Genomic DNA, 57,342 nt, shown 5'->3' with positions numbered 1-57,342 from the left:
GACATGGCACGTAATAGATGAGGTATGGGGCATACGAATGACACATGAGTGATGTATGAGCATGAGACATGGCGCAGGATGGATGAGGCATGTCTCGTGAGACGGTAGGACTACCCGACGCAGCAATGCCCATGCGCCGCCTGACTGGTGAGGTCTCACGAACCAGTGCCTGAGACTGCAGCAGGCAGGCTTAACGGTTCGCACGATTGTTCAGCCGGTTAACAATGCCCTATGCTTCTTTTTCCGCTCGCAGCGTCTGCGGGCGGATTTTTTGCGTTGGTGCCAACCGGGACCTTGGCCCTTTGATGCCCCAAGCCCTGCCTTATCCTGTCAATTCAGGAGTAGAGCAGGATTATGGCTGCCCCTTGTCGAATCATTGCAAGAAGATCGACCTGTGCGTCCTTTGCGGAACTACATACGGTTGAGCGAGTGAGTCCGTGCAGTATTTTTCTTACATAAAGTCGAGCGAGTGAGTCCCATGCGGTATTTTTCTTACATAAGGTCGAGCGAGTGTTTCCTGTGCCTGTGCCGCATGTTCCCCTATATAAGGTCAAGTGAGTGCGTCCTGTGCCGTATTTTTCCCCTTCGTACAGGACGTTTGGAACGGGTCCGGCTGCCTTCGCCTTGTTGTTCTGTATAAAGAACAAGAAAAAGCCAACAAAGCTTGCCGAAAAAACCGATATCATACTATAAAAGCGATCCGCTATCCTGGATTCTTGGAGCGGAAGTATTGTTTTAGATTCGATTGTTCACTAAACGGAAAGGACCGAACGCTTTATGAAACGCATCCTGCAATTTACCGCCGCCGGGCTGGCGCTCACCAGCACATTCACAGCCGGCGTCTATGCCGAAGACGTGCTCCAGAAAGTGGAGGCGTATTTGCGGCCGGACTTCAATATCGTGCTTGACGGCAAAGCCGTTCAGCTCAGCCAGCCTACACTGGTGTATCAGGACAAAAGCTATCTGCCGCTGGCGGAGCTCACCCGTCTACTCGGAGCCAACATCAACTGGCAGGGCGATACCCGCACGATCTATATCAATTCTCGTATTAACGAGGAACAGCCGGAAGAAACGGGGGATCCCGAATACCAGGCGATCGTCTGGGACAATCCCCAAGCGCTCAAGCTGAAGTACCTCGGCGCAGAGTATCCGGTGCTGCAGACGTACGACAAGAACAATTACATGGCGGGCCTCTATTACCGCGAGAAGGACATCAAGCGGATGGGCATCAACACGTCGGGCCTCAAAAAAGCCAAGGAGCGCTACTCCGACGAGGTCTACATCCTGCAGAGCGAGCTGGAGCAGCGGTGGCGCCAAACGCCGGAGCAGGTGTATATTCCGCGGACCTCCACGGGCACCGAGTATGTCGTGACCGACGAGATTCATGCCGAGAAGCTGAAGATGCTGCGCGAGCAGGTGAAAGCCACGCTTACCATGCAGTACCGGAACAACTATTACTATAAAAAGCCCGTGATCCTCGATAAGCTGCAGGGGGCGGAAGATGAGTACGCATACTATTATTTTGAAACGGTGCGCCTCGAGGAAGGTACGGTCATCAACCGCTATATGCGTGAAGTGCTTAAGCTGACGAAGAATCCGCAGACGAACGATGTCACCTATACGGTCAACATCACGCAAACCACGGACTTGAATTCCGAAGCGGACAAAAGGGAGAGTCCGTAATCGACCTGAGCCCTGACCCTCAGGCTGCGGATCGAACTCTTTGGCTGACGCTTGTACCGGTGCCTCCCATCCCGGAGTAGGAATGGCCCCGCTGCGCAAAAGGGAAGCAGGCCGAAGACCGTTCCATTGGGAACGGCCTGTCGGCGTGCCGATATGGTTCTCTGTGAAGCAGGGAAGTATCATGCCAATACGGTTGTCAAGAGAAGCACGAAATGGCGTGCTGATATAGTTGTCTAGTGAGGCAGGGAATATCGTGCCGATACGGTTGTCTAGAGAAACAGGGAAATGGCACGCTGATATGGTTGTCTAGAGAAGTGTCGTGTGGATACGGTTGTCTGATGAAGCAGGGAGATGCGTGCCGATATGGTTGTCTAGTAAAGCACAGAAGTGGTGAGTAGTGCGCTCAGTAGTTCGATACGAAGCACTAAATAACGTGCCGTACCAGCTTTGCAGAAGAAGCGGAGTGTCCAATTTTCCCCGTACTGAAGCAGGAGTTTGACGCACCGATGCTAAACGGAAGGCAAGCCTGCGATCCGCATGAAACAAGAGGCGACAATAAAGGAACTAGGATTCCTTATTCGGATATTTCCCGGTATTTCCCGAGGATTAGCGGAACTCAGGTATCTTATGGGTCCCGAAATTGCCTTAGGCAGCTTCCATACTGGAAATAAGGAACCTCAGTTCCTCTATTTCAAAATGAACCGTCTCTATGAACAATTTAACGCATCTGAGTTCCTTTATTTCGGAATTGGCTGCTGCGTGAAGTACATTTTGGACATGAGTCTCTTTATTGTGTCCGTTCGTCTGCCGAAACCAAACCAAGGTCGTTCCTCCGGGAACGGCCTTGGTTTGGTGCTGTGCATACCAGGCTGACGGACGCTGCCGCCTTGCTAGCACCGCCGCCTAGCTAGCACCGCCGCCTGGCTCTCGCTGCCGCCTGGCTCTCGCCGCCGCCTGGCTCTCGCTGCCGCCAGGCTCTCGCTGCCGCCAGGCTCTCGCTGCCGCCAGGCTCTCGCTGCCGCCAGGCTCGCGCTGCCGCCAGGCTCGCGCTGCCGCCTGGCTCGCTGCCGCCGCCCAGCCCGATCCTATCGCCTGGCCACATGCGTACCCTGCACGCTGGGCTCCCCGGCAGATCCTCTTACTGCTTCGCCCATACGGACACGGAGCCGCCGTTCACCGGGAACGTGCCGTAGCCGCTGCCGTCGATCGTCACGGTATCCGTCCGGCTGCCGGTCTTATCGTTCCACACCTGGCCGGCCTTGCCTGTGCCGACATACATCCGCTTGCTGCCGCCCGGACCGTCGGTCATCAGCGTGGCCAAGCCGGAATTCGCATGCGCGGTATCTCCTTCACGGGTCCAGCCGATGATGTCCTGGTGGTCGAGATAGTCGTTCTGCTTGCCGTAGGCATAGGTCTTTCTGGCTGCGAGCAGCTTGTCCAGGACGGTTTTATACGAAGCGATCTTCCCGTCGGACGTGCCGTAGTAATCGCCGTAGAACAAGGAGGGGTACCCTTCCTGGCGGGTGAGGATCAGAGCATAGGCGAGTGGCTTGAACCAGCCCTGTACGGTGGATTGAAGCGCCTGCCCCGGCTGGGTGTCGTGGTTGTCCACGAAGGTAACGGCTTTCGCCGGATTGCCTTTCAACAGCGTGTTATTCAGGATGTTTCTCATATCATAGCCGCCGCTGCCGTTCGAAGCATCATACAGATTGTAGTGCAGCGGCACGTCGAAGAGAGACATGGAGCCGCCCGTTTTGGACATATAGTTGTTCAGCTTGCTGATATCCCAGCTCCAGTATTCGCCTACAGCGAACAGGTTCTTGCCGGTGTCCGCCCGCACGCCGTTCAGCCAATCGCGCATCCGGTCGAATTTGATGTGCTTCACGGCATCGAGCCGTACGCCGTCCAGTTTGGCCGTGTTCACGAACCAATCGCCCCAGGTGCGCGTTTCACTGATGACTTCCGGGTGATCCCAATCGAGGTCGGCGCCCATCAGGTAGTCGTAATTGCCGTACTCGGTATCGACCTCCCAGTCGAAGCCCTTGCCGGTGCCGCGGAGCTTGAAGAGCTTGTTGGCGCTGCGCGACTGGTCGTAATCCACGCCGTCGAAGTGATACCACTTCCACTTGAAAGAGGAGTAGGTATTCCCTCTCCCCGGAAAATTGTACTGGGTCCACGCGGTGATGGAGTAGTCGCCCGAGACCTCGCTGTTGCGGTTGGACGGATCCACTTCCACGGCGGTTACGGTCTCGGTGGCGTCGGCGTTCATCCGGTGATTGAGCACCACATCCCCATATACCTGCATTCCATTGGCATGCAGGGTATTCACGGCGCTGACCAGCTGATCTTTCGTCCCGTACTTGGTGCGCACGGTGCCCTTCTGATTGAACTCGCCGAGGTCGTACATATCATAGACACCGTAACCGACGTCGTTGCTGCCGCCGCCTTTGTACGCGGGCGGGATCCAGATGGCCGTGACCCCGGCATTGTGAAGGGCGGACGCATTCGTCTGAAGCCGGCTCCACAAGGTCCCGTCATTCGGGAGGTACCATTCGAAATACTGCATCATCACGCCGTTGCTGCCGTCATGGTGGGCAAAGGCTTTTTCTCCGCCGGGTGCGGCACACAGAGCGAACACCAAGGCAGCGCTTACAAAAGCCTTTGCGGCTTTACGCCGGGACCAGTGCTTGGACATCAAAACAACATCTCCTTTGTACAATGGAATAGGACCTGCTTGCGGATGAACCGGAGAAAAGTAGGAACCAGCCTCCCTTCCTAAATGAATGATAGCGCTTGCAATGCGCCTGGAACCGATTATAAATGATTTTGCAGGACGGAGAAGTGGAAAAATGTGAGGAAAAAGGTGGAACATATTGACCCAGGCCCTAGAAGTCATTTTTGCAAAGAATGCCGTGATGGGCATGAAAGGCCCCGGACCGCTCATATAATCCGTGTACGGGGAACGGGAGAAAGTTATGGGCCCCGTAAAAGGAGGGATATCCAATCACGGCACGGCACGGCAGCGGGCTTAGGGAGCTGGAACAGCCGCCGCCGGACATCGTGCAGATGGAACGGAGCGGGCATGAACCGGGACGGCACCTCGGAATTATGAAGCCGTTGTAAAGAAGGGGCTTCCTGGACATACGGACAACCCTGGCTGTCCTGTATCGCACTCATGACACCGCTTTCAGATGGTGAGACGCCTTCTTGTCCGTCCAGGCTTTGAGACCGGACATTCTGAGCCGATGCCAAGCCCCGCCTAGGATGAGGGCGATTACGTAAGTGTATGCCGGGCGAAAAAATAGGTGCGCGGAACTTAAAAAAAAGACAATAATCCAAGTTGCTAAATCATATGATTCATAATAAGATAGGAGTAAGTAACTGAATAGTCTGAAAATTCAATCGAAGAGGTTGCAGCTTTTTCACAGTCCTCGATCCGCCAAGAGCAGCACCCGACGCCGCAGCGGCTGCGCTATTCGTCGAAGCCCGATTCTGCCGATATCATCCAGGAGGGGATTGCCGTGAGTAAGAGTCATGAAGTGGAGTATTGCAACCTTGAGTTACGATTTGACCGTCGGCTAATCCGTAACTTCATCAAGACATTGATCCAGGAAGGGTATTCCCTTTACTGGAACGAGAGCGAACAGCAGTTCATTGTTTCAATCCGGACCGGACGGAAGCTCGTGAAGCTGAGATTTCAGCGGATCGGCGAACGATATAAAATCGTAGGCAACTATTCCTTCAAGGATGAGAAGCTCGCCGAGCTGATGGAGAAAATGATCGGCGACACCCGCGGGCATGCCGTCGTCAAGCGTTTCAAGGACCGTCAAATTTTAATTGAAAACATCATGTTCGGAGAGATCATCCGCATGGTGGAAATTTCGGGGGTGGAACATAAGGTGCTCTTTCAAAAGGAACCGGTGGTAACGGTGGAGGAAATGATGCAGGCGTTCCGGTCCAGACGGCCGGAAGAGCGGATTCCGGTGCTCCGGCTGGAGCTGGATTACGAACTTTCCACCCTATATGATGCGCTGCAGGCGGAAGATCACGAACAGGTGGAGGCAAGCAAAGAAAAGCTGAAGGGGCTGCGGCATGAAATGTTACTGCTTGAAATGTAAGAGGCATTTTTAGAACGGTCTGTGTTCGCACACAGGCCGTTTTTTTGTGTACCTTTCAGAGCGTCTCTCTCGCAGCCGTTTCCGCCATCGGTTTCTTTTTATAAAACGACCCCATTCCCGGACGGATGAAGCAGATCCTATTCTCCCTTGACGCGGAAGGGGGAGGGATCTGGAAGGGAAGAGGGCCCTGAGGACAGGCTATAACCGAGGACGCTTTCCCGGCCGCAGCAAAAAACGTTCATTTTGGGGGGACGTCCTGCAAAAAATGAACGTTGTTAACGTGTGCACAGGTGTGTTATCATAAATTCGAGGTGGTAGCATGAGCGTTACGATCAAAGACATCGCACGGCTTGCGGGCGTATCCCATACGACCGTATCGAGGGCCCTCAACGACTCTCCCCTGATTAATCCGGAGACCAAAGAGCGTATTCACGCCATCGCGGAATCGTTGAATTATACGCCGAACTATAATGCGCGTTCACTCGTCTTGGATCGATCATACAATCTCGGCCTGTTTTTTTCAACGCTTCATACGGGTACATCGGCCGGATTTTTGTACGAGGCGATCAAGGGCGTCAACGACGTCATTCAGGATAACTTTAATCTGATCGTACGCGGGATCGACGATTACAAGAGCTTCCATAAAGTAAACCGCAAAAGCTTCGACGGCATCATCGTCATGAGCCAGAGCGCCAGCGACCAGGCCTTCATCGAGTATGCTTCGGAGAAGGAGATCCCGCTGGTGGTGCTCAACCGGCCGGTGGAAGGGGTCGAGGTGATGAACCTGCTGCCCGACGACCGCGGCGGCGCCTTCCGGCTCGCGGAATTTCTGATCGGGCAGGGCCACCGCCGGATTGCCCTGATCGAAGGGAAGGCAGGGTTCAAATCTTCGCAGGCCCGGCGCGAAGGGTTCCTCGCCGGACTTAGGGAGCACGGTCTCACCATGGACGAGAATCTGATCGTCCCGGGCGAGTACGATCTGGAGAGCGGCTACCAAGGCATGGGCCGCCTGCTCGATCTGCCGGAGCGGCCGACCGCCGTGTTCTGCTCCAATGACGACATGGCGCTAGGCGCGGTCAAGGCGGTCACCGAGCGGGGGCTGAGCGTGCCGGGGGACATTTCGGTCGCCGGCTTCGACGACCATCTGTTCTCCGCGTTCATGACGCCGGCCCTGACGACCGTACGGCGCCCAATCGAGGAGATCTCGAGGGCGGGAGCCGAGAAGCTTTTAACTTTTATTGACAATAAAGTGGTGGAGAAGTCCACCGTGCTGTTCCACACGGAGCTCGTCATCCGCGAGTCCGTCCAATCCACTGAGGGAGGACGTTAACCCATGAGCATTCTGAACAAACTGCTCGAAGACATTCCCGTTCCGCCGGTCGTGCGGATCCGCCAGAAGTTCGACGGCACGAAGCTGGAGAACCCGGCCGAAGATCTGAAGCGCGAGCTCGCCAAGCCCGGTGCAGTCGATACGATCAAGCCGGGAATGAAGGTGGCCGTGGCCGTCGGCAGCCGCGGGGTGGCGAACATCGACACGCTGACGAAGACGACGATCGACGCGATCAAGGAAGCGGGAGGAGAGCCCTTCATCGTTCCGTGTATGGGCAGCCACGGCGGCGCCACGGCGGAAGGACAGCGGGACGTGCTCCACCACCTCGGCGTAACCGAGGTGGCGATGGGCGCGCCGATCCGCTCGACGATGGAGGTCGTGAAGATCGACGAGCTGCCGAACGGCCTGCCGGTGTACGTCGACAAGTACGCATCCGAAGCCGACGCCATCGTCGTCATCAACCGGGTGAAGCCGCATACCGCCTTCCGCGGCCGGATCGAGAGCGGCATCATGAAGATGATCTCCATCGGCCTCGGCAAGCAGAAGGGCGCCGAAGCGTGCCACCAGCTCGGCTTCAAATACATGGCCGAGAACGTGCCGGCGATGGCGCGGATCATGCTCGACAAGCTGCCGATCTTCTTCGGCGTAGCCGTCGTCGAGAACGCATTTGACGAGACCTGCATCGTGGAGGTGCTGCCGGCCGCCGACATCGAGGAGCGCGAGATGGTGCTGCTTGAGGCCGCGAAGGCGCGTCTGCCGAAGATTCTTTTCGACCAGATCGACGTGCTTGTCATCGATTACATCGGCAAGAACATCAGCGGCGACGGCATGGACCCGAACATCACGGGCCGCTATCCGACCCCTTATGCGCACGGGGGACCCGACGTCTCCAAGATGGTCGTGCTCGACCTTACGCATGAGACGAACGGCAACGCCAACGGGGTGGGAACGGCCGACTTTACGACGCAGCGTCTCGTCGACAAGACGGATCTGCCGGCAACCTATGCGAACGGGCTGACCTCTACCGTCTGCGCGCCGACGAAGATCGCCACGACCCTGGCGAACGACGAGCTGGCGATCAAGGCGGCGGTGAAGACGTGCAACATTCTCGATTACACGAAGTGCCGCCTGGTTCGCATCCAGGATACGCTGCATCTCGGCGAGATCGAGATCTCGGTCAACCTCCTCGAGGAAGCGAAGCTGCACCCGGATATCGAGATCCTCACGGAGCCGTACGATCTGCAATTCAACGCGGAAGGGAACCTGAGATAAGATGACGCAGCTCACCAAACCATACATTATCGCCGCGGATATCGGCACGACGTCCGCCAAGACGCTCGTGATCGACCGGGACGGACGGGTCATCGCTTCCCACGCGGTGGAATATCCTCTCCATACGCCGAGACCGGATATCGCGGAGCAGGATCCGGACGAAATCTTCCAGGCGGTCGTGACCGGCATACGGACGGTGGTCGGCAAGGCCGGCGTGCTGCCGGGCCAGGTGCTCTGCGTATCGTTCTCTTCGGCGATGCACAGCCTGATTGCCATCGACCGCGATTTGCAGCCGCTGACCCAGTGCATCACTTGGGCGGATAACCGAAGCGTCGGCTACGTCAAGGGGCTGCGCGAGTCGAACGGGCTGGACATTTACCGGGCGACCGGCACGCCGATCCACCCGATGTCCCCGCTGCTCAAGCTGATGTGGATCCGCGACAACCGGGCCGATCTCTTCGAGAACGCCTACAAGTTCATCGGCATCAAGGAATATGTGTTCGCGAAGCTGTTCGGCGAGCTTGTCATCGACTACTCCATCGCCAGCGCCACCGGACTGTTCAACCTGAAGGCGCTGCAGTGGGACCGCGATGCCCTCGCGGCCTGCGGTGTCCGCGAAGAACAGCTCTCCCGTCCGGTCTCCACCACGTATACGCTGCAGGGGTTGGCGCAGGAGGATGCGGTATCGATGGGCCTTGCGGCCGACACGCCGTTTGTCGTCGGCGCCTCCGACGGCGTGCTGGCGAACCTCGGCGTCGGGGCCTTCGAGCCCGGCATCCACGCGGTGACGATCGGCACGAGCGGCGCGGTCCGCGGCGTTGTGCGCGAGCCGATCACCGACCCGAAGGGCCGGCTGTTCTGCTACGCGCTGGCCGATAACTTCTGGGTGGTCGGCGGCGCGATTAACAACGGCGGCATCATGTTCCGCTGGGTGCGCGACCAGCTGGCGACCGCGGAGGCGGAGGAAGGGCGGCGCCGGGGCATGGACCCGTACGACTACCTGACCTCTCTGGCCATGGAAGTCGCGCCGGGCTCCGACGGGCTCATCTTCCTGCCGCTCTTGGCAGGAGAGCGGGCGCCGTACTGGAATGCGAATGCGCGCGGCGTATTCTTCGGCATGTCCCTCTACCACCAGAAGAAGCACATGATCCGCTCGGTGCTCGAAGGCGTCATGTACCGGATTCATTCGGTCAACAGCGCGCTGGAGGAGCTCGTCGGACCGACGAAGGAAATCCGGGCCTCGGGCGGCTTCGCGAACTCGCCGTTCTGGCTGCAGATCATGGCCGACGTGCTCGGCACGCCGGTGGCCGTACCGAATACCATCGAGAGCTCGGGTCTCGGCGCGGCACAGCTCGGCATGCTGGCGCTCGGCGAGATCAAGGATTTCTCGGGCGTGTACGACTGGATGCAGGTGAGCCAGAACTTAAAAGCAAGTATTCCGACCCATGAAACCTACAAACAGTTGACAACCATTTATAATCGTGTGTACCATCAGTTGAAGGACGAGTTCGACGCGATCGCCGCCTTCCAGCAGATGTACACCAAATCCTAGGAGGTACACCCAAGTGGCGATGAACTTATTCGATCTTACGGGCAAGACGGCTGTCGTAATCGGCGGCAACAGTACACTGGGCGGCTCGATGGCTGTAGCGCTCGGCGGGCACGGTGCGGATGTGGCCGTAGTCGGCCGCAACCAGGAGAAGGCGGAAGAAGTGGCGCGCGCCATTGAGGAAGCGGGCGGACGGGCGAAGTGCTTCGCGGCCGACGCGACAAGTCCGGAGGACCTGAAGAAGGTACTGGAGGACGTGCTCGCGTGGACGGGACGCTGCGACATTCTCATGAACTGCCCGGGCAAGAACTCCCCGACGCCGTTCTTCGACTTGACCATGGACGAGTGGGACTCTATCATGGAAGTGAACCTGAAGAGCGTCGTACTCGCATGCCAAATCTTTGGGAAGCATATGGTGGAGCAGGGTGAAGGGGGAAGCATCATCAACATTTCCTCCGTATCCTCGGATCCTCCGCTGTCCCGCGTCTTCACGTATTCGGCCTCCAAGGCGGCTGTCAATAACGTGACGAAGTTCCTCGCACGCGAATTTGCGCCGGCGCGCGTACGCGTCAACGCCATCATTCCGGGCTTCTTCCCTGCGGAGCAGAACCGCAAGATTCTGTCGCCGGAGCGGACGGAGTCGATTATGCGCCATACCCCGATGAACCGGTTCGGCAACGCGGAAGAGCTGCAGGGCGCTGCCGTGTATCTCGCTTCCGACAAGGCTTCGAGCTTCGTCACCGGTTCGCTTCTGCGCGTTGACGGGGGTTACGGATCGATGACGATCTAAAGGGGGAGAAGGCTTCCGCTTACAGGTTCGCTTAGGGGGACAAGCACAGCCATTTTGTGCTTTGGGAAGCCTTCACGCCTGTTTCAGGTTGGGTTTCGAGGTTTAAATAAATAGAGGAATAGGAAGGATGAGAATCCAAATGTCCAAACAGCAAGTCGGTGTTATCGGCCTCGCGGTCATGGGTAAGAATCTCGCACTGAACATCGAAAGCCGGGGGTTCACGGTCTCCGTGTTTAACCGCTCCCGCGAGAAGACGGATGCGCTTCTCGAAGAATCCCAAGGCAAGAACCTGGTAGGTACATACAGCGTTGAAGAATTCGTGGCATCCCTCGAGACGCCGCGTAAAATACTGATCATGGTCCAGGCGGGTTCCGCTACGGACGCTACGATCGAATCCCTGATCCCGCACCTGGATCAAGGCGATATCATTATCGACGGAGGCAATGCTTACTTCCCTGATACGGCACGCCGCAGCCAGGCTCTCGAGGCACAGGGCTTCCGCTTCATCGGCACCGGGGTATCCGGCGGCGAAGAGGGCGCGCTGAAAGGTCCGTCCATCATGCCGGGCGGACCTAAAGACGCGTATGAGCTGGTTGCACCGATCCTGACGGCCATCTCGGCCAAAGTGAACGGCGATCCATGCTGCACGTACATCGGGCCGGGCGGTGCGGGCCACTATGTGAAGATGGTGCACAACGGCATCGAGTACGGCGACATGCAGCTGATCTGCGAAGCGTACCAGCTGCTGAAGGATGTGCTGGGCGTATCCACCGAGCAGCTCCACGAGATCTTCGCCGAGTGGAACAAGGGCGAGCTCGACAGCTACCTCATTGAGATTACGACGGACATCTTCACGAAGAAGGATCCGGAAACGGGTAAAGCCATGGTCGACGTGATTCTGGACTCCGCCGGCCAGAAGGGTACAGGCAAATGGACGTCCCAGAGCGCCCTGGACCTGGGCGTGCCGCTGTCCATCATCACCGAGTCCGTCTTCTCCCGTTTCCTCTCCGCGATGAAGGAAGAGCGCGTAGCGGCGAGCAAGGTACTCCAGGGTCCTGCGGTATCGAAGTACGAAGGAGATGCGTCCGAGTTCATCGAAGCGGTCCGCAAAGCGCTCTACGCGAGCAAGATCTGCTCTTACGCTCAAGGCTTCGCCCAAATGCGTGCGGCCAGCGAAGAATACAGCTGGGGCCTGGACTACGGCGCTATCGCCATGATCTTCCGCGGCGGCTGCATCATCCGCGCCCGCTTCCTGCAGAACATCAAGGATGCGTACGATAAGAATCCGGAGCTGCGCAACCTGCTCCTCGACGAGTACTTCCAAGGCGTCGTTCAGAACTATCAGGACGCATGGAGAAACGTGGTTGCTGAAGCCGTGAAGCGCGGGATTGCCGTACCGGCCTTCGCATCGGCGCTGTCTTACTACGACAGCTACCGTACGGAGCGCCTGCCGGCGAACCTGCTTCAGGCACAGCGCGACTACTTCGGCGCCCACACGTTCAAGCGCGTGGACAAAGAAGGCACCTTCCACTTCCAATGGATGGACCAGCAGTAATCGGGCGAACCCGTCATCTGCGGCGCAGAGGGGAGTCCGCCGGCGGGCGCAGCCCGAAGGCGGCTTCCTCCACCCAGGCTTTGAGCCGTCCTTCTTCCTGGTCGAAACCGTTGCGCCGCTGAATGACCATGAGCGCGATTTCCGCGAAGTATCTAAAGTTTTGAAGCAAGCGTGGCTGGGAAAGATCCATGAGATTCGGGTCTTCCTCAGCCACCTTTTTTTTGATGTATTCGAGCATCCAGACGACGTCATCCTTGCATAGGGGAGTAGAAGGGTCCAGAATCTGCTGAAGCTTGAAGTCGGTCGGCGAGTGGACCGGAGCTGCCGTTCGGCAGGAGGAATGAGGCATGACACGTCTTCTCCTTTCGGTGCGCGGCCGGATGCCGCTTGAAGGTAATCGCAGTTGTATGAATCTGGAAGGACACATACATCCTCCATCTTATGTTTTTGCTCTGTTTTCTATTCACGTCCGTCCAAGCTGTGATATGATAGGGAGAGTTTACCTAGTGGAGAAGAGGGTGCTGAGGAAACCGTGAATTACCGCAATATGATACTGATCGGAATGATGGGGACAGGCAAATCCACCGTAGGACAAGCCCTTGCAGCGCGCCTTGGCTGGCGCTTCGTGGACACCGATGCCGTGATTGAAGAGCGCACCGGGAAGACCATCCCCGAGCTTTTCGCCGAGAACGGCGAAACGTTCTTCCGCGAAGCGGAAAAGGAGGCGGTCGCAGCCGTGCTGAAGGAAAGCGGGCAGGTGGTGGCTACCGGAGGAGGAGCCGTTCTCCGGGAAGAGAACCGCAGGGCGATGAGCGAGGGCGGCCTCGTGGTGGCGCTGCTGTGCTCGCCCGAGCGAATTATCGAACGGGTGCGTACGGATACGAACCGTCCGCTGCTGCAGGGGAACCTGGAGGAGCGAGTGCATACACTGGCCGAGAACCGCAGGGAGGCCTATACGTTCGCGGACCTGGCGGTCGATACGTCGGATCTGGATGTGGAGTCCATTGCCGGGAAGATCCTGAAGCATGCCAAAGACGCGTCCTGACGGACGCGTCTTATGTGAAACGACAGCGGGCGATCGGTCGACAGGAATCGTTCCCGTCCTCTGTGAATAAACGCTTACTGTCTATGCAGAGCTGTCGAGGACGGTTTTCTTAAAATATAAGAATGTATATCTCGCCTGGGCTGGATCCCGTCATCTTATATTTTTCTTATAAACGCGCCTCGTCCGTAAGGGACGGCCAAGTCGTTTATCTTGGACCCCTATGCCCCATTGCGCTCGACGGGAACTGCTCTGCTTGGAAAGAGTGGAGATTAGTCCTGCTGATCCCAAGCCAGCATGCCGCCGGACATATTCTTCAGTCCGGTTAAGCCCTGGGCCTGGAGGAAGTCATAGGCCCGCGAGCTGCGTCCGCCGCTGCGGCACACGAGGACGGTTTCGCCCCGCTGTGGGATCTCGGCGAGCCGCTCCGGCAGCTGCATCAGCGGAATATGAATGGCGCCGGGAATCATGCCCGCCGCAACTTCCTCGTCTTCTCGGACGTCGATAACGTCCAGCTTCTCGCCGCTGTCGATCCGGCGCTTTACTTCCTCGGGGGTAATCGTCTGCATGGGTCGGTGCTCCTTTGCTTCGGGAAGAGTAGGACGGCAGCCTCTGGGCCAAGAGACCGGGCTGGCTTCCCATTCATCATAAGAAACTTGCCCATTCGCTGTCAAACCAGGCAGCGTGATTACATCCAGAGAGAAGGGAACCTCATGACGGTTTGGTTCGTCGGCGCCGGAGGGGCCGCAGGGGCGGCCGCCCGTTACGGGCTGTCTTTCCTGTTCAATCCTGTGGTCACGGGAGCTTCCTTCCCGTGGGGAACGCTGCTGTGCAATCTGCTCGGCTGCCTGCTGCTGGGCCGGCTGGCTTATTCGGCGCCGCTCGGCCTCCATCCGAATCTCAAGGCCTTCCTTACAACCGGCTTCGTTGGGGCCTTCACCACCTTCTCGGCCCTGAGCCTCGAGATGGTGAGGCTGCTTGAGGCGGGCGCCCTAGTGCCCGCGGCCATGTACGGCGCCGTCTCCCTCTTCGGGGGACTCGCGTGCATCCGGCTGGGCCGGGGGGCATATTTTCGTTCCCGGGGAAAGGATTCTGCCGAATGATGTCGAATGTCTTTCTTACCTTACTCATCGTAGGCACAGGGGGCGGTCTTGGGGCCGTATCCCGTTACGGCGTGTCCCGGTGGGCCGCGCATTATTTTCCCTCGTGGCCTTACGGCACCTTGTTCATTAATCTGACAGGTTCCTTCCTGCTGGGATGGCTGGCAGGCGCCAAGGTGTCCGGGACCGCTCTGCTGCTGCTCGGCACCGGGTTTGCCGGCGGCTACACAACCTTCTCCACGTTCAAGCTGGAGACCGATGCGCTGCACAGCGGTGGGAGAGATAGAGCCGCCCGGCTGTATCTTCTCCTGTCTTACCTGCTCGGCTTCGGTGCCGCCTTCGCAGGTTATCTCCTGGGAAGCGTGCGATAAGTACACGGCTGGGGCCAGCCCCGGCGCCCGTGCCTCATTCATTCATTATCTTCTATATGAAGGAGAGATACATACCACATGAAAGCCATTGTCAAACCAACCCACAGGCTCGAGGGGACGATCAATGCCCTGTCCTCCAAAAACTACACGACGCGTTACCTTCTCATCGGCGCACTCGCTGACGGAACATCCACGGTCCGGTACCCGGCACACAGTGAAGACAGCGATGCGATGCGCCGCTGTATCCGCGACCTGGGCGCCGTGCTCGAAGAGGACGAAGAGCAGATGACGATCCGCGGCTTCGGCCGCCATCCGCGGGATGTGAAAGAGCTCGACGTAGGCAATGCGGGCGCGGTGCTCCGCTTCCTGATGTCCGTCGCGGCCTTCTGCCCGGAGGTAACGTTCATCAACCGCTATCCGGACTCGCTCGGCAAGCGTCCGCATGACGATCTGATCGATTCGCTCCGCCAGATGGGCATCGAAGTCGAGCACCGCGAAGGCAAGCTGCCGATTACGATCCGGGGCGGGAAGCCGCGCGGCGGTAAGATCACCGTCTCCGGCAATGTCAGCTCCCAGTTCCTGAGCTCGCTGCTGTTCGTGGCTCCGCTGCTCGAGGAAGACAGCGAGATTACGGTGCTTCATGATCTGAAGTCCAAGGTCATTGTCGGCCAGACGCTCGAAGTCATAGCCCAGGCGGGCATTACGATCGAAGCGTCCGAGGATCTTATGCACTACCGCATCCCGGGCCGCCAGCAGTACAAGCCGCAGAACTACGTCGTGCAGGGAGACTATCCGGGTTCGGCGGCGATTCTTGCCGCGGCGGCGGTCACGAACTCCGATGTCCGTGTGCTTCGCTTGGCAGAGCAGAGCCGTCAGGGCGAACGGGCGGTCGTGGATGTGCTCCGTGCGATGGGCGTCCAGCTGACGCACGAGAACGACGTGGTTCACGTGCAGGGCAATCAGAGCCTGAAGGCGGGCGAGTTCGACGGCGACCACTTCACTGACGGGGTGCTTGCCATGGTAGCGGCAGCAGTCTTCGCGGAAGGAACCTCCCGCTTCTACAATGTGGAAAACCTCCGCTACAAAGAGTGCGACCGCATCACGGATTTCCTGGCGGAGCTGCGTAAAGCAGGGGCCGAGGTGGAAGAGCGCCAGAGCGAGATTATCGTGCACGGCCGTCCGCAGGGCGTACCCGGCGGCGTGGAGATCAATGCCCATTACGATCACCGCGTGATCATGGCGTTAACGATTGTCGGCCTTCGATCCGATAAAGGTCTTATCATTAACGACGCGCATCACGTGGCGAAGTCTTATCCGCAGTATTTCGACCATTTGTTGTCGCTCGGTGCTCAGATTGAACTCCTTGGGGAGGAAGAACACTAGGACGGGACAGCAGTAGGAACTGACCAGCAGACCGGCGTGTATTCCTCCTCGCATCTTAGAATCTACAACCGGAAGGGCGGTGCAGGCTGTGAAGGCAGCGGTAATCATGAGGAAAGGGATCCAGGTGACGATGGGGATGTTCCTCATTGCGGGGCTTTTATTTGCAAGCGGGGTGTTCTCCATCCTTCTATACGATAAATACGCTGCAAGGGCCGAGGCGGAGTCGTCGGTCATTGTGCCGGCAGCCGCCTTGGCGGAGATGACCGCAGCCGCCCAGCCGGCTGCACCCGCAGAGCAGACCCCTCCCCCTGTGCCTGCTCCTGTTCAAGCGCCGGCCGGCGCGATGCTTGATGCGCCGATCATCCGGCAGCTGCCCGAGCTTCGCTCCGGCTGCGAACTGACCTCGCTGACGATGCTGCTGCAGTATTACGGCGTGCAGAAGACGAAGATGGAACTGCTGCCGGAGATGAAGCACGATACGACCCCCATTACCTACAATGCCGATGGCACCGTAGGATATTGGGGCAACCCGAATACCGGGTTTGTCGGTGACATCACAGGCAAGAGCAAAGGCTTCGGCATCTACCACACCGCCCTGTTCGAGCTGGCCCATAAGTACATCCCGACGGCCGTCGACCTGACCCGCGAGCCGTTCCATGCCATCGAGCAGCAGCTGCTTAGCGGCGTGCCGGTCGTCGTATGGACGACCATTGATTTCAAGGTGCCGCAGAAGTGGAGCGTATGGGATACGCCGATCGGGCCGATCAAGACGACGTTCATGGAGCATGCCGTACTGCTGGTCGGGTTCGATGAACAGCATGTATATATTAACGATCCCCTGTCCGGACTGAGCAAGAAGGCGATCGACAAAAAGCAGTTTCTGGCCACCTGGGAAGCCATGGGCCGGCAGGCGATCAGCTATACCAAATCTTAACCTCTAATCCGTAAGATCATACTCAGGCCCGCCGGGCCCAAAGGAGTGGATATGATGGCATTCGAGAATCCGTCCCGTGACCATATCAGAGAAATCCTGAAGAGCTCGAACACAATTGCTGTCGTCGGCTTGTCCGATAAACCGGACCGTGTGTCCTACATGGTATCGGAGGCCATGCAGAAGAAGGGCTACCGCATCATCCCGGTGAATCCGACCGTGCAGGGGACGATTCTCGGCGAAACCTGCTACCCGTCCCTCGCCGACATTCCGGAATCGGTCGATATCGTGAATGTGTTCCGCCGCAGCGAGCAGACGGTTCCTGTAGCGGAAGAAGCTGCCGCGATCAAAGCCAAGGTGCTGTGGCTGCAGCTCGGCATATCCAATGAAGAAGCGGCAAGAATCGCCTCGGAGGCGGGTCTGGAAGTGATCATGGACCGCTGCATCAAGGTGGAAGATTCGATTCTGCTGCCCGGGGGGAAGTAAGTTTGTACCGCTCATCACTGCATGAATCTTTAGCCGTTTATCTGGTAACGGATACGGCGGGCTATGAGCAGTTCTCCGCGGCCCAAATCGTCCGCGAAGCGATCGCCGGCGGCGTCACGCTTGTACAGCTTCGCGACAAGCAGTCCCAGCTGCGCGATGTGCTGCCGGCCGGCCGCGAGATCCGCGAGCTGTGCCGCAGCGCCGGCATTCCGTTCGTCGTCAATGACCGGGTGGATCTGGCGCTGCTGCTCGAAGCCGACGGCGTACATGTCGGGCAGGACGACCTGCCCGGGCTGGAGGCCCGGCGGCTGCTCGGTCCGGACGCGATCGTCGGCATCTCGGCCGGCACCATGGAAGAGGCCGAGTGGGCTGTGTCCCAAGGGGCCGATTACCTGGGCGTGGGCCCTGTCTATGCAACCGCAAGCAAGAGCGACGCGGGGGAGGCGATCGGCACGGAGCTCATAGCGCAGATCCGGTCGCGATGGCCTCATCTGCCGCTCGTCGGCATCGGCGGCATCCACGCGGGCAACGCGGCTCCGGTGCTGGCGGCCGGCGCACAGGGCGTCGCCGTAATCTCGGCCATCACGCGGCAGAAGAATCCTCAGGCGGCGGCCAAGGGATTGGCTGAGATCGGCCGCTGCACTTAATCCAGCCGGGCCAAGGGAATTTTTTTCTCGAAAGTGCACTTTATACCTAAACCACTGTCATAAAAAAAATCCTCCTTGAAGACAATAAGAAAGGCTTCTGGAAAGGGCGGGTCCACACGGGCTGCACCGGAAGACTTTTGAATTGAAATCCAAGGAGGATTTTCTTCATGTACAACCAACAAGGCTTTCAAAACAGCTTCCAAAACAACTTAGGTCAAACATCGTCCCAGTACCGCGGCCTGGAAACCAAATACCAGCCGGTAGGCTTCGTGCAGTCCCAGTACAACCAGTCCCTGGGCCAGCAAAATCAGTTCGGCGCATCCACGCTAAGCTCCTTCGGCGCATCTTCTTCGCAGCAGTACAACCAGTTCCAAAGCCCGCAGTCGTACCACACGGCGAGCTACCGCGGCAACCAGCCGGGTCATGACGCTTACCTGCGCTCGGACTCCGCGCAGCCGGCACAAAGCCAATTCGGCATCGGCGCTACTTCGATCAGCAATCTGGGCGCTTCTTCGCTGGGCAGCTTCGGCTCCGCTTCGCAGGCCCAGTACAACCAATTCCAAAGCCCGCAGTCGTTCCACACGGCTAGCTACCGCGGCGACCAGCCGGGTCATGACGCATATCTGCGTGCGGACTCCACGCAGCCGGCACAAAGCCAATTCGGCATCGGCGCACAGAACTTCAGCTCCCAGTCCCAGTTTGCTCCATCTTCTTTCAGCAGCTCCCTGAACCAAGGGTTCTCTTCTACGCAGTCCCAGTACAACCAGTTCCAAAGCCCGCAGTCGTACCATACGGCGAACTACCGCGGCAATCAGCCGGGCCATGACTCCTACCTGCGTGAAGATTCCGGCCAACCGGCCCAAAGCCAGTTCGGTATGGGGGCACAAAGCTTCAACCGTTACCAATTCTAATATCCACTTAACCGGAAGGCGGGCGCAGAGCCCGTCTTTTTTGTCGTGGGGCAGGCTGCAGACGTTCCGCCCATCCCCCAATAAAGCGCATGCAGCGGTTTGACAAAAAAGGCGCGGGGCCTTACCATCGTAATAGGAAAGGGGGAACGGCCTGTTTGAACTGGATGGGGAATTTGCAGCAGCTTGGCCGGTCGCTCATGCTGCCGACCATTACGCTGCCCGTGGCGGCGATTTTGCTGCGTCTGGGTACGCTGCCTTGGCAAGAGGCCGGACTGCCCCGGATCGGTGAGATTCTGCTGCTGCTGGGCGGCAGCATTTTTACGTATTTGCCGCTGATCTTCGCGGTAGGTGTCGCTTTGGGCTTGACCGAAAGCGCAGGTATAGCCGGCATGTCGGCCCTCATCGGCCACTATATGTTCTCCGAATCGCTGCAGCGCTATCTCGGCGAGTCGTTCCAGCTCGGGGTGCCGGGCGGCATTCTGATCGGTCTGATCGCCGCGGTCATCTATCACCGGGTCAAGCATATTCAGCTGCCGGAGTCGATTCAATTTTTCGGCGGGCCGAGGCTTGTGCCGCTGTTTATGGGGCTGGCCATCTTCCTGCTCGTCCTGCTTATGCTGGAGATCGGTCCGCTGCTGGAGAACGGGATGCAGGCGCTGGCCGACTTCATCCTTGGGCTCGGCGGCTTCGGCACGTTCCTCTACGGCATTATTCACAGGCTGCTCGTACCATCAGGACTTCATCATGTATTCAACAACTTCTTCTGGTTCCAGCTTGGGGCTTATGAGCCGCAGGGTGTGCCGGTCTTCGGCGATCTGCCGCGGTTCTTCGCAGGCGACCCGACGGCCGGGATCTATATGGCGGGGCTGTACCCGATCATGATGTTCGCTCTGCCGGCCATCGCGCTGGCGATAATCCAGGAGGCGAGGGAGGATCTCAAGCCGAAGATCCGGACAACATTCCTGACGGCGGCGTTCGCCTGCTTCCTCACCGGGGTAACGGAGCCGATCGAGTTCGCGTTCCTCTTCGTGGCGCCGTATCTGTTCGTCGTTCATGCCCTGCTGTCGGGGCTGGCCATGTGGATCGCTTATGCGCTCGATATCCACCACGGCTTCTCCTACTCCGCGGGGGCGATCGATTATCTGATCAACCTGCACCTGTCGAAGAACGGGCTGCTGCTGCTGCCGATCGGCATGGCTTACGGGCTCGTATACTACGGCCTGTTCCGCTGGGCGATCCGCCGGTTCCGTCTTCCTACGCCGGGGCGCGAGGAAGGTTCGCAGCTGGAGGAGTGGGCGGGTGACATTCCGTACCGCTCTCCGCTGATTCTTCAGGCGCTTGGAGGCAAAGAGAACATCAAGAACATCGAAGCGTGCATCACCCGTCTGCGGCTTACGCTGGTGAACGACCGGCAGATGGATATCGCCGCCCTGAAGCATCTGGGTGCGGCCGGCGTCATCCGGCTCGGCGGGGGCAACGTGCAGGTCGTCTTCGGAACGTACTCGGAGCTCATCCGCGAAGAGATTATCAAGGCGCGCGGCAAAGATATTCAGCAGGTGATGTTCTCATCGCCGATGCAGGGACGTATGATTCCTCTAGAAGAGGTGCCGGATAAGATCTTTGCCGGGAAGCTGGTGGGCAACGGTGTCGCGTTCCTTCCCGAGAAGGGGGAGCTGGTGGCGCCGGTTTCGGGCCGCATCATGCATTTGTACCCGACGCTTCATGCACTCGGGATCGAGACGGAGCAGGGGCTGCAGGTGCTCCTGCATATCGGGATCGATACGGCCGGCCTGCAGGGCAAATATTTTACGTCCTATGTGAAAGAAGGCGACCAGGTGGAGGCGGGACAGCTGCTTATTCGATTCAATCTTCAAAAGGTTAAGAACAACTGCAAATCGCTCGCCACGCCGATGCTGATCACGAACGTGGAAGCGGTCAAGTCCTGGAGCTTCGCTCCGTTCAAGGCCGTCAAGAAGGGACAGGCTTCCGTGATGTCCGTCGTGCTGAAGAACGCCGTGGCAGGGGGAGGGAAAGCGCATGGTTGAAGGAATCGGAGCATCACCGGGCATCGCGATGGGCAAAGCCTTCGTCATTCCGACCTGGGAGTGGGACTTCCCCGACAAGCTGATCGACGTGACCGACCTGGCTTATGAATTCGAGAGGCTCTATGACGGCATCCGTCATTCGAAGAGCGAGATCGAACAGATCAAGCAGGAGTTCGTCAGCGTGCTTGGAGAGGAACAGACCCAGATCTTCGATGCCCATCTTGCGATTCTTGAAGATCCCATCTTCATGAGCGAAGTACAGGGCATCATGCAGCGGCAGTACAAAGCGGCCGAGGTGGCCGTCAAGGAAGCGATCGAGAAGTTCGTGAACATGTTCGACCTCCTCGACGATACGTATATGAAGGAACGGGCGCTCGACATCAAGGACGTCGGCAACCGGCTGCTGAAGCATCTGCTCGGCGCGCTGGAGGAGACGCTGCCGCCCAAGGATCAGCCGTATGTGCTCGTAGCCAAGGAGCTGCAGCCATCGCAGATGGTGCACCTGGATGTCAATCAGGCGCTCGGTGTCGTCACGATGCTCGGCGGCAAGACCTCCCATGTGGCCATCATGGCCCGGGCTATGGGAGTCCCGTATGTGCTCGGGCTTGAGGGCAAGCTCGCTTCGCCGATCCAGACGGGGGACTATCTGATCATTGACGGCGACGAGGGGATCGTCTACGTCAATCCCGGCGAGCATGTCGTCGAGCGTTACAAGGCCCGCAAGGCCAACTGGAATGCGATGCAGGAGAGCCTGCAGAAGCTCGCCCACCTGCCGAGCCGCACCCGGGACGGGGTGCAGGTGAACCTTGCCGCGAACATCTCGTCGGTGAAGGAGCTGACCCAGGTCATGGGCAACAATGCATCGGGCGTGGGGCTCTTCCGCACGGAGTTCCTGTACATGGACCGCAGCTCCTTCCCACTCGAGGAAGAGCAGTTTGCCGTCTACCGGGAAGTGGCGGAGCGTCTGAACGGGCGGCCGGTCGTGATCCGCACGCTTGATGTCGGCGGCGACAAGAACCTCGATTACCTGGCGCTGCCGGAGGAGGAGAATCCGTCGCTCGGCTACCGGGCGATCCGCATCTCGCTCGACCGCACGGACCTGTTCAAGACGCAGCTGCGGGCCATTCTGCGGGCAAGCCACTACGGCCGGATCAAAATCATGTATCCGATGATTTCGTCTCTGGACGAACTGCGCCGAGCGAATCTGGTGCTGGAGGAGGCGAAGCGGGAGCTCGACTCGGAGGGCATACCCTACCGGCCGGACATCGAGGTCGGCATCATGATCGAGCTGCCGGCCGCCGTGATGATCTCGGAGCTGCTGGCCCAGGAGGTCGACTTCTTCAGTATCGGCACGAACGATCTCGTGCAATACGTGCTGGCCGTAGACCGGATGAACGAGCAGGTGGCGCATCTCTATGATCCGTTCCACCCGGCGGTGCTGCGTATGTTGAAGTTGACGGCCGACAATGCGCGGCTGCACGGCACGCACGTCAGTGTCTGCGGCGAGCTGGCCGGGGACATCCGCGCGCTGCCGATCTGGCTGGCGCTTGGCATTACGGAGCTGAGCATGTCGGTCCAGTCGATACTGAAAGTCAAGAACTCGCTGCTGCAGAGCGCGAGCGGCGACGGTCCGCAGATCTGGAGGGAGCTGGCGCCATGTCCGAGCAGCGCCGCCGTGACGGAGGTGCTGGGCCGGTACATGAAGTCCGGCCTAGCCGGCGAGGGGGCCGCTTCGGGAACGGAGGCCGGCCCCGGCGGGGAGAACGGGACGCCAGGCGGTGCGCCGGCGCCGCAAGGTGCCGCCGATCCGCAGAAGGAGGCGCCCCAAGATCCTGTGCCGCCGCCCTATCCGGCCGGAGAGTTCTGCTGAAGAACCCTTCTGACGGGAGCTTAAGCAAGTTTGTAACCGAAATAATCACGATAAAAGGAGTGGGAACCATGGAATTGAAAGGCACACGCGTTCTGGCATTTGTCGATGAGGAGTTTGAGGATCTGGAGATGTGGTATCCGGTTATGCGCCTGCGTGAAGCGGGTGCGGAGGTGCACTTAGCCGGACCGAAGAGCGGCACGGTCTACCACGGCAAATACGGGGTGCCGCTGACGACCGAGTATGCGATCGATGAAGTGAGGTCGGAGGATTACATCGGCTTGTACGTTCCGGGCGGATGGGCGCCGGACAAGCTCCGCCGCTACGCTTCCGTGCTGCGTCTGACACGGGAATTCCACGAGGCGGAGAAGCCGATCGCGCATATCTGCCACGCGGGCTGGGTGCTCGCTTCGGCGAAGATTTGCCAGGGCTACACGATGACCTCCACACCGGGGATCAAGGATGACCTCGAGAATGCCGGAGCGATTTGGGTGGACGAGGAGGTCGTGGTCGACCGGAACATCGTCTCGGGCCGCCGCCCGCCGGATTTGCCTGCCTTCAGCAAGGCATTCGTTGATGTGCTCGCCGCGTACCGCAATAAATGATCGGGCTGATTCGCTGGCTGCCGGCCCTTTTGTGGATGGCGGTCATCTATTACTTCTCCTCCAAGACGGGGGATGATCTGGACGGCTGGCTCGCTGTGCTGCACCGCTGGTTTCCGGCGCTGCAGAGCTTCGACTTCGGGCACTTCTTCTCGTATTTGGTGCTCGGATGGACGTTCGTATGGGCCTTCCGTCCCAAACGGCTGACTGCGGCCGTCATGGCGGGCATCGTCCTGCTGTGCTTTCTGTACGGAATTACCGATGAGTATCACCAGTCCTTCGTGCCGCGGCGATCGGTATCCCTGACGGATCTGCGCAACGATGGCATCGGAGCGGCCATCGGCATGGCTCTGCTGCATATCCCTCCCCTGCGGAGGCTATACGCCAAAGCGGTGGATGCTAAATATTACTAACGCACCTCCGGCAGGAGAAAGAGGCGGACAGGTAGAATAATTCTACCTATGCGAATATTACAGTACCGTACAAGCACGCTCAGCACGTCTCCGGGATCTGTAATTTCCGGTAAGTCCGAGGCCCCATATCATGCGGTGCCGGAGGCTTACCCCAGGTCTGCTTTTTGTCTCTAAAAGGAGTGGTATTGTTGCAGAAGCTTTGTAAATGCGGAAATCAAATGAACATCCGGCTTCGAACTGTTATGTATCAGAACAAGGTGGAGATCGAGAACGTGCCGATCTTCTCCTGCGAATCCTGCAGCCGCAACGAAGTGTTCGCGGAGATCAAGCCCGAGCTTACGGGACTGATCGGAACACTGGGCGGCAAGCCCGGCAAACAGCAGGTGCACTTCGATGAAATCAGCGAAGTGGCCCATCTGATGGTGAAGGTCACCGAGAAGAACCGGGCCTCCGATCCGGTGGAATCGATCATCCGGGAGCGGATCAACGAGCTGCTCGATCTGCTGCTGCTGGCGCAGTCCCTCGGCGATGCCGACTGGACTCAGGACGTGCGCAAGCGTCTTGAACAGATTACGAAGCATTCGCTTGCCGTGCAGGATTTGGCGTAACCGAAAGAACGCCGTCCCGCAGGCCGGGTTCTTGTTCTTCGGGATGCCCGCCTGCTTGCAGCACATACATACCGTCTCATCAAGCACAAAGTTGCCGTCCGTTCTACCAGGACGGAGAGGGGCTTGGAGACGGTATGTTTATTTTTTAGTCCGGGTTCGGCCGGCATAGGCGGTCCATGTCAGTTGGCTTTTTTGGTATGGATTTGATACTATATACATAGGACTAGCCTTATATTCGTTGCGTACCTGAGCAATTTGTCGTATGATAAGGCTAAATGACATGATCGCTTTATACATTTTAAACATTGGAGAGAATGGCCGTGACTGTGACAATTTATGATGTAGCCAGAGAAGCAGGCGTTTCCATGGCAACCGTATCCCGGGTTGTCAACAACAATCCGAACGTGAAGCCACAGACGCGCAAGAAAGTATTCGAAGCCATCGAGCGTTTGGGCTACCGTCCGAATGCTGTAGCGAGAGGCCTGGCCAGCAAGAAGACGACAACCGTCGGCGTGGTCATTCCTGATATCTCCAACTCCATATTCTCCGAAGTTGCCCGTGGAATCGAAGATATCGCTAACATGTACCATTACAATATTATTTTGTGCAACGCGGATAAGAAGAAAGAAAAGGAAATCCGCGTTATCAATACGCTGCTCGAGAAGCAGGTGGACGGACTCCTGTTCATGGGCGGCGCCGTAACGGAAGATCACATTCAAGCGTTCAAGACGTCTTCGGTGCCCGTGGTGCTGTGCGCGACGGCGGATGAACAGCGTGTGATTCCTTCGGTCGATATTGACCATGAGAAGGCGGCCTTCGATGCGGTGAATGTGCTGCTGCAGAACGGCCATACGAAGATCGCGATGATCTCCGGCACGCTGCAGGATCCCGCGAACGGATATGCGCGCTACCAGGGGTACAGGAAAGCGCTTGAAGCCGCAAACCTTCCGGTTAACGAGGATTATGTGCGGATCGGCAACTACCGGTATGAATCCGGCATGGAAGTCACCAAGCATTTCCTTGAGCTGGACGAGCGTCCGACGGCCATTTTCGCCGCGACGGATGAGATGGCGATCGGTGCAATACATAGCCTGCAGGATTCCGGTCTCCGCGTGCCGGAGGACATATCCGTGATCTCCGTAGATAATATTCGTATGGCGTCCATGGTTCGTCCGCTGCTGACAACGGTTGCGCAGCCGATGTATGATATTGGGGCCGTAGCGATGCGTCTGCTGACGAAGCTGATGAACAAGGAAACGAAGGATGCTTCCGAACTGACCCAGGTGATTCTGCCGCATGAAGTCATTCATAGAAACTCGGTGGCTCAACGTTCCTAGTGAGCCACTTCTTTTTGTCACAGATGAGGGTGCTGGCAGGGAGCGGCGAAGGGACTTTTATCAACAGTTATGTAAGCCAATATTTGGAAAATGCATGGGGTTCGGTGAGGGGGATTTCAATTGACTTACGGCAAAATCGGCGTCATCGGCGCGATGAAAGAAGAGATTGAGCTGTTTCATGAAGGTATGAAGAGCGTTACCCAGAAGGTCAAAGCAGGGATCACCTTCTATGAAGGCACATTCCATGACCGCTCGATCATGCTCTGCAAGTCGGGCGTAGGCAAGGTCAATGCGGCGGTGACGACGCAGATCCTGATCGATACCTTCGGCGTGGAAGCGGTGCTGTTCACCGGTGTCGCCGGGGCGGTCGATCCGGGACTGGATGTGGGCGACATCGTCGTATCGACGGAGTGCCTCCAGCATGACATGGACGTGACGGCGCTCGGCTTCCCGCGGGGAACAATTCCTTATGAAGCCACCTCGCTGTTCGCGGCCGACGAGAAGCTCCGGAAGCTGGCGGCGGAAGTAAGCGCCGAGCTGTTCGGCGGACGGGTGAAGGAAGGCCGTGTGCTCTCCGGCGACCAGTTCATCTCGAGCCGCGAGACCGTCAGCCAGCTCTATAAGGAGCTTAGCGGCACGTGCACGGAGATGGAAGGCGCGGCAGTGGCCCAGGCCTGCTCGATGAACGGGGTTCCGTTCGTGATCATCCGCTCCATGTCGGACAAGGCGGATGGATCGGCCCATGTGAATTTTGCCGAATTTACCCAGCAGGCGTCCGAGAATTCGTTCCGCATTATCGACGGAATGCTTCAGCGGCTCCAGTAGAAGAGACTGGATCTGTCTTTACATAACCAGAAGGAGAGTTGCTAATCATGTCTTCAGTAACCATGGATCAAATCACGGCTCTTGCCAAACACCGCGGGTTCGTCTTCCCGGGCTCCGAAATTTACGGCGGCCTGGCCAACACCTGGGATTACGGTCCCCTCGGCGTTGAACTTAAGAATAACATCAAGCGCGCCTGGTGGAAGAAATTCATCCAGGAATCCCCATACAATGTCGGTCTGGATGCAGCCATTCTGATGAACCCGCAGGCATGGGTCGCTTCCGGCCACGTCGGCAACTTTAACGATCCGATGATCGACTGCAAGCAGTGTAAAGTGCGTCACCGCGCCGACAAGCTGATCGAGAACGCGCTGGGCGAGAAGGGCATCGAGATCATTGTAGACGGCATGACCTTCGCCGACATGGAGAAGCTGATCTCCGAGCATAAGATCGTTTGTCCGGATTGCGGCGCATTGGATTACACGGATATCCGCCAGTTCAATCTCATGTTCAAGACGTTCCAGGGCGTAACGGAATCGAGCGCCAACGTGGTGTACATGCGTCCCGAGACGGCACAGGGCATCTTCGTCAACTTCAAGAACGTACAGCGTACGATGCGCAAGAAGCTGCCTTTCGGTATCGGCCAGATCGGCAAGAGCTTCCGGAACGAGATCACGCCGGGGAACTTCACGTTCCGTACGCGCGAGTTCGAGCAGATGGAGCTTGAATTCTTCTGCAAGCCGGGCGAGGACCTGCAGTGGTTCGAGTACTGGCGCGGCTTCTGCCGCGATTGGCTGCTGAAGCTCGGCATCAGCGAGACCAGCATCCGTCTGCGCGATCACAATGAGGACGAGCTGTCCCACTACAGCAACGCGACGACCGACATCGAGTACAAGTTCCCGTTCGGCTGGGGCGAGCTGTGGGGCATTGCGGACCGTACCGACTATGACCTGAAGCAGCACATGTCCCATTCGGGTGAGGACTTCAACTATATCGAGCAGGAAACGAATGAACGCTATGTTCCTTACTGCATCGAGCCGTCACTGGGTGCGGACCGTGTAACCCTGGCCTTCCTGATCGACGCGTACGAAGAGCAGCAGCTCGAAGGCGACGACAGCCGGACCGTTCTGCATTTCCACCCGGCACTTGCGCCTTACAAAGCGGCGATCTTCCCACTGTCGAAGAAGCTGTCCGAAGGCGCACACAAGGTGTTCGCCGACCTCGCGAAGCACTTCCTCGTCGATTACGATGAGACGGGGTCGATCGGCAAGCGGTACCGCCGCCACGACGAGATCGGTACGCCGTTCTGCATCACGTATGACTTCGAGTCCGAGACGGACGGCCAAGTGACCGTGCGTGACCGCGATACGATGGAACAGACGCGGATGCCGATCAGCGAGCTGAAAGCGTTCATTGAGAGCAAGCTGGAGTTCTAATAGCACACAAGAAAACCCGCGGCCCTTGGGCTGCGGGTTTTCTTGTGTTTTTTGTTTGGAGATGCAGCATCTGGAGGCAGTCCGAAGTGCGATGTGGCTGCAAAAAAGTGCTTTCTGCATGCTTCTGCTTCCGCTCGGAGCTACTTCAGATACAGCATCGCGATCTCCTTGGTCTGCCGGTTCTTGACCGTGATCTCGGCCCGGCGGGGCATCGGCGCCCAAGTGTCCACCGGATCGAGCCAGGTAGGGGGCAGCGGTTCCTCACTGAACGGCTGCCAAGCCTTCACCCAGTCAGCAGGAAGCGGAAGGCCCGCATCCGCTTTCATGGCATCACGCAGGGGATGATCCGTCATCTCCAGCCACAGCAGGCTCCAGGCCCGCGGAACGACACGCCAGATGTCATACCCGCCGCCGCCGAGGGCGACCCAGCGGCCCTCACAGTATTGATGGGCCAGCCGGTGAATCAGTGCCGGCATCGCCCGGTAAATCTCCATGGAGCAGTGCACATGGGCGAGGGGGTCGAAGGCATGGGCGTCGCAGCCGTGCTGGGATACGATCAGGCCCGGTTTGAATTGGTCGATCACCTTCACCAGCACATCTTCGAAGCACTCCATCCATGACTCATCCTCCGTGTAAGGCTCTACCGGCACGTTCACGGTCGCTCCGAAGCCGCTGTCTTCCCCGCGCTCCTGAACGGCTCCTGTACCCGGAAAGAGGTATTTGCCGGTCTCATGAATGGAGAACGTACAGACGTCGGGATCGGTGTAAAAGCTCCACTGCACTCCGTCTCCGTGATGCACGTCCGTGTCGATATACAACACCCTTGCCCCGTATTGGCACTTGGCATGCTCAATGGCAACAGAGGCGTCGTTGTACACGCAGAAGCCGGCTCCTTTGCCCGCCAGCGCATGATGCAGGCCGCCGCCCAGATGCAGCGCATGCGGGGTCCGCCCGGTCATGACGGCATCCACCGCCTGTACGGAGCCGCCGACAACCGTGGAGGTCGCCTCATGCATCCCGTGGAAGAAAGGCGTATCCTCCGTGTCGAGCCCATAGGTGGCTGCCCGGCCTACCCAAGCTTCGTCCGGTACGGGCTGGCTGAGGGCGATCACGGCTTCCACGTACTCTTTGGCGTGGACGGTACAAAGCTTATCAGGGTCCACAGGCCGCGGAGGCTCCATACAGGAGGGGGGGAGGGCGCCCGCCCGGCGCAGCAGGTCCACGGTCAGCAGCAGACGCTTTTGGTTGAACGGATGATCATCATTGAACCGGTATGCGGTTTCATTCTCGTTATAAATAAACAAAGCTTGTCGCTCCATGCTTCCCTGCGCCCCCATTAGTACATGAACCGCTGCCGGAATCGGACTCTGTCGAACTGCTCGACGGAGGACAGCGGTACGTTTTTGCCGATACGGACCATCAGGCAGTTGGCGGGGTGGGAGCAGATCTCCGGGTCATCCGTGGCGAACCAGACCATATCGACGCTCTTCATCAGCTTCTCCATCATGTCGCGGTACTGCCAGACGGTCAGCCCACTGGACTCCAGATCCCAGTGCCAATAGTATTCGGTCGTAAAGGTGATGACATTCTCCAGCTGCCCGTCTTCGAAGGCAAGCCGGATCAGCTTCTTGCCAAGTCCAAGTCCCCGGTACGCATTGGCAACTTCAATGGCGCCGAGCTCGATAAGATCGAGCATGCCGCCTTCGGACCAGCGCTCCAGCTCGTCGGCATAGTGGAAGGTAACATACCCAACGATGACTTCTTCATGCCGGGCGAGAATAATGCGCCCCTCTGGCAGGCCGGCGATCTCCACCAGCGCTTCAAACTGCTCTTTGGGCCTGCGGAAGGCATCAAGGTCAGGGTGCATCGTATACTTGCGCAGCTGCTCGGGAGGTACGGGACCTTCGAGAACCAGCTCCGTGTTCTGATATGGGACCGAAGATTGCTGATAGATTTTGATGTGATTCATCCGGTGGAACGTTTCCCCCTTCCAGAACTGTCCCTTCCAGCATAACAAAAAAATAGTCGAATAAAAAGGCTTATGGTATAATAAGGGTGGTGAGCAATGAAAGCGTTTCAAAAACAATGGAAGAGGTAATGGAGGGCTGCGGCATGGATCAGACGAATGTGGAAAGCATTGCACCTGTAACGGCACAATCCAACATGAAGAACTATGAAGAGGAACGCGCGGGCTTCCGCTGGGAAGACATTGAGGCGACATTCTCCTGGTCGCAGACCGGAAAGCTGAACGCGGCCTACGAGGCGATCGACCGGCATGCCGAATCGTCCCGCCGGGACAAAGTCGCTCTGTACTACAGTGACGACCGCCGCGATGAACAATATACATATCTCGAGATGAAGCAGCAGTCGAACCGATTCGGCAACGTGCTCAAGGGACTGGGGGTGGGCAAAGGGGACCGGGTCTTCATCTTCATGCCCCGGACGCCGGAGCTGTACTTTGCACTGCTTGGGGCCATCAAAGTCGGAGCGGTGGTCGGTCCGCTGTTCGAGGCGTTCATGGAAACGGCCGTGCGCGACCGGCTGGAGGACAGCGAGGCGGTCGCTATCGTAACGACGCCGTCACAGCTGTCGCGTGTACCTGTAGATCAACTGCCGCATTTGAAGCACGTCATTCTGGTCGGGGAAGACCTTACACTTGCTGAGGGGCAGGTCGATTTCCGTAAGGAAATGGAGAATGCTTCCGAGGAGCTGGAGCTGGAATGGGTCGACCGCGAGGATGGACTGCTCATCCACTATACGTCGGGTTCGACGGGCAAGCCGAAGGGCGTCTTCCATGTGCATAATGCGATGCTGCAGCATTACTACACAGGCCGTGTCGTGCTGGATCTGCAGGAAGACGACGTGTACTGGTGTACGGCCGACCCGGGATGGGTTACCGGAACCTCGTACGGGATTTTCGCACCTTGGCTGAACGGGGCTACGAACGTCATCCGCGGGGGCCGCTTCTCTCCACAGGACTGGTACCGGACAATTGAGCGCTATGGCGTAACCGTATGGTACAGCGCGCCGACGGCCTTCCGGATGCTGATGGGCGCCGGAGACGATGCCGTGAAGCAGTTCAACCTGGGATCGCTGCGCCACGTGCTCAGCGTAGGCGAGCCGCTCAACCCGGAGGTCGTCCGCTGGGGGCTCAAGGTCTACAACCAGCGCATCCACGATACGTGGTGGATGACGGAGACCGGCGGCCAGCTCATCTGCAACTACCCGTGCATGGCGATCCGTCCGGGCTCGATGGGCAAGCCGCTGCCGGGCATCGAGGCGGCCATCATCGACGATGCGGGCAACGTGCTGCCGCCGTACCGCATGGGTAACCTCGCGATCAAGACGCCTTGGCCGTCCATGATGCGCAAGATCTGGAAGAACCCGGCGAAGTACGAGGAGTACTTCCGGATTCAGGGCTGGTACATCTCCGGCGATTCCGCTTATATGGACGAAGACGGGTACTTCTGGTTCCAGGGACGGATCGACGACGTCATCAATACCGCCGGTGAGCGCGTAGGCCCGTTCGAGGTCGAGAGCAAGCTCGTCGAGCACCCGGCTGTAGCCGAAGCAGGCGTCATCGGCAAGCCGGACCCGATGCGCGGCGAGATCATCAAGGCTTTCATCGCCCTGCGCGAAGGCTACACGCCGTCCGATGAGCTCAAGGCCGACATCTCCCGCTTCGTGAAGGAAGGCCTGTCCGCCCACGCGGCCCCGCGCGAGATCGAGTTCAAAGACAAGCTGCCGAAGACCCGCAGCGGCAAGATCATGCGCCGAGTCCTCAAAGCCTGGGAGCTGAACCTCCCTACAGGCGACCTCTCCACAATTGAGGATTAATGGCTCTGCACTTATCCGGTAGGTAATCCCTAATCGTAACCTGTTCTTATCTTGTAAACAAAGAACCGCCAGCGGATGATTCCCGCTGGCTGTTCTTTGTTATCCCTGCAAAGCGGGGCATAGGCCTGCTTTGCAGGGATTGTCTTTGCGGTTCTGCTGCTGCATCGAACCTGAAAGGGAGTCCGCAGCAGCATAGGCACTGGGTGGTTGCAGTGCTGCATCGAACCTGAAAGGGAGCCCGCAGCAGCATAGACAGTGGGTGGTTGTTGGTGCTGCATAGAACCTGAAAGGGAGTCCGTAGCAGCATAAGCAGTGAGTGGTTCTGCTGCTACATAGAACCTGAAAGGGAGTCCGCAGCAGCATAGGCAGTGGGTGGTTGTTGGTGCTGCATCGATCCTGAAAGGGAGCCGGCAGCATTGGAGGTAGTGTAGGGTTGCCATGCTGCATAGAACCAGGAGGGGTGTCCGCAGCAGGGGACTCCCCCCCAGCGATCTTTCGCCTTCCGATGCTGGCGGGGCTTCACGCTCTATCCCTGCATTTTCTGCCGGCTCTTCACAAGGCAAAGCAGCAGCAAAAAAATACCGCCAGCGGAGCGAAGCCGCCGGCGGTACTTTTATTTCCTCCCCAAAGTCAGGGCCGGGGAGATGGCACTTGCCAGCCTGACGAGAGAGCTCGCAGCAGGGAGGGAAGAGGGGGGAGCCGGAGGAGTTTACGTCAGCCTTTCAACCCCGTGAAGATTCCATAACATCTAATCAGTCCTTCACGGGGTTGAACAGCTGCCGGAGGAGCCCCCCTCTGTACGACCGCCTCGCGAGCGAGTGTCCCTCGACTCTCGTCTCTCGCCCCCTCGCTCTTATACAACCGCCTCGTGCTATTTCTTCGACCTGACGGCCACCGAAGACTTCGACTCCCCAGCCTCATTGGTCGCCGAGACGATATAGTAGCCTTCCGTCGAGACGGCATAATACTTGAATTCCGTCCCGCCCTTCACGGTGCCGATCTTGGAGTACTTGCCGTTCTCCTTGTCGCTGAAGTAAACATTGTACTGCGTAACCTTCTCCTTGTCGGCGTTGGCCTTCCACTTCAGCTCGATGCCGCCGCCGCTGGATTTGACGGTAACCCCGGTAGGGATCGAAGGAGCGCTCTTGGGTGCCGGGGTGCTGTCTTTGTCATCACCTGACTCCTTCTCGCTGCTCTTCTTGTCGTCGGAGGACTCGGATTTCTTGTCGTCCTCCGTCTTCGCGGTTTCGCCGTTACCGGCGCCGAAGAGCAGATCCATGCTCGTGCCGTCGGTGTAGGCCGCCTTGCTTGGCGAAGACTCTTTGCCGGCAACATCGACCGTCGTGACGTAATACCCGTAGGTGCCGCCGGAGGAGGACGTGTCGGTAAACTTCGTCTCGTCTCCGGCAAAGACCACGCCGCTGACACGCTGGAAGCTGCCGCCGTTCACCGAGCGGTAGAGACGGTAGCCGACCGCGTCGCCGCTGTCGCTGGCACCGAAGGTGATTACGTTGGACTCCCCTGTGCGTGTCGCTACGACGGTGGTCGGTGCATTCGGCGCATTGCCGTCGTCCTTGCGCGGATCCGTCTCGGAAGGCGCGTCCTGCTCGTAATCCTTCGGCTTGTAGAAGTCCAGGCTCCGTTTGCGGTCCGCCGGCAGCTTGCCGATAATGCTGCGGAGCTCGCGGAACAGCTTGCCGAGCGGCTCGGGACGCTTGATGACGGATTTTTCTTCGACGAAGTCGGACGGCGTCTCCTCCCGCGCGATATAGTTGATGCCGTTATACGTAATGACCGGCAGCCGGACCATCACATTGTCTTCCTCGGTCGGCACATACTTTTTGTTGAAGAGGTCCGTCGTCAGCTTTCCTGCACGGCTGGTGGCATTGCTCGGCAGCTTGCCGGAGAGCGAGGAGACGGTCATCTCCACAATATCGGCCGGACGCTCGAAGGTCTTTGTGGGGAAGAGCTCCGGATGCTTCTCGATCGTCGAGTCCATGACCAGAGCCCAGATGTTTTTTGCCCGGTTGGTGCCGCCCGTTTTCTTGCTCAGCTTATGGACAGGCAGATCGTAGCCTGCCCAGACGCCGAGGGTAACGTCCGGCGTATAACCCATGAACCAGGCGTCGGCATCGTCCTGGGTGGAGCCTGTTTTGCCGACAATCGGCACTTGGCCGTAGTGCTTAAAGGTCTTCATAAGGTCGGTCGCGGTGCCGGAGGTGATAACCGTACGCATCATGTCGGTGATGAGATAGGCCGTCTGCTCCGAGAATGCCGGGTTCGATTGCAGCTGGTGCTCGAACACGACCTTGCCGTTCGAATCCGTAATTTTGCGGATCATATAGGCTTCATTGAACACGCCCTTGTTGCCCATCGTGGCATAAGCGTTGGTGAGCTCCTTGACGGTAACCCCGTTGCGCAGCCCCCCGATCACGCCGGTCTGGGCGACATAGTCGTCTTCGCCTACCGAGGTAACCCCGATCTGGTTCGCGAACGCCCAGGCCTTCTCGATCCCTACGTCGTTCAGGAACAGTTTTATGGCCGGGATGTTGTAGGACTGGTTAAAGGCCCGGCGGACGGTGATCAGACCGTGGTATCCGTCATCCCAGTTCTCGGGGATATGATAGCCTTTGCTGCCGTCCTTCAGGATGATCGGCACATCGTCGATGACGGAGGCCGGTTGAATTTTGCCTGCCTCCATGGCAGGTATGTATGCAGCGACCGGCTTCATGGTGGAGCCCGGCTGCCGGTAAGCCTGGGTTGCGTGGTTGAGCTGTTCCTTCCAGAAGTCGCGGCCCTCGATCATGCCGAGAATGGCGCTGGTCCTGCTGTCCATAAGCACTGCGCCAATCTGCTCGATGCCCTTGACCTTGTCCTCCGGAGTGAAGTTCTTCTCGTCCGAGGCGATCGCACGCATCGAGCTGTAGATATCCTTGTCGATGGTGGTGTAGACATGGTAGCCGCCCCGGCTGAGCTTGGTCTGCATACTCTTGAGCGCCTCGGCATACTCTTCCGGGCTCTCCTTCGGATTGAGCTTGGGATTCTCCACCTTGAGCAGTGCCTTGGCGGCCTCGCGTTCCACTTCGATCATCAGGTAAGGATACTCGGTGTAGGCCCGTTTGACTTTCTCGGCGAGCGTGCTCTTCAGATCAAACTGGAGCGCCTCCTGGTACTGCGCATCGGTGATCTTGCCTTCCTCAAGCATCCGGCGTAGCACCAGCTGCTGGCGCTGCACAGCCCGCTTGAAGGCCGCGCCGTCCACTTCCCCCTTCGAGGTGAAGGCGGAGTAGTTGCTCGGCTGCTGCGGCAGCCCGGCGAGATAGGCGGCCTGAGCCAGATTCAGCTTCGACAGGTCGTCGATGTTGAAGATGCCCTTGGCGGCCGCCTTGATGCCGTACAGGTTGTAGCCGGACGAGCCGTTGCCGTACGGAATCTTGTTGAGGTAGGCGAGCAGGATCTCATCCTTCGACATCAGGCGCTCCATCCGCATGGCGAGCAGAATCTCCTTCGCTTTGCGGCTGTCGTCCCGGCTCAGGGTGAGGAAGACCCGGCGGGCCAGCTGCTGCGTAATCGTACTGCCGCCCGTCTGCACATCCTCCTTGAGCAGCTTCTGAACGACGGCCCGGGCCGTCCCTTTGAAGTCCACGCCGTTGTGCTCATAGAAGTTCTTGTCCTCAATGGCAAAAACAGCATCCAGGACATGCTGGGGGATATCGTTCAAGGCGACCATCCTCCGGTCTTCCTCCGTCCGAAGCTGGCCGACGACCGAATCGTCCCGGAAATACACGAAGCCGGTCAAGGCGTCGTCCTGCATCTCCTTCAGCATCTCCTCTTTGCTCCGCACGGGGTCGTCCTTGACGAGAGAGGTGACATAGCCGAAGGCCGCGCCTCCTCCCAGGAAGCAGGCGATGAGCCCTAAGATGAAGAGCCACTTGACGCTGCTCAGCGTTACTTTTCCTGCGGTAAAAAAAACACGTTTATAACTGCGGGGTTTCTTCGGTTCCTTGGGTTTCCTCTCGGTTACTTTCTCTTGATCCAGTTCCATGAATCGGCTTCCTCCTGCCTGGCCCAAACATTCCTTAACAATTATAGCACAAAGCGTCAAGGTTCGGCATGGGATTCCGTTCCTCCATCGGTGACGTTTCGGTGATGAGGGCCTTATGGAATGCTGAATACTGGGGGCTGACCTGCCATGCCGGCAGGGTTTGACAACTCTTTTGGGCCTGTGGTATAAATGGTTTTAATAATTCCATAAGCCAAATGCAGTGAAGGATTCAGTAGGAGAGGGAACCCAGCTTACAGAGAGCCGGCGGGTGGTGCGAGCCGGCAGCTGACCTTACGTCCGAATTACCGTCCGGAGCAGCGGAAGGGAAGAGGGAGATCGTCTTTTGGGCGGGTTCCTTGCGTAGCTTCCGATCGGGCTGACCGCCCGTTATCCATGATGAAGTGAAAGTCCGCCGGACCGGACTGTCAGGGGCAGCCCTGCGGAGCCGGGAAGAGGACTTTAATTAGGGTGGTACCGCGAGCTGAGCCTTCTCGTCCCTTTGTGGAGGAGAAGGCTTTTTTGTATTTTCATAAGAAGAGAGAGGATGATACCGTAATGGCAATGGATATTTTGAGTGATTTGGAATTCCGCGGATTGATCAACCAGGTGACGGACCGGGAGGGGCTCGCCAAGAAACTGGCGGAGGAGCCTGTTGTGCTCTACGCGGGCTTCGACCCGACGGCGGACTCCCTGCATATCGGGCACCTTCTGCCGCTGCTCGTGCTGCGGCGCTTCCAGCAGGCCGGCCATATCCCTGTAGCGCTGGTAGGCGGGGGCACAGGCCTTATCGGCGACCCGAGCGGCAAGGCGGCCGAGCGGACGCTGAACCCGAAGGAAGTCGTGGAGGAGTGGACGCAGAAGCTGAGAAACCAGCTCTCGCAGTTCCTGGACTTCGAAGCCGAGAAGAACCCGGCGCAGACGGCCAACAACTACGACTGGCTGTCCGAGCTGAATGTCATCGGCTTCCTGCGGGATGTCGGCAAGAACTTTACCGTGAATTACATGCTGGCCAAGGACTCCGTGGATTCCCGTCTCGAGAAGGGGATCTCCTTCACGGAATTCAGCTACATGATCATGCAGGCGTACGACTTCCAGCAGCTGAACGAGAAGCGGGGCTGTTCCCTGCAGATCGGCGGCAGCGACCAATGGGGCAACATTACGGCGGGGCTGGAGCTCATCGGGAAGACGAACGGCAATCAGGCCTTCGGCTTGACGGTGCCTCTGGTGACGAAGAGCGACGGCTCGAAGTTCGGCAAAACGGAAGGCGGCGCCGTGTGGCTCAACGCAGAGAAGACGACGCCTTACCAGTTCTACCAGTTCTGGATCAATACGGACGACAACGATGTCGTGAAGTTCCTGAAGTACTTCACGTTCCTGTCGCCGGATGAAATCGGCGAGCTGGAGCGCCAGGTGAAGGAAGCGCCGGAGAAGCGGGAAGCACAGCGCGTGCTTGCCAAGGAGATGACAACGCTCGTTCACGGTGCCGAGGCGGCCGAGAGCGCGATCCGCATCTCCACCGTCCTCTTCAGCGGGGATGTGGGCTCCCTCTCCGGCAGCGAGATCGAGCAGGCATTCAGTGACGTGCCGTCCACCGAGCTCGATGCCGGTACGGAGATCACGCTCCTCGACCTGCTCGTGCAGGTGAAGGCGGCCCCGTCGAAGCGGCAAGCGCGTCAGGATGTGGAGAGCGGCGCCGTCTCGATCAACGGAGTCAAGACGACGGAGCTCGATAAGGTCGTCCGTGCCTCCGACGGCCTCGAAGGACGTTTCCTCGTCATCCGCCGGGGCAAGCGCAATTACTACCTGGTGAAGTTCCAATAATACGGAACAGAGCCGTTACGAAGAAAAGATGAACAGCCCGCTCCCTCCGGTTATTCCGGGGGAGCGGGCTGTTTTTGGTCGTGGGGCGGGGATGCGGGGTGCTGCGGCAGCAAAAAAACAAGCTGCCGGCAAGAAGCGGGCAGCTTGTTTCGATGAGCCGGAGATTAACGGCTGTAGAACTCGACGATTTGCTTTTCGTCGATCTCTTGTGCGAGCTCGGAACGCTCAGGAAGACGAACGTACTTGCCTTCTACTGCAGCTTCGTTGAACTCAAGGTAAGCAGGCAGGTAGTTGCGGTTTGCGAGAGCTTCTTTCACTGCGGACAGGCCGCGGCTCTTCTCGCGAAGACCGATCACGTCGCCGGTGGAAACCAGGTAGGACGCGATGTCAACTTTCTTGCCGTTAACCGTTACGTGACCGTGGGAAACCAGCTGACGTGCGCCTGCACGGGAGTTGGAGAGACCCAGACGGTATACGAGGTTGTCGAGACGGCTCTCGAGCAGGAACATGAAGTTCTCACCGGAGATCCCTTGCATTTTCGCAGCCTTATCGAACAGGTTGCGGAACTGCTTCTCGTTCAAGCCGTACATGTGGCGGAGCTTTTGCTTCTCCTGCAGCTGTACGCCGTAGCCGGACATTTTCTTGCGCTGCCCTGGACCGTGCTGGCCTGGAGGGAACGGACGCTTGAGTTCTTTGCCGGTACCGCTCAGGGAAATACCGAGGCGGCGGGAGAGTTTGAATTTAGGACCTGTGTAACGTGACATTGTATGGTGGGCTCCTTTATAAGTAAAGTTAGGATTCGGGTGAAGCTTGTGCCCGATTTTGCGCATCTGTCGGGAAGAACCCAGCCGCGGTCCCGACAGCAACAAAACCTATAGAGGGTGACACCGACTTCCACCATAAATAAGCAAGTCCGCTATGTGCGGATCAGAGCTCATTCTCGACTTCTAATTCTATAAGATAGAGTGGGTCTGTGTCAAGTAAAGGAAGGGGCGAATGGAACGAAAGCTAGGAATGGGAGGAAGCGTCCCGGGCAGAGTTTGGAAGCCCGTTTTTTTTTGGTACAATAAGGGAAGAGAGGGGGACGAGGCATGGGCGAGTGGGATATTAGGCATCTAACGGATACGCTGGGCTCCCTCGGCTTCTTCGGGCAGGCCTGCGGAGCTCTGCTTATTCTGCTTCAAACGATCGTGCCGTTCGTACCGTTCGTCGTGGTGGCCGGAGCGAACGTGCTCCTGTTCGGTCTATGGCTGGGGTTCCTGGTTAATTATGTGTTCGCCTGTCTTGGAGCCGTTCTTGCGTTCTACGGCACCCGCAGCTTCGGCAGGGAATGGGCGCAGGCACGGCTCGCGAGATACCCGCTTGCGGACCGCTTCAACGAGAAATTGGAGAAGCACGGACTGCTGTATATCACGCTGTCCCGGGTGATACCGGTGCTCCCCTCCTTCGCGATCAATATGGCGGCTGCGGTGACCCGCGTGCGGTCAAGGGATTTTATTGTCGGCACCCTGATCGGCAAGATGCCGATGATCCTGCTCGAATCGCTGATCGGGCATGATCTCCTGCATTTTACAAAGCATAAAGGCAGGCTTCTGATTCTGCTTGCTCTCTTCGGTCTGCTGCTGGCGGCGGGGGGCTACCTCAAGATGAGATGGACCAAGAGCGGCGGTAAATAAAGAAGGACAAAGTAACATTCCGGTTCATCATTCAAAGATAAAAGGAGACGATTGACAGATGCGCGATCCGCGGCTGGAGCAGTTGGCCCGTAATCTGGTGGGGTATTCCCTCGATGTTCAGCAGGGGGAGAAGGTGCTGATCGATATGATCGGCTCCGAACGGGAGCTCGTCAAATGTCTGGTGGAGGAAGTGTACGCCCGTGGAGGCGTGCCTTATGTGGAGCTTATCGATCCGTCGGTCCGTGCGGCCGTACTCAAGGGGGCGACGCAGGAGCAGATCGAGCACTGGACGCAGATGGACCTGCTGCGCATGAAAGACATGAGCTGCTATATCGGGGTGCGGGCCGGTGAGAACGTGAGTGAGATGTCCGATGTGCCCGAGGAGAAGATGAAGCTCTACTCCCAAATCTACAGCAAGCAGGTGCACCTGGAGCAGCGTGTCAAAAAGACCCGCTGGGTCGTGCTGCGCTATCCGAACGCTTCCATGGCCCAGCTGGCGGGCATGAGCACCTCGAAATTCGAGAACTTCTATTTCGACGTATGCAACCTGGATTATGCCAAAATGTCCGTGGCAATGGATCCGCTGCAGGCGCTGATGAACCGGACGGACCGGGTACGGATCGTGGGGCCGGGGGCGACGGATATTTCGTTCTCGATCAAGGGAATCGGCTCGGTCAAGTGCTGCGGCAAGCGCAACATTCCGGACGGCGAGGTGTATTCCGCTCCGGTACGGGATTCGGTCAACGGGACGATCGCCTACAATACGCCGTCGGTCAGCGGGGGCGTAACCTTCGAGAATGTCACGTTCCGGTTCGAGAGCGGGCGAATCGTGGAGGCGACGGCGAATGATTCGAAGCGGTTGAACCAGATTCTCGATACGGACGAGGGGGCCAGGTACATCGGAGAATTCTCGCTGGGCTTCAATCCCCACATCCTGCATCCGATGAAGGACACGCTGTTCGACGAGAAGATCGACGGCAGTCTGCACTTCACACCGGGTCAGGCCTACGAGCAGGCGGACAACGGTAACCGCTCCTCGGTCCACTGGGACCTCGTGCTGATCCAGCGCCCGGAGTTCGGCGGAGGGGAAATCTACTTCGACGACGTGCTGATCCGCAAGGATGGAAGATTCGTGATTCCGGAGCTCGAAGGGCTGAACCCGGAGCATCTGAAATAGCCGGGACACCGCGCCGGGAGGGCGAATTTTGCCCTTGCATGTTAACCTTTTCCAAGGTATCATAAGGAAGAAAGCGATTTATTTGACGATTATTCAACCGACGCATGGAGGGATTTGTATGGCTAACGCAAACAATGCAGCAATTGTGGAAATCTCACAAACCGCTAATAAATTCAGATCGTCTATCGTTCTTCAGTACGATAACAAGTACATCGACGTGAAGAGCATCCTCGGTTTGTTCACCACCCTCCTGACAACGAGCAATTATGATCTGCACGTGCATGGTCCGGATGCGGAAGAAGCCAAGGAAGCCATGGCGGAAGTATTCAAGAAGCATGGCCTGACGATTAACAGCATTCAGGACTAACCGCCTGGGCTCCCTTGAAAGGGTACATAGGAAGGCACTTTCGCGCTTTGTGAAAGTGCCTTTTTGCTTTTTTCACAGGACGGATTCCCAAAAACGTATTATTATACGGACGACTTGTGTATTCGCTGGGTTTCGACTAAAATTAAGAATATGGAGCGTGAATGCAGCCATTCACGGATTTCGGGAGAACCGGAGGGCGAACTCGGGCCGGTGTGCTGCCGGGTTTCGCTTCAGGAGTATACAGGGGGGAAGCATCATGTCGTCAGATGTGCTGCTCAGCTTGTCGCAGAAAGCGCTGCAGCTGCTTCAGGAAGATGCGGACAAGATCGAGAAGCTGATCGAAGTGCAGATGGAAAACTTAACTACGCGCAAATGTCCTCTGTATGAAGAGGTATTGGATACGCAGATTTACGGCCTGTCAAGGGAGATCGATTTTGCCATCCGGGCAGAACTCGTCCAAGAAGCCGCCGGCAAGCAGATTCTGGTGAAGCTGGAGCGCAATTTGGCAGCGCTGTATGAGGCCATGAGCCAAAATAAAGAGTAACCCTTTCGGGTTACTCTTTTTTGTTTCTCTTTGGCGCCTCAGCCCCTTAGACGAGGAAGAAGGCTATACCGATGATGAGGTACACGACAAGGAGCAGGACCCCTTCGTACCAGTTCGTATTACCGTCCCGGGAGATCGAGGAGGCAATGAAGGCGGCTACCCCGATGGCCACCAGCTCGTAAGTGCTGAACACGAGGTCCATCGGATTGCCGAAGAACAGCGACAGCAGCACAAGCAGCGGAGCCACGAACAGAGCAATCTGCAGGGAGCTGCCGATGGCGATCTCGATGGCGGCGCCCATCTTGTTCTTGCGGGCCATGATGACCGCGGCGCTGTGCTCCGCCGCATTGCCCACGATGGCGATCAGGAAGGCACCGACGAACAGCTCGGAGAGACCGAATTGATGGCTGAACTGTTCCAGTGTGCTCACGAGCCACTCGCTCTCGAAGGCTACCATCACGGTGGCGAGGATCAGGAAGACCACCGACATGCCTTTGGACCAGGCAGGCTCCCCATGCTCGACGACTTCATCGGCAAGCTCGTTCTTGTGGGTAACCATGGAGAAGTAGAGCCAGAGCAGGTAAGCGACGATGAGAATACCCGATACGACGACACTCAGCTCTTGGTTCTCAAGCGTGGTCAGGCTCTTCGTGAAAGAGGCGGGAACAAACAGGGCGATGACGGCCAGCAGCATCAGGGATGCGTTGTGTCCCGCCAGCTTGACGTTGAAGGTCTGCTCCTTGAACTTGAGCCCGCCCAGCAGAACGCTGAGGCCGAGGACGAGGAGCATGTTGCCGATGATCGAGCCGGTGATGCTCGCCTTCACGACCTCGAATGCGCCGTTCTTGACCAGGAAGATGGCGATAATGAGTTCCGCAGCGTTCCCGAAGGTGGCGTTAAGGAAGCCGCCAAGGCGTTCGCCGGCGTAATGGGCGACGCTTTCCGTAGCTTTGCCGAGGAAGCCCGCCACAAAGATCACGGCGATGGCGGAGATAAAGAACTGCACGGTCGGGTTGAAGACAGGCTCGCCTATGTAATGGGCCGCAGCGCTGAGCAGGAAGCTCAAGATCAGACCGATGGTAAAACCGTACCGTTTCATCGTTTTCCCCCCTATGGATCTATACATGTTCCCTGAAAGAATCTTCAGGCCTATGAAAATGCCGTTTGCAGAGCCGCTGACTCGTGATGTCGTTTGGCATTGGGTAGGTTGGTGGCTTGGAATGGAATACATTCAATTTTACCCCAAAACCAAGATTTAAAAGCATCGCTGCGGAAGAAGCGTTCCCAGGATGCCCGCATATACCTCAGGACCTGCAAGACCCGATAACGGATATTACTAGATATATCCGTAGGTGTCAATCTATTTTGACCCGCTGTCCGAGGGTCCTGTTCCCAGGGAAGTGGGCCTCATTCCTTCGTCTGATAATCCATGCTCTGCCTTGCTTGGAACCGGTCCCCGGCATCGACCGCAAACAGGGTGCCGTCTCGTGAAGGCAAGCCTCACAGGCTGCGGTTATCCGCTTCGGTCCGGCTGCAGCGACATTTGCTTTCAGCAACTCATCTTATTACAATAGAGCTATAACCTTGAAGGAGTGATCCTCTTGAGCGAAGAATTACAATCGGGCCTGATCCGCATTTCGGATGATGTCGTGGCGACCATTGCAGGATTGGCGGCACTGGAGACGCCGGGGATTGCCGCCATGTCGGGCGGGATCTCGGAGGGACTGGCCAAACGCCTGAGCGGCAAGAACGCGCAGCGCGGCGTGTCGGTGGAAGTCGGCCAGGTCGAAGCGGCGATTGATCTGCGGGTGATCGTATCGTACGGCAGCAAGATTCAAGAGGTATGCCGGGACCTTCAGGAGAACGTTCGGGAAGCGGTAGAGAACATGACGGGCCTGTCGGTGGTGGAAGTGAACGTGAAGGTGGAAGGTGTGGCCTTCCGTGACGAGGAAGCGCCGGCTGCGGCGGAGGACCCGCTGCACCGGGTGAAGTAAGCAGCAGAGATGCATATACATAAAAAAGAGAGCCGGACGGGCTCTCTTTTTTTGCAGGGCGAAAAGCTTGTACCGCTCCTGCGGCGATCAGCTGCCCCGGGTGAAATACCCCGCGGCACTGCGGTGGGTGACACTCGTGGATTTGCGTACTTCCTGGTCCGGCTTGTTGTACTCCCGCGAGATACTGAGCAGCATGCCGATGCCGATCAATGTAGTGAGCATGGAAGTGCCCCCGTAGCTGATCAGCGGCAGGGTCACCCCGGTCATCGGAATGGTATTCGTTACGCCGCCAAGATTGATAAACGCCTGGACGCCCATCATGCAGACGATGCCTACGCCGACCAGTGTGCCAAAGGGATCCTGGCAGCGCAGGGCCACGACCAGACCGCGCAGCAGAAAAGCGAGGTAGACCAGCAGGAAAAGCGTAGCCCCGATGAAGCCGAGTTCCTCGCCGATAATGGCGAAGATAAAGTCGTTATGCGCTTCGGGCAGGTAATGAAGCTTCTGGATGCTCTGGCCGAAGCCGGCTCCAGTCCACCCGCCGTGGCCGAAGGCGTAAAGGGAATGCACCAGATGATAGCCGGCGCCCTGCTTGTCTGAGAAAGGATTAAGATAGGCGGTAAGCCGCCCGAGCTTGTAGTTCCCCGGGTCTGCCGTGAGCACATAAAAGGAAACCACCATGGCCCCGAACAGCAGTCCAGCTCCGCCGAGGTACAGGATGTGCCTCATGTTCGCCCCCCCGACGATAATCATCAGGGCGGAGGCGAAGAGAATGATCATGGTGGACCCAAAGTCCGGCTGCATCATAATCAGCATGCAGATGAAGCCGATGACAAGCAGAGGAGGAACGAGTCCCCGCTTGAATTCCTGGAACTTCTCACCCTTCTTGGTGATGATGGATGCCAGATAGATGATCACGGCCAGCTTGGCGAATTCCGTAGGCTGAAGGGTAAACCCGCCCGCAATCCGGATCCAGCTCCGCGCCCCTTTCTCGGCACCCGCCCCGATCAGGGGGACCAAGAGGAGGAGAATGACGACGACCACGAAGAAGGGCAGCAGCCACTTCTTGAACTTGCGGTAGTCGACATTCATGCAGAAGAACATGGCGGCCGTTCCGAGACCGACGGCCAGACCCTGGCGGATGACGAGATACCAGGGGTCGTCCTTACGGAAGGCCATGCCTGCGCTGAATACAAAAGCCAGACCGAAGCAGACCAAGGAGAACGTCAAGAACAGCAGGAAAAAGTCGGGCGTTCCTCGTCGCTGTGGGGTCATAAGCGGTCCCCGGTTACGAAGTCAGCTTCGTCTTCAGCTGGGCCAGCTTGCTCGTCGCATCTTTCATGATATAATCCGGAATTTTGGCCTGGTAGTTCACGCCGTGCGGGAACGTGCCTTGTCCGATGTACACGTCTTCAATGTACAGAATGGCGTGCGGGGATTCGAGCTTGCCGGTTTCCACGCGCGTGTTGATGCGGAGGAAGTAGTCATTCTGGGAATCTCTATCTTTGAGCTGAAGGTCATAAGTCGCGCGGTAGTATTCCCACTGCCACCGTACGAAGCCCAGCTGCTCCATGGATTGGTCGAGGTGAGCCAGATCGCTCTTCAGTCCTTTTAATCCGCTGTTTTCAATGATCACAGGTAAACCCTCCTAATATATGTATACACAGCATTCCATAGCTTCCCAAAACCCTTTATTCATGATAGTATGTTTCCCTTCGCAGTGCAAGCCTAATGCAGACGGGCCGAACCCGGCCCTCTGGCAAAGTTTGAAATTCCTGTGTCCGGGCAGGGTGAAACGCGGATGAGGATTTGTTAAAATAACTTTAATCAGCAAAGTATCCTACACGGAAGCGTTGGAGCGGAGGGCCATAGCCATGCAATCAATGGAACAAACACTTTTGTCGGCAGTGCCGGAGATGATCGAATGGCGGCGCCATCTGCACCGCAATCCCGAGCTCTCGTACCAGGAATCGGCCACGGCCGCATTCGTGGCGGAAAAGCTGCGGAGCTGGGGATTGGAAGTGAGGGAGAATGTCGGTGGGGGGCATGGAGTGATCGGCATTCTGCAGGGAGCCCCGGATGGACCGACCGTTGCACTCCGGGCCGATATGGACGCGCTGCCGATCCAGGACGAGAAGACGGCGGAATATGCTTCGCAGGTGCCGGGCGTGATGCACGCGTGCGGGCACGATGCCCATACGGCGACCCTGCTCACAGTGGCCCGGACGATGAGCCGGCACCGGAACCAGGTGGGAGGCCGGGTCGTATTCTTGTTCCAGCCGGCGGAGGAGACTACGCCGGGCGGGGCGCTCGGGATGATAGAAGCCGGAGCGCTGGCGGGAGTGGATGTCGTGTACGGCATTCACTTGTGGACGCCGCTGGAGGTGGGCGCCGTCTCTTCCAGACCCGGGCCGTTCATGGCCGCGGCGGATGAGTTCACCCTTACCGTCGCCGGCCGCGGCGGGCACGGCGGGCTGCCCCACGAGACGGTGGACAGCGTCTATGTCGCTTCCCAGCTGGTCGTGAACCTGCAGTCGATCGTCTCCCGCAGCACGGACCCGACCCAGCCCTGTGTGGTCAGCGTTGGTTCGTTCCACAGCGGAACCTCCTTCAATGTCATCGCCGAATCGGCCGTGCTCAAGGGCACGGTAAGAACCTTCGACAGCCGGATCCGCCTTGAGGTGAAGGAGCGCTTCGAGCAGCTGGTCCGCCAGACCTGCGCCATGTACGGGGCGGAGGCGAAGATCGATTACCGGCTCGGCTATCCTCCGGTGGTGAACGATGCCGGTGAAGCCAGCCGGTTCGAACGGGCGGCGGCCGGTGTGTTCGGCAGCGAGCAGGCGCGTCTTTCCCCGCTGATTATGGCGGGTGAGGATTTTGCCTACTATCTGGAGCAGATTCCCGGCTGTTTCATGTTCGTGGGCGCGGGTAATAAGGAGCGGGGCATTGTCCATCCGCATCATCACCCGCGGTTCGATATCGACGAGCAGGCGATGGTGAATGCGGCCAAGCTGTTTTTGGCGGTAACGGAGGATTATATGAAAGAACACCGCGGCGAGTAGCCTTTCCCGTTATGTAGCAGCCGGGAGGCGCATGGGGAGAGTATGCGGGGGAGAAGCTATTCCTGCAGAAGCTCGGGGGACGATGCAACCCCATTACTCTGTGCAGCCGCAGGCTGCCATCTTCTTTTGGGAGGGAATACAGCCATGAGCAAAACGCTTCGTGAAATCATGACCACCGATTGTGCGGTAGTGACCCTGAAGGACAATATCTTCGAGGCGGCAGTCAAGATGAAGCAGGAAGATACAGGCTTCATTCCTGTAGTCGACGGGCGTAAGCTGATCGGCGTGCTGACCGACCGCGACCTGGTCGTCCGGGGCTATGCCGAGAAGCATTCCGGCTCCACAGCCATCTCGGAAGTGATGAGCGGGCGCGTCGTTTCCGTAGGACCGGAGACCACGGTGGATGAGGCGGCCAAAGTGATGGCCAAAGAACAGATCCGCCGTCTGCCGGTCGTAGAGAACGGCGAGCTTATCGGAATCGTATCGATCGGTGACCTGGCTGTCCGTGACAAATTCGAGGATGAGGCCGGACAGGCGCTCAGCCAAATTTCGGAGAAAACGCACTCCTAATTTTTTTAATGTGCATAATTGTGATGATGACGCCCTTCCGAGCCTTTCGGGAGGGTATTGTTTTTTGTAAAAAGATGGAACTTTTCCTTGCCGCGGCTAACCCACAGGGTATAATAAGAGAAGAACGTCGGACGGAGGGATATTAGCCCGGGCCGTCAGGTGCATAAAAGCAGGGGAGGCGGGCGAAGCGCATGGAATCGGTACGCATCGGAATTGTGGGCATCGGCAATATGGGCAGAGGCCATGCAGGCTATTTGCTTCAGGGAGAAGTCCATGGGGCGGAGCTGACGGCGGTGGCGGATATCGACCCGTACCGTCTGGCTTGGGCGAAGGAGCAGTACGGAGACCGGGTGAAGCTGTTCTCCGGGCTGGATGAATTCTTCGCGTCGAAGAGCTTCGATGCGGTGCTGATCTGCACGCCGCATTATGATCATCCGCCTATCGCTTCACGCGCATTCGGCGATGGATACCATGTGCTCGTAGAGAAGCCGGCAGGCGTGTATACGAAGCAGGTCCGGGAGATGAACGAAGCCGCGGCACGGTCAGGCAAAGCCTTCGGCATCATGTATAACCAGCGGACGAATCCCCTGTACCGGAAGCTCCGTGATCTCGTCACTTCGGGGGAGCTGGGCGAGATCCGGCGCACGAACTGGATTATCACGACCTGGTACCGCTCCCAGAGCTATTATGATTCTGGCGGCTGGCGTGCCACCTGGGGCGGGGAAGGCGGTGGCGTCCTGCTCAACCAGGATCCCCACCAGCTCGACCTCTGGCAGTGGACGGTGGATATGATGCCGAAGCGCGTACGGGCGTTCTGCCATTTCGGCAAGTACCGCAGCATCGAAGTGGAGGATGATGTCACCGCTTACGTCGAATATGAGAATGGGGCGACGGGGCTGTTTGTCACCACGACAGGGGAAGCGCCGGGCACGAACCGATATGAGGTGACCGGAGACCGCGGCAAGATCGTCATCGAAGACGGCAAGCTGACCTTCTGGCGGCTGCGGGTGCCGGAGCCAGAGTTCAACCGCGACTTTCGCGGCGGCTTCGGCCAGCCGGAGTGCTGGAGGTGGGAGGTGCCGGTGGAATCGTCGGAAGGGACGCAGCATAAGGGCATCACGCAGAATTTCACGGATCATATCCTCCGCGGCACGCCGCTTTTGGCACCCGGCGAAGAAGGCATTCTGGGCCTGACGCTGTCCAATGCGATGTACCTGTCCGCATGGACGGACAACTGGGTCGACCTGCCGATCGATGAGGAGCTGTTCTATACGAAACTGCAGGAGAAGATCGCTTCCTCGACCTACAAGAAGGTGACCCGGACGATTGATGATATGGATGTCAGCGGGACACATTAGCCAGGAGGGAACACTTTCGTGATTCCGGGCCGGGCTGTACCCTTGAAAATTAGGACTTGAATACCCATGACCCCTTGGGATATACTGTTTAAAATTCATAAGCAATCGTCTGTGATGGGAAAAGTAACCGCCGATGAAACGTTCAAGCGAGCCGGGAGGGTGGGAGCCGGTACGGGAGCGGCAGGTGAAACGGATCCCGGAGACGGTCTGCCGAGCAGGGAAGATTCCCGGTGTAGGCGGATCCGGCAGAAGCCGTTATCCGGTTCGAGCGGTTAAGGCGCGTTCCAAGCGCCGTTAACAACAAGAGTGGTACCGCGAGTGTGTGTCACAGCCCTCGTCTCTTTGGTGAGACGGGGGCTTTTTGTATTGGGATCCAGGACACAGCCATTATCCAGAAGGAGGGAACAGGCATGGTCAAAGGAAGGCTGGCGAAGGCCGTAAGTGAATGTGTAGAGGATATGCTGGAGGAGGTGAAGGGACTGCGCCGCCGGGATCCGGCCGAGATCCGGATCGAGCCTCCCTCTCTGCTGGAGCATGGCGATTACTCTACGAACGCCGCCATGGTGCTCGCGAAGGAGCTGCGGATCCCGCCGATGCGCTTGGCCGAGCAGCTCCGGGACCGGCTCGAGCAGAACGGGCTCGCAGACGGGCTGATCCGGCAGGTGGAGGCGGTGCCTCCCGGGTTTATCAACTTCCGGCTGAATTGGCGGAGATGGGCCGAGGAGGAAGAGCGGCCCGCTGCTGCGGATCCGTCGAAGCAGGAGAAAATCATCGTGGAGCACACATCGATCAACCCGAACAAATCCGCACATATCGGCCATCTGCGCAACGCCGTCATCGGGGATACCCTCGTGCGGCTGCTGCGGAGAACCGGGTATGAAGTCGAGGTGCACAACTATATTGACGATCTCGGCAACCAGCTCGCCGATACGGTCGTCGGGCTGCTCCATACCGGACTGAAGGGGGATCATCCCAGATTCGGGGACTACTGCTGGGACGCTTATGCCTGGATCAACAAGGAATATGCCGCGCGGCCGGGACTTGAGGAGGAACGCACGAAGGTGCTGCATGCGCTCGAAGAAGGGCAGTCCGCTCTCTCTTGGCTCGGTCTTTTGACCGCAGAGAAGATCGTACGGGAGCAGCTGCAGGAGATGAAGCTGTTCGGCATCGGCTATGACCTGCTTGTGTGGGAGAGCAGCATCGTCAGGCGGGGCTTCTGGAAGGCGGCGTTTGAACGGCTTCAGGAGACGACCGCTTTCCGGAAAGTGGCGGAGGGGGCTCAGGCCGGCTGCTGGGTGCTTCAGCCGGCGGATGAGCCGGACGCGGACCGGAACGGGGAGGCTGCCGATGCCGGCTACCAGGCAGCCAAGGTGCTCGTGCGTTCGAACGGCATTCTGACCTACACGGCCAAAGACATTGCATATCACCTGTGGAAGTTCGGGCTGCTTCCGGAGAACTTCAGGTATACGGCATTCGACGGAGAGGTCAGCACTACGCATGGGACGGGGGAGGGAACAGGAGCCTTCGGCAGAGCCTCCCGGGTGATTAACGTGATCGATTCCCGTCAAGCGTACCCCCAGGCCGTGGTAAAGCAGTCGCTCGAAGCCTTGGGCTATAAGGAGCAGGCGGACCGGCTGCATCACGTGAGCTATGGCGTCGTCTCCTTGAGTCCGGCCGCGGCACGGGAGCTAGGGGTGGACACGTCGGATGAGAAGGCCTCGTATGCGATGAGCGGCAGACAGGGCGTCGGCATCCGGGCCGCGGAGCTGCTGCAGACTATGCAGCAGGTGATCGAGCAGGAGCGCGGAGAACGGGAGGGTCTGCCCGGCAGGCTCATTGCGGCGGCGGCCATCCGCTACTACCTGCTCCGCTTTCATCTCGCCACCGAGGTGGTGTTTGATTTGAAGCAGGCAACGGAGCTGACCGGGAACACAGGGGTCTACGTGCTCTATGCGTATGCGAGGGCGGCAACGCTGCTGGCGAAAGCGGAGGCTGAGGCGCAGCACATGCCGGCCGGCGTTCTGCCAAGCGGCTTCCCGGAGGAGCCCGAGCCTGCGGAGCACGCGCTGCTCAGGCAGCTCAGCCTCTGGGAGGATACGCTGCAGACGGCGGCCGGAGAGCTGGCTCCACACCAAATCTGCACTTACGCCTATGAGCTAGGAGCCCGGTTCAATACCTTCTACAGCGCGCTGCCGATCCGGAGCGCCGGCGAAGAGCAGCGGCAGTTCAGGCTGTGGCTTACCGCCCGCTTCAAGAAGACGATGGGCGAGGCGCTCGAGGTGCTCGGACTGCCGGCTCCGGAGCGGTTGTAAACGGCGGTCAAGAGGGCTGTAGTCCGGAGAATATGGAAATGAAAGAAGCAAAGGAGGGGCAGGCGGCCTCTCCTTTGCTTCTTTTCATTTTACGCCTTATTTCCTTGTGAGCATGATCTCTGTGAGCATGATCTCTCTCACTTCTTTTTCGCTGCGCTCTCCGGGTCGCCCCACAGGCCGCGCTTCGCCTCGCGCGCTTCCTTCTCCGCCTTGCGGAAGAGGTCCTGGAACATGACGTTCGGCTGGATCGTCATTGTGTTCGCATAGCCTTCACGCATGAGCGTTTCGTTGAACATGACGCTCTCCCCCCGGATGAAGACATAGCGGAGCAGACGACCGTACTTGTCCTTGTCCCCTGTGTCTGCGAAGAGATAGACGCTTTGGCCGGTGAGCTTCCCCTTGGTGAAGGCGCTCGCCTGCTTGCCGTACGGCTGGATGGGGCTGCCGGGCTTCACCGTTTCAGGCGTGTTGACGCCGATCAGCCGGACCTTTTCGCCCGCCGCGGTCTCGAACGTATCGCCGTCGACTACCCGCTTCACCTCCGTCAGTGTCACCGGCCGGCCTTTGAGGTCGGGGTAAGCCTTGTATATCGCGGCTTCGGCCCCGTCCTTCGCCGGCTTCGCAGAGCAGGCGGCCAGCAGGAGCATGAAGGCGCAGAGCAGGAGAATCCGGCTCCGGAAACGCTGCTTGTTAGGAACAAAGGATGGGTTAGACATGATGACCGATCAATCCTCCAAAGATTCGAGTAGTGCTTGCCCGCGCAAGGTACATGCAGGAATCTCCATTGTATCGCCGTCGACCTCGGGCTGCAATGCTCCGTTTTCCCACCGCCGGAGGCCGGCTATGTTTAAACTGGGCGGGGAACCCTCATACTAACAGTATCTGTCAAGAAAAACGGATCCGCCGTCCTTTACGGACGATGGGCGTTTAGTAAGAAGTATTAGATTGCAGAATCGAGCCCAGGTGAGATAGGTATGCTTCTATTTGAAAAAGTTGGGAGGGAGCCTGATGCAGTTTCACAAGGACCGGCCTCTGGTTATCCAGAACGACTTCTGCATTCTCCTGGAAACGCGCCATCCCTCGTTCGAGGAAGTGCGCGCGGGCCTGTCGCGTTTCGCGGATCTCGTCAAATCGCCCGAGAACATCCATACCTACCGGATGACATCCCTGTCGCTGTGGAATGCCGCCGCGGCGGGCATTACGGTCGGGGAGATCCTCTCGTTTCTCGAGATGTGGTCGAAGTTCGGCATTCCTTCCGCCGTGAAGAGCGACATCCGCCGCTTCGTGGAGCGGTACGGACTTGTCCGGATGGAGCGCACGGGAGAGGACCTGCTGCTGATCTCGGACGATCTCTCGGTCATCAAGGAGATGGTGATGTACAAATCGCTGCGTTCCTACGGCTTATGCCAGGTGGATGAGCGGACGCTCCGTTTCTCTCCGCAGTATCGGGGACTGCTTAAACAGGAGCTCATCAAGCTGGGCTTTCCGGTGGACGACCAGGCCGGATATTCGCGGGGGGAAGAGCTGCCGATCCGCCTGCGCGACGGGGGAGAGGAGAGTCCCTTCTCCTTGAGAGCCTACCAGCGGGCCGCCGTCGATTCCTTCTACCGGGAAGGCGGCACGCTCGGGGGGAGCGGGGTGCTTGTGCTGCCCTGCGGCGCGGGCAAGACCGTCATCGGGATCGCGGCCATGGGCAAGCTGAACTGCGCCACGCTCATCCTTACCTCGAACAGCACCTCCGTGCGGCAGTGGAAGCGCGAGATTCTCGACAAGACGGACGTGACGGAGGACATGGTGGGGGAATACACCGGCACCCAGAAGGAAGTGCGGCCGATTACCATCGCCACCTATCAAATTCTGACCTACCGCAAGTCGAAAGACGAGCCTTTTGCTCATATGGACCTCTTCAACAAAAGGGATTGGGGCCTGATCGTGTACGACGAGGTGCACCTGCTTCCGGCCCCGGTATTCCGTGTCACCGCGGACATCCAGGCTACGCGCCGCCTCGGCCTGACGGCTACGCTCATCAGGGAGGACGGCATGGAACAGGACGTCTTCTCGCTGGTCGGTCCCAAGCGCTATGAGATGCCCTGGAAGGATCTGGAGTCGCAGGGGTGGATTGCCTCAGTCGAATGCGTCGAGCTGCGCGTGCCGATGCCGGAGCGGGAGATGGAAGCGTACCGCAGCTCCTCTCCGCGGGAGCAGATGCGGGCGGCCAGCATGAATCCAGCTAAGCTGGATGTCGTCTGCAGGCTCATCGAGCAGCATAAGGGGGAGCAGATTCTGATTATCGGACAGTACCTTGAGCAGCTGCACGACCTCGGCAGCCGCACCGGGATTCCTGTGATTACCGGGTCCATGCCGAACGAGAAGCGCGAGGAGCTCTATAACGCCTTCCGCAAAAGCGCCATCCAGGAGCTCATCGTGTCCAAGGTGGCCAATTTTGCGGTGGACCTGCCGGATGCGACCGTGGCCATCCAGGTGTCGGGGAGCTATGGCTCCCGCCAGGAGGAGGCCCAGCGTCTCGGCCGCATTCTGCGTCCGAAGGCCGGGAACAATAAAGCTTTCTTTTATACGGTGATCAGCGAAGATACGAGAGAACAGGAATTCGCCCTGAACCGGCAGCTGTTCCTGATTGAGCAGGGCTACCGGTACCGGATGGAGGAAGGCAAATCTGCGAAGGAGGAGGCGGCTCCATGAAGTATGCGGAACTTGCGGCAAGGATGCCGCGGGAGCTCAGAAACCGGATGGAGCGGGAGACCGTCTACGCCCCCTGGCTGGGCCGCGGCATGACGCTGGAGGAGCTATGGACGGACAAAGCCGTCATGGAGACCGTGTACAACCGGCTCGGCGCGTGCGAGCGGGAAGTGCTTCAGGCCGTCGTCCGCCGGGCGGCATGTGAGCCGTTCGACGCCCATGCGCTGGAGAGAGCCCTTCCGGGCCATCTCTCCGGAGCAGAGGCCCGTGCGGGGCTTGCCGGCCTGCTGCGCAGGGGCATCGTGTTCGCGTTCCGCAAGACCTGGGGCGAGCATACGTATGTGCTGCCCGCGGACGGCTTCGCCATGTGGCAGGATCTGCTGTTCCCTGGCCTAGAGGATGCGCTGCCGGCGGACTCGTTCCCGGATGCCGACGGGCTGGGGGGAAGCGGGGTAGGGCTCAGCGGCGAGCTCTTCGGCGTGCTGGTTGCCGCCGCACAGACGGGGCTCAAGCTCACCAAGCACGGGACGCTGCACAAGAAGCAGATGGCGAAGCTTGCGGAGAGCATCCGCCTCGATCCGGCCCGGCTGTCGGGCGCCGGCCTGAAGTACGCTTACGGCGACACCTACCCCCTCGAGCTCGCCGTCCTGCTTGACCTGGCGATGCGGCTCGGGGTACTGGTCCCCGGGGACGAAGAGCTGTTCCTGCAGCCGGAGGGACTGCAGCGCTGGCTGGCGCTCTCTGCGGCAGAGCAGGACCGCGTGCTGTACGGCCTATGGCAGCGGCTGGGACCACCCGTCGGCGCACCGCTCCAGCATGCCGTCCGGCTGCTCGAGAAGATCCCGGCGGGCGTCTGGTTCCCGGCGGAAGCGGCCATCTCGGCCCTACATCACCAAGGGCTGACCGGCACGGAAGCTCCGGCTGAGCTGGCGGCGGGCCTGCGCGGCCAGTGGATCGCTCCTCTGACGGCGTTCGGCTGGCTGGAGGAGGGCAGGGACCCGTCCGGTCTGACGGTTTACCGCTGGACGGCTCATCCATGGAACGGCGGTGGCGATGCGGAGGCTTCCCCCGGCGGTGAAGATGGCCGATTTATGGTACAGCCCGACTTCGACATCCTGGTACCGCCGGATGTCTCCCAGGCGGTGCGCTGGGAGCTCGCCTGCCTGGCCGACCTGGCTTCCGCGGATCACGTCAGCTTGTACAAGCTCAGCCGGACATCGGTGCGCCGGGCGCTCGAGCAGGGGCGGACGGCCGATGAGATCTGCTCGTTCCTGCAGGAGCATGCGATGTACGGCCTCCCCGAGAATGTGGAGCATACGCTGCAGCAGTGGGCGAAGCCCTTCGGCAGGACCCGCTTCGTTCAGGCGATGCTGCTGCGCTGTGCCGAAGAAGAGACGGCGGAAGCGGTGGCGAAGCTTCCGGGGGCGGAGCGGTATTTGCTCGAGCAGGCGGGAGCCCGGGATTTCATTGTCGAGGCGGGAGAGCTCAAGCACTTCTCGGCCCTGCTGGAGAAGGCAGGTTTCATGGCCGGACTGCCCCAGGGCAGCGGGGATGAGGAAGATAAGCGGTATCCGAAGCTGGAGGCGGCGGCTCCGGCTTCCGTCCGCGGAGCTTTGCTCCCGGGGGAGGCCGCTGCCGGAGACAAGGGTCTGATCTATTCGCGGAGCTCGGTGGCCTGCTACCAGATGGAAGGCAGTGTGCCGGAGACGGCGGACTTGTATCCGAAGCTCGGGGAGATTCCGGCCGGCTGGCTCCGGGATTACCGGAGCTACCACAGCTCAACCCGCAGGGAAATGGTGGAGAAAGCGATCGAGCTCCGAACCGCCCTTCAACTGAGGCTGGGGGGCGCGGATATGAAGCTCGTGCCGCGCAAGCTGCAGGAAACCCGCGGCACGTGGAGCGTGACGGGCTTCGGCGCCGGACCGGGAGAATCCCCCGGAGCGGGCCGGGAGGGCGAAGAGATCCGGCTGCTTGAAGGGCAGTGGCAGGAGATGAAGCTGATTCTCCCGGGGGTCAATGATAAATTTTAGCGTGAGGCAGGCGTGCGGTGAATATGGTATAATGATCTTGTCCCCGTGAGGAGATAACAAGCGGGGGGAGAGGCAGGGATGACCATATGGCTATCATGGAACCGCAGACGCTCGACATGTCCGCGCTCCTGCTCGGATCTTACGAGCTGGCAGATTATATCAAACAGTCCGCCGAGACGGCGGATTACCTATATTGGAAAGAACGCAAGGATGCGGACCCGGAGGTCCGTGCGCTTGTGAAGGAATTCGGCAAAAGCAAAGAGCGCTTCGAGGAGTGCGAAAGGTTCGGCCATTACCACCCGAACTACCACGAAGCGCTGGATGCGGTCAAAGAGGTGCAGTCGCGGCTCGAAGCCGTGGAATCGGTCCGCCGCTTCATGGAAGCGGAGCGGAAGCTGGACGAGCTGCTCTACGAAGTTTCGGAGATGATCGCCCGTTCCGTGTCGGACACGATCAAGGTGCCTTCGAACGACCCGCTGGCCAGCACCGGCGGCTGCTCTTCCGGCGGAAGCTGCAGCGGCAAGTGCGGCTAGGAGACGGACTTGCCGCGCCGGCTTACGGCCGGGTGAGCCGGAATACCGGCCGGATCTCGCCGACGATGTCCCCCCGCCGGTTGTACACCGGCGGCCGGTGGAAGGCGGCGAGCTTCGCGGCCTCTTCCGGACGGAGGGCCCCAAGCTGGAGCAGTGCTTCGGCGGCCGCCGGATAGATGGCGCGCTCGGCGCCGTCTTCGATCTTGAGAGCCAGGCCGAGGCCGAGCTCGGGAACCGCGGCGGCGTAGACGCCTTCCGCGCCGAATTTGCCGATGATCCGCCCGCCGGTGGCCTCCACCAGCGCCGTATCGAAGCGGGCGGTGCCGGCTACATAGTAGGGCTGGTGCCGGATGCTCTCCACGATCCGGCGGCAGGCTTCCGCCCGCTCTGCCGGCAGTCCGCGAGGACTCCCGAGCCGGGCGTAAGCCAGCGCCAGCGCCGCGATGGGAACGCCGAATACGGGTACGCCGCAGCCGTCGGTGCCGAGGGTGATGCCGCTTTGCGGCACACCGCACATGTCGGCTACAGCCGCCAGCATCTTTTGCTGGACAGGATGCCCGGGATCGGTATACTGATGTATAGATACACCCATAACCTGGGCAAGTGCCAGCATACCGGCGTGCTTGCCCGAGCAGTTGTTGTGCAGGGCGGTGGCCGGCTGGCCGCCGGCTTTTAGCATATCCGCAGCCGGAGCGTACATCGGCTCCTGCGGGCCGCAGCGTAGAGCGCTTTCATCGCAGCCTGCTTTCGCAAGAAGGCTTCTCGCCGCTTCCGTGTGCCGGGGCTCGCCTCCGTGCGATGCGCAGCAGAGCGCCGTTTCGGCCTCGGTCAGCCCGAGCCTTGCGGCCCCGCCGGACTCCACCAGGGGAATGGCCTGCAGCAGCTTGGCGGCGGACCGGGCATAGGTATAATAATCAGGGCTGCCGGCCGAGGCGATCAGGCTGCCGGCCGTATCGACTACGGCAATATGGCCGCGGTGCACGCTCTCGGTTAGCGTTCCGCGGGTGACTTCAATCAACGG

Annotated in this window: 51 protein-coding genes and 2 other annotated features (1 of these 53 running past the window's edge); of the genes, 38 read left to right on the top strand and 13 right to left on the bottom strand. The window is 58.8% G+C overall.

Going from position 1 to position 57,342, the window contains the following annotated elements:
* The first annotated feature begins 777 nt into the window (after positions 1 to 777).
* Together ACP26L_RS24965 and ACP26L_RS24960 are read left to right on the top strand one after the other, a co-directional pair.
* Positions 778 to 1,683, top strand: coding sequence for a stalk domain-containing protein (locus ACP26L_RS24965; protein ID WP_426447351.1), 906 nt, complete (start codon positions 778 to 780; stop codon positions 1,681 to 1,683).
* Positions 1,684 to 2,220: 537 nt separating this feature from the next.
* Positions 2,221 to 2,556: a hypothetical protein gene (locus ACP26L_RS24960; RefSeq protein WP_426447349.1), complete on the top strand. Its 336-nt coding sequence runs from the start codon at positions 2,221 to 2,223 to the stop codon at positions 2,554 to 2,556.
* 34 nt (positions 2,557 to 2,590) lie between these two features.
* Here ACP26L_RS24960 and ACP26L_RS24955 read toward each other — a convergent pair whose 3' ends face one another.
* Together ACP26L_RS24955 and amyS are read right to left on the bottom strand one after the other, a co-directional pair.
* Positions 2,591 to 2,785, bottom strand: coding sequence for a hypothetical protein (locus ACP26L_RS24955; RefSeq protein ID WP_426447348.1), 195 nt, complete (start codon positions 2,783 to 2,785; stop codon positions 2,591 to 2,593).
* Between the two features lie 36 nt (positions 2,786 to 2,821).
* The gene (amyS, locus tag ACP26L_RS24950; protein ID WP_426447346.1) at positions 2,822 to 4,378 is read right to left on the bottom strand and encodes an alpha-amylase; all 1,557 of its coding nucleotides are present in this window, start codon (positions 4,376 to 4,378) and stop codon (positions 2,822 to 2,824) included.
* Positions 4,379 to 5,204: 826 nt separating this feature from the next.
* Here amyS and ACP26L_RS24945 point away from each other — a divergent pair.
* The 6 genes from ACP26L_RS24945 to gndA all read left to right on the top strand — a co-directional run bounded on the left by ACP26L_RS24945 (position 5,205) and on the right by gndA (position 12,297).
* Positions 5,205 to 5,801 (top strand): hypothetical protein, encoded by a 597-nt coding sequence (locus tag ACP26L_RS24945; protein ID WP_426447344.1) that lies wholly within the window; start codon positions 5,205 to 5,207, stop codon positions 5,799 to 5,801.
* A 319-nt stretch (positions 5,802 to 6,120) separates the two neighbouring features.
* A complete protein-coding gene (locus tag ACP26L_RS24940; RefSeq protein WP_426447342.1) occupies positions 6,121 to 7,131 on the top strand; it encodes a LacI family DNA-binding transcriptional regulator in 1,011 nt (336 codons plus the stop codon).
* A 3-nt stretch (positions 7,132 to 7,134) separates the two neighbouring features.
* Entirely contained in the window at positions 7,135 to 8,403 is a 1,269-nt protein-coding gene (locus tag ACP26L_RS24935) for a lactate racemase domain-containing protein (protein ID WP_426447341.1), read from the top strand.
* A 1-nt stretch (position 8,404) separates the two neighbouring features.
* Positions 8,405 to 9,955 (top strand): gluconokinase, encoded by a 1,551-nt coding sequence (locus tag ACP26L_RS24930; protein WP_426447339.1) that lies wholly within the window; start codon positions 8,405 to 8,407, stop codon positions 9,953 to 9,955.
* Between the two features lie 19 nt (positions 9,956 to 9,974).
* Positions 9,975 to 10,742: an SDR family oxidoreductase gene (locus tag ACP26L_RS24925; protein ID WP_426455079.1), complete on the top strand. Its 768-nt coding sequence runs from the start codon at positions 9,975 to 9,977 to the stop codon at positions 10,740 to 10,742.
* A gap of 139 nt (positions 10,743 to 10,881) precedes the next feature.
* Positions 10,882 to 12,297: an NADP-dependent phosphogluconate dehydrogenase gene (gndA, locus tag ACP26L_RS24920; RefSeq protein WP_426447337.1), complete on the top strand. Its 1,416-nt coding sequence runs from the start codon at positions 10,882 to 10,884 to the stop codon at positions 12,295 to 12,297.
* 13 nt (positions 12,298 to 12,310) lie between these two features.
* Here the strand turns inward: gndA and ACP26L_RS24915 are convergent, their stop codons facing one another.
* Positions 12,311 to 12,646, bottom strand: a complete 336-nt coding sequence (locus tag ACP26L_RS24915) for a hypothetical protein (RefSeq protein WP_426447335.1) — start codon at positions 12,644 to 12,646, stop codon at positions 12,311 to 12,313.
* A gap of 183 nt (positions 12,647 to 12,829) precedes the next feature.
* Here ACP26L_RS24915 and ACP26L_RS24910 point away from each other — a divergent pair, with 183 nt between their 5' ends.
* A complete protein-coding gene (locus ACP26L_RS24910; RefSeq protein WP_426447333.1) occupies positions 12,830 to 13,342 on the top strand; it encodes a shikimate kinase in 513 nt (170 codons plus the stop codon).
* Between the two features lie 269 nt (positions 13,343 to 13,611).
* Here the strand turns inward: ACP26L_RS24910 and ACP26L_RS24905 are convergent, their stop codons facing one another.
* Positions 13,612 to 13,908, bottom strand: a complete 297-nt coding sequence (locus ACP26L_RS24905; protein WP_426447332.1) for a rhodanese-like domain-containing protein — start codon at positions 13,906 to 13,908, stop codon at positions 13,612 to 13,614.
* 144 nt (positions 13,909 to 14,052) lie between these two features.
* Here ACP26L_RS24905 and crcB point away from each other — a divergent pair, with 144 nt between their 5' ends.
* The 15 genes from crcB (at position 14,053) to ACP26L_RS24830 (ending at position 28,298) form a co-directional block, all read left to right on the top strand.
* On the top strand, positions 14,053 to 14,442 hold the full coding sequence (gene crcB, locus ACP26L_RS24900) for a fluoride efflux transporter CrcB (protein ID WP_426447330.1): 390 nt from the start codon (positions 14,053 to 14,055) through the stop codon (positions 14,440 to 14,442).
* Positions 14,439 to 14,810: a fluoride efflux transporter FluC gene (locus ACP26L_RS24895; RefSeq protein WP_426447329.1), complete on the top strand. Its 372-nt coding sequence runs from the start codon at positions 14,439 to 14,441 to the stop codon at positions 14,808 to 14,810. The genes crcB and ACP26L_RS24895 overlap by 4 nt, the downstream gene beginning before the upstream one ends.
* 78 nt (positions 14,811 to 14,888) lie before the next feature.
* On the top strand, positions 14,889 to 16,193 hold the full coding sequence (aroA, locus tag ACP26L_RS24890) for a 3-phosphoshikimate 1-carboxyvinyltransferase (RefSeq protein ID WP_426447327.1): 1,305 nt from the start codon (positions 14,889 to 14,891) through the stop codon (positions 16,191 to 16,193).
* 106 nt (positions 16,194 to 16,299) lie between these two features.
* A complete protein-coding gene (locus tag ACP26L_RS24885) occupies positions 16,300 to 17,127 on the top strand; it encodes a C39 family peptidase (protein WP_426447326.1) in 828 nt (275 codons plus the stop codon).
* A 54-nt stretch (positions 17,128 to 17,181) separates the two neighbouring features.
* Positions 17,182 to 17,610, top strand: a complete 429-nt coding sequence (locus ACP26L_RS24880; protein WP_426447325.1) for a CoA-binding protein — start codon at positions 17,182 to 17,184, stop codon at positions 17,608 to 17,610.
* A 2-nt stretch (positions 17,611 to 17,612) separates the two neighbouring features.
* Positions 17,613 to 18,257, top strand: coding sequence for a thiamine phosphate synthase (gene thiE / locus ACP26L_RS24875; RefSeq protein WP_426447323.1), 645 nt, complete (start codon positions 17,613 to 17,615; stop codon positions 18,255 to 18,257).
* Positions 18,258 to 18,424: 167 nt separating this feature from the next.
* Entirely contained in the window at positions 18,425 to 19,168 is a 744-nt protein-coding gene (locus ACP26L_RS24870) for a hypothetical protein (RefSeq protein ID WP_426447321.1), read from the top strand.
* A gap of 155 nt (positions 19,169 to 19,323) precedes the next feature.
* Complete coding sequence (locus tag ACP26L_RS24865; RefSeq protein ID WP_426447319.1) at positions 19,324 to 21,213, top strand: glucose PTS transporter subunit IIA; 1,890 nt, start codon at positions 19,324 to 19,326, stop codon at positions 21,211 to 21,213.
* Complete coding sequence (ptsP, locus tag ACP26L_RS24860; protein ID WP_426447317.1) at positions 21,206 to 23,083, top strand: phosphoenolpyruvate--protein phosphotransferase; 1,878 nt, start codon at positions 21,206 to 21,208, stop codon at positions 23,081 to 23,083. The genes ACP26L_RS24865 and ptsP overlap by 8 nt, the downstream gene beginning before the upstream one ends.
* Before the next feature lie 68 nt (positions 23,084 to 23,151).
* A complete protein-coding gene (locus ACP26L_RS24855; RefSeq protein ID WP_426447315.1) occupies positions 23,152 to 23,685 on the top strand; it encodes a type 1 glutamine amidotransferase domain-containing protein in 534 nt (177 codons plus the stop codon).
* Positions 23,682 to 24,095: a VanZ family protein gene (locus ACP26L_RS24850; protein WP_426447313.1), complete on the top strand. Its 414-nt coding sequence runs from the start codon at positions 23,682 to 23,684 to the stop codon at positions 24,093 to 24,095. Before ACP26L_RS24855 ends, ACP26L_RS24850 begins: the two co-directional genes overlap by 4 nt.
* A gap of 188 nt (positions 24,096 to 24,283) precedes the next feature.
* Positions 24,284 to 24,703 carry a hypothetical protein gene (locus tag ACP26L_RS24845; RefSeq protein WP_426447311.1) on the top strand — a complete coding sequence of 140 codons (420 nt, stop codon included), beginning with the start codon at positions 24,284 to 24,286 and terminating at the stop codon, positions 24,701 to 24,703.
* Positions 24,704 to 25,017: 314 nt separating this feature from the next.
* Positions 25,018 to 26,040, top strand: a complete 1,023-nt coding sequence (ccpA, locus tag ACP26L_RS24840; RefSeq protein WP_426447309.1) for a catabolite control protein A — start codon at positions 25,018 to 25,020, stop codon at positions 26,038 to 26,040.
* Between the two features lie 120 nt (positions 26,041 to 26,160).
* The gene (locus ACP26L_RS24835) at positions 26,161 to 26,865 is read left to right on the top strand and encodes a 5'-methylthioadenosine/adenosylhomocysteine nucleosidase (RefSeq protein ID WP_426447307.1); all 705 of its coding nucleotides are present in this window, start codon (positions 26,161 to 26,163) and stop codon (positions 26,863 to 26,865) included.
* Between the two features lie 47 nt (positions 26,866 to 26,912).
* The gene (locus ACP26L_RS24830; protein ID WP_426447305.1) at positions 26,913 to 28,298 is read left to right on the top strand and encodes a glycine--tRNA ligase; all 1,386 of its coding nucleotides are present in this window, start codon (positions 26,913 to 26,915) and stop codon (positions 28,296 to 28,298) included.
* A 140-nt stretch (positions 28,299 to 28,438) separates the two neighbouring features.
* On the opposite strand, the gene ACP26L_RS24825 is transcribed toward ACP26L_RS24830, so the two are convergent.
* Both ACP26L_RS24825 and ACP26L_RS24820 read right to left on the bottom strand, forming a co-directional pair.
* Entirely contained in the window at positions 28,439 to 29,635 is a 1,197-nt protein-coding gene (locus ACP26L_RS24825; protein WP_426447303.1) for an acetoin utilization protein AcuC, read from the bottom strand.
* Positions 29,635 to 30,267, bottom strand: coding sequence for a GNAT family N-acetyltransferase (locus tag ACP26L_RS24820; RefSeq protein ID WP_426447301.1), 633 nt, complete (start codon positions 30,265 to 30,267; stop codon positions 29,635 to 29,637). Before ACP26L_RS24820 ends, ACP26L_RS24825 begins: the two co-directional genes overlap by 1 nt.
* Before the next feature lie 143 nt (positions 30,268 to 30,410).
* Between ACP26L_RS24820 and acsA the strand changes: the two genes are divergently transcribed.
* On the top strand, positions 30,411 to 32,135 hold the full coding sequence (gene acsA, locus ACP26L_RS24815) for an acetate--CoA ligase (protein WP_426447299.1): 1,725 nt from the start codon (positions 30,411 to 30,413) through the stop codon (positions 32,133 to 32,135).
* A gap of 871 nt (positions 32,136 to 33,006) precedes the next feature.
* Here acsA and ACP26L_RS24810 read toward each other — a convergent pair.
* Positions 33,007 to 36,180: a transglycosylase domain-containing protein gene (locus ACP26L_RS24810; protein ID WP_426447297.1), complete on the bottom strand. Its 3,174-nt coding sequence runs from the start codon at positions 36,178 to 36,180 to the stop codon at positions 33,007 to 33,009.
* A 211-nt stretch (positions 36,181 to 36,391) separates the two neighbouring features.
* Positions 36,392 to 36,682, top strand: a binding site (T-box leader).
* Between the two features lie 59 nt (positions 36,683 to 36,741).
* Between ACP26L_RS24810 and tyrS the strand changes: the two genes are divergently transcribed.
* Positions 36,742 to 38,001, top strand: a complete 1,260-nt coding sequence (gene tyrS, locus ACP26L_RS24805; protein WP_426455078.1) for a tyrosine--tRNA ligase — start codon at positions 36,742 to 36,744, stop codon at positions 37,999 to 38,001.
* Between the two features lie 164 nt (positions 38,002 to 38,165).
* Here the strand turns inward: tyrS and rpsD are convergent, their stop codons facing one another.
* Positions 38,166 to 38,765, bottom strand: a complete 600-nt coding sequence (gene rpsD / locus ACP26L_RS24800) for a 30S ribosomal protein S4 (protein ID WP_426447295.1) — start codon at positions 38,763 to 38,765, stop codon at positions 38,166 to 38,168.
* A gap of 327 nt (positions 38,766 to 39,092) precedes the next feature.
* Here rpsD and ACP26L_RS24795 point away from each other — a divergent pair, with 327 nt between their 5' ends.
* From ACP26L_RS24795 to ACP26L_RS24780, 4 genes are all read left to right on the top strand, one after another.
* Positions 39,093 to 39,677 carry a TVP38/TMEM64 family protein gene (locus ACP26L_RS24795; RefSeq protein WP_426447293.1) on the top strand — a complete coding sequence of 195 codons (585 nt, stop codon included), beginning with the start codon at positions 39,093 to 39,095 and terminating at the stop codon, positions 39,675 to 39,677.
* A 58-nt stretch (positions 39,678 to 39,735) separates the two neighbouring features.
* The gene (locus tag ACP26L_RS24790; protein ID WP_426447291.1) at positions 39,736 to 40,854 is read left to right on the top strand and encodes an aminopeptidase; all 1,119 of its coding nucleotides are present in this window, start codon (positions 39,736 to 39,738) and stop codon (positions 40,852 to 40,854) included.
* Between the two features lie 118 nt (positions 40,855 to 40,972).
* Positions 40,973 to 41,221: an HPr family phosphocarrier protein gene (locus tag ACP26L_RS24785; RefSeq protein ID WP_426447289.1), complete on the top strand. Its 249-nt coding sequence runs from the start codon at positions 40,973 to 40,975 to the stop codon at positions 41,219 to 41,221.
* 256 nt (positions 41,222 to 41,477) lie between these two features.
* The gene (locus ACP26L_RS24780) at positions 41,478 to 41,765 is read left to right on the top strand and encodes a YlaN family protein (protein ID WP_013917595.1); all 288 of its coding nucleotides are present in this window, start codon (positions 41,478 to 41,480) and stop codon (positions 41,763 to 41,765) included.
* Positions 41,766 to 41,811: 46 nt separating this feature from the next.
* Here the strand turns inward: ACP26L_RS24780 and cax are convergent, their stop codons facing one another.
* Positions 41,812 to 42,864: a calcium/proton exchanger gene (gene cax, locus ACP26L_RS24775; protein WP_426447287.1), complete on the bottom strand. Its 1,053-nt coding sequence runs from the start codon at positions 42,862 to 42,864 to the stop codon at positions 41,812 to 41,814.
* 502 nt (positions 42,865 to 43,366) lie between these two features.
* On the opposite strand from cax, the gene ACP26L_RS24770 reads away from it, so the two are divergent.
* Positions 43,367 to 43,759: an Asp23/Gls24 family envelope stress response protein gene (locus ACP26L_RS24770; RefSeq protein WP_426447285.1), complete on the top strand. Its 393-nt coding sequence runs from the start codon at positions 43,367 to 43,369 to the stop codon at positions 43,757 to 43,759.
* Between the two features lie 87 nt (positions 43,760 to 43,846).
* On the opposite strand, the gene ftsW is transcribed toward ACP26L_RS24770, so the two are convergent.
* Together ftsW and ACP26L_RS24760 are read right to left on the bottom strand one after the other, a co-directional pair.
* Entirely contained in the window at positions 43,847 to 45,034 is a 1,188-nt protein-coding gene (ftsW, locus tag ACP26L_RS24765; protein WP_426447284.1) for a putative lipid II flippase FtsW, read from the bottom strand.
* A 13-nt stretch (positions 45,035 to 45,047) separates the two neighbouring features.
* Complete coding sequence (locus tag ACP26L_RS24760; protein ID WP_426447282.1) at positions 45,048 to 45,395, bottom strand: YugN family protein; 348 nt, start codon at positions 45,393 to 45,395, stop codon at positions 45,048 to 45,050.
* Between the two features lie 238 nt (positions 45,396 to 45,633).
* On the opposite strand from ACP26L_RS24760, the gene ACP26L_RS24755 reads away from it, so the two are divergent.
* The 4 genes from ACP26L_RS24755 to ACP26L_RS24740 all read left to right on the top strand — a co-directional run bounded on the left by ACP26L_RS24755 (position 45,634) and on the right by ACP26L_RS24740 (position 51,061).
* Positions 45,634 to 46,821 carry an amidohydrolase gene (locus ACP26L_RS24755; RefSeq protein ID WP_426447281.1) on the top strand — a complete coding sequence of 396 codons (1,188 nt, stop codon included), beginning with the start codon at positions 45,634 to 45,636 and terminating at the stop codon, positions 46,819 to 46,821.
* Between the two features lie 144 nt (positions 46,822 to 46,965).
* Positions 46,966 to 47,391, top strand: coding sequence for a CBS domain-containing protein (locus ACP26L_RS24750; RefSeq protein WP_426447279.1), 426 nt, complete (start codon positions 46,966 to 46,968; stop codon positions 47,389 to 47,391).
* Between the two features lie 191 nt (positions 47,392 to 47,582).
* Positions 47,583 to 48,749 (top strand): Gfo/Idh/MocA family protein, encoded by a 1,167-nt coding sequence (locus ACP26L_RS24745; RefSeq protein WP_426447277.1) that lies wholly within the window; start codon positions 47,583 to 47,585, stop codon positions 48,747 to 48,749.
* Between the two features lie 102 nt (positions 48,750 to 48,851).
* Positions 48,852 to 49,094 (top strand) — a binding site (T-box leader).
* A 65-nt stretch (positions 49,095 to 49,159) separates the two neighbouring features.
* Positions 49,160 to 51,061, top strand: coding sequence for an arginine--tRNA ligase (locus tag ACP26L_RS24740; RefSeq protein WP_426447275.1), 1,902 nt, complete (start codon positions 49,160 to 49,162; stop codon positions 51,059 to 51,061).
* 137 nt (positions 51,062 to 51,198) lie between these two features.
* Here ACP26L_RS24740 and ACP26L_RS24735 read toward each other — a convergent pair whose 3' ends face one another.
* Positions 51,199 to 51,777, bottom strand: coding sequence for a thermonuclease family protein (locus ACP26L_RS24735; protein ID WP_426447273.1), 579 nt, complete (start codon positions 51,775 to 51,777; stop codon positions 51,199 to 51,201).
* A gap of 292 nt (positions 51,778 to 52,069) precedes the next feature.
* Between ACP26L_RS24735 and ACP26L_RS24730 the strand changes: the two genes are divergently transcribed.
* From ACP26L_RS24730 to ACP26L_RS24720, 3 genes are all read left to right on the top strand, one after another.
* A complete protein-coding gene (locus ACP26L_RS24730; protein ID WP_426447272.1) occupies positions 52,070 to 53,761 on the top strand; it encodes a DNA repair helicase XPB in 1,692 nt (563 codons plus the stop codon).
* The gene (locus ACP26L_RS24725; RefSeq protein ID WP_426447270.1) at positions 53,758 to 55,788 is read left to right on the top strand and encodes a helicase-associated domain-containing protein; all 2,031 of its coding nucleotides are present in this window, start codon (positions 53,758 to 53,760) and stop codon (positions 55,786 to 55,788) included. Before ACP26L_RS24730 ends, ACP26L_RS24725 begins: the two co-directional genes overlap by 4 nt.
* Positions 55,789 to 55,874: 86 nt before the next feature.
* Positions 55,875 to 56,321, top strand: a complete 447-nt coding sequence (locus ACP26L_RS24720) for a YlbF family regulator (RefSeq protein ID WP_426447268.1) — start codon at positions 55,875 to 55,877, stop codon at positions 56,319 to 56,321.
* A gap of 22 nt (positions 56,322 to 56,343) precedes the next feature.
* Here the strand turns inward: ACP26L_RS24720 and ACP26L_RS24715 are convergent, their stop codons facing one another.
* Positions 56,344 to 57,342, bottom strand: partial view of an asparaginase gene (locus ACP26L_RS24715; protein WP_426447267.1) — the 3' portion only. The gene runs 27 nt beyond the window's last position; the window shows 999 of its 1,026 coding nt (coding positions 28–1,026); its start codon lies off the right edge, out of view — the gene reads right to left on this strand; the stop codon is at positions 56,344 to 56,346.

The organism is Paenibacillus sp. S-38, from assembly GCF_049942825.1.
Lineage (GTDB): Bacteria > Bacillota > Bacilli > Paenibacillales > NBRC-103111 > Paenibacillus_G.
Note: the sequence above shows the minus strand (reverse complement) of the source record. Positions and strands in the feature narration are given on the sequence as shown.

Excerpts from the sequence above, each read along its gene's own strand:
- ACP26L_RS24965 (WP_426447351.1), top strand. The coding sequence starts at position 778 with ATGAAACGCATCCTGCAATTTACCGCCGCCGGGCTGGCGCTCACCAGC.
- ACP26L_RS24960 (WP_426447349.1), top strand. The coding sequence starts at position 2,221 with ATGAAACAAGAGGCGACAATAAAGGAACTAGGATTCCTTATTCGGATA.
- ACP26L_RS24955 (WP_426447348.1), bottom strand. The coding sequence starts at position 2,785 with ATGTGGCCAGGCGATAGGATCGGGCTGGGCGGCGGCAGCGAGCCAGGC.
- amyS (WP_426447346.1), bottom strand. The coding sequence starts at position 4,378 with ATGTCCAAGCACTGGTCCCGGCGTAAAGCCGCAAAGGCTTTTGTAAGC.
- ACP26L_RS24940 (WP_426447342.1), top strand. The coding sequence starts at position 6,121 with ATGAGCGTTACGATCAAAGACATCGCACGGCTTGCGGGCGTATCCCAT.
- ACP26L_RS24935 (WP_426447341.1), top strand. The coding sequence starts at position 7,135 with ATGAGCATTCTGAACAAACTGCTCGAAGACATTCCCGTTCCGCCGGTC.
- ACP26L_RS24930 (WP_426447339.1), top strand. The coding sequence starts at position 8,405 with ATGACGCAGCTCACCAAACCATACATTATCGCCGCGGATATCGGCACG.
- ACP26L_RS24925 (WP_426455079.1), top strand. The coding sequence starts at position 9,975 with ATGAACTTATTCGATCTTACGGGCAAGACGGCTGTCGTAATCGGCGGC.
- gndA (WP_426447337.1), top strand. The coding sequence starts at position 10,882 with ATGTCCAAACAGCAAGTCGGTGTTATCGGCCTCGCGGTCATGGGTAAG.
- ACP26L_RS24915 (WP_426447335.1), bottom strand. The coding sequence starts at position 12,646 with ATGCCTCATTCCTCCTGCCGAACGGCAGCTCCGGTCCACTCGCCGACC.
- ACP26L_RS24905 (WP_426447332.1), bottom strand. The coding sequence starts at position 13,908 with ATGCAGACGATTACCCCCGAGGAAGTAAAGCGCCGGATCGACAGCGGC.
- crcB (WP_426447330.1), top strand. The coding sequence starts at position 14,053 with ATGACGGTTTGGTTCGTCGGCGCCGGAGGGGCCGCAGGGGCGGCCGCC.
- ACP26L_RS24895 (WP_426447329.1), top strand. The coding sequence starts at position 14,439 with ATGATGTCGAATGTCTTTCTTACCTTACTCATCGTAGGCACAGGGGGC.
- aroA (WP_426447327.1), top strand. The coding sequence starts at position 14,889 with ATGAAAGCCATTGTCAAACCAACCCACAGGCTCGAGGGGACGATCAAT.
- ACP26L_RS24885 (WP_426447326.1), top strand. The coding sequence starts at position 16,300 with ATGAGGAAAGGGATCCAGGTGACGATGGGGATGTTCCTCATTGCGGGG.
- ACP26L_RS24880 (WP_426447325.1), top strand. The coding sequence starts at position 17,182 with ATGGCATTCGAGAATCCGTCCCGTGACCATATCAGAGAAATCCTGAAG.
- ACP26L_RS24870 (WP_426447321.1), top strand. The coding sequence starts at position 18,425 with ATGTACAACCAACAAGGCTTTCAAAACAGCTTCCAAAACAACTTAGGT.
- ptsP (WP_426447317.1), top strand. The coding sequence starts at position 21,206 with ATGGTTGAAGGAATCGGAGCATCACCGGGCATCGCGATGGGCAAAGCC.
- ACP26L_RS24855 (WP_426447315.1), top strand. The coding sequence starts at position 23,152 with ATGGAATTGAAAGGCACACGCGTTCTGGCATTTGTCGATGAGGAGTTT.
- ACP26L_RS24850 (WP_426447313.1), top strand. The coding sequence starts at position 23,682 with ATGATCGGGCTGATTCGCTGGCTGCCGGCCCTTTTGTGGATGGCGGTC.
- ccpA (WP_426447309.1), top strand. The coding sequence starts at position 25,018 with ATGGCCGTGACTGTGACAATTTATGATGTAGCCAGAGAAGCAGGCGTT.
- ACP26L_RS24830 (WP_426447305.1), top strand. The coding sequence starts at position 26,913 with ATGTCTTCAGTAACCATGGATCAAATCACGGCTCTTGCCAAACACCGC.
- ACP26L_RS24825 (WP_426447303.1), bottom strand. The coding sequence starts at position 29,635 with ATGGGGGCGCAGGGAAGCATGGAGCGACAAGCTTTGTTTATTTATAAC.
- ACP26L_RS24820 (WP_426447301.1), bottom strand. The coding sequence starts at position 30,267 with ATGAATCACATCAAAATCTATCAGCAATCTTCGGTCCCATATCAGAAC.
- acsA (WP_426447299.1), top strand. The coding sequence starts at position 30,411 with ATGGATCAGACGAATGTGGAAAGCATTGCACCTGTAACGGCACAATCC.
- ACP26L_RS24810 (WP_426447297.1), bottom strand. The coding sequence starts at position 36,180 with ATGGAACTGGATCAAGAGAAAGTAACCGAGAGGAAACCCAAGGAACCG.
- tyrS (WP_426455078.1), top strand. The coding sequence starts at position 36,742 with ATGGATATTTTGAGTGATTTGGAATTCCGCGGATTGATCAACCAGGTG.
- rpsD (WP_426447295.1), bottom strand. The coding sequence starts at position 38,765 with ATGTCACGTTACACAGGTCCTAAATTCAAACTCTCCCGCCGCCTCGGT.
- ACP26L_RS24795 (WP_426447293.1), top strand. The coding sequence starts at position 39,093 with ATGGGCGAGTGGGATATTAGGCATCTAACGGATACGCTGGGCTCCCTC.
- ACP26L_RS24790 (WP_426447291.1), top strand. The coding sequence starts at position 39,736 with ATGCGCGATCCGCGGCTGGAGCAGTTGGCCCGTAATCTGGTGGGGTAT.
- ACP26L_RS24785 (WP_426447289.1), top strand. The coding sequence starts at position 40,973 with ATGGCTAACGCAAACAATGCAGCAATTGTGGAAATCTCACAAACCGCT.
- ACP26L_RS24780 (WP_013917595.1), top strand. The coding sequence starts at position 41,478 with ATGTCGTCAGATGTGCTGCTCAGCTTGTCGCAGAAAGCGCTGCAGCTG.
- cax (WP_426447287.1), bottom strand. The coding sequence starts at position 42,864 with ATGAAACGGTACGGTTTTACCATCGGTCTGATCTTGAGCTTCCTGCTC.
- ftsW (WP_426447284.1), bottom strand. The coding sequence starts at position 45,034 with ATGACCCCACAGCGACGAGGAACGCCCGACTTTTTCCTGCTGTTCTTG.
- ACP26L_RS24755 (WP_426447281.1), top strand. The coding sequence starts at position 45,634 with ATGCAATCAATGGAACAAACACTTTTGTCGGCAGTGCCGGAGATGATC.
- ACP26L_RS24750 (WP_426447279.1), top strand. The coding sequence starts at position 46,966 with ATGAGCAAAACGCTTCGTGAAATCATGACCACCGATTGTGCGGTAGTG.
- ACP26L_RS24745 (WP_426447277.1), top strand. The coding sequence starts at position 47,583 with ATGGAATCGGTACGCATCGGAATTGTGGGCATCGGCAATATGGGCAGA.
- ACP26L_RS24740 (WP_426447275.1), top strand. The coding sequence starts at position 49,160 with ATGGTCAAAGGAAGGCTGGCGAAGGCCGTAAGTGAATGTGTAGAGGAT.
- ACP26L_RS24735 (WP_426447273.1), bottom strand. The coding sequence starts at position 51,777 with ATGTCTAACCCATCCTTTGTTCCTAACAAGCAGCGTTTCCGGAGCCGG.
- ACP26L_RS24730 (WP_426447272.1), top strand. The coding sequence starts at position 52,070 with ATGCAGTTTCACAAGGACCGGCCTCTGGTTATCCAGAACGACTTCTGC.
- ACP26L_RS24725 (WP_426447270.1), top strand. The coding sequence starts at position 53,758 with ATGAAGTATGCGGAACTTGCGGCAAGGATGCCGCGGGAGCTCAGAAAC.
- ACP26L_RS24720 (WP_426447268.1), top strand. The coding sequence starts at position 55,875 with ATGGCTATCATGGAACCGCAGACGCTCGACATGTCCGCGCTCCTGCTC.